Genomic DNA, 56041 nt, shown 5'->3' on the forward strand with positions numbered 1-56041 from the left:
GTTATAAATATTTATAAAATTATTACTCATGAAAAAAATAATATATATAATATTTGTTTTTATTATATTTTCAAATTGTTCCTTTGAACCTGTAGTATATCATCATGGGGTGCATTTTTTAAAAAAAAAACAAAGCTCCCTAATTATTAATAAAACTAATAAAAACGATATTAAAAAAATTTTAGGTAATCCCTCAACAAAAAGTAAATTTGATAATGATATTTGGATATATATTGAACGTAAAGAAACTGCATCAAAAATAAAAAATTTGGGTAGAGTGAAAGTTTTTGAAAATAATGTATTGGTTTTAGAGATAGATAAATATGGTATTTTGAAAGAAAAAAAATTTTATGATAAAAATAGCATGGAAAATATCAAAATTTCAAAAAATGATACAAACACAAATTTTGAAAAGAACAGTTTTATTTATAATTTTTTTTCAAGTATGAGACAAAAATTAAATGACCCTCTTGGAACGAGGGCCAATAAACGAAAAGATATTAACCAGCGATAACTGCTAACAATAATAAAGCTACAATATTTGTAATCTTAATCATTGGATTAACAGCTGGACCTGCTGTATCTTTATATGGATCTCCAACAGTGTCACCTGTTACAGCAGCTTTATGAGCTTCTGAACCTTTTCCACCATGATTTCCGTCTTCAATATATTTCTTAGCATTATCCCATGCGCCACCTCCAGCAGTCATAGAAACTGCCACAAATAGTCCTGTAATTATAACACCTAAAAGCATAGCTCCGACTGCAGCTAAAGCTGCAACCTGACCACCTATTGATAGAATTATAAAATATAAAACTACTGGTGATAGTACTGGCAATAATGATGGAATTATCATTTCCTTGATTGCTGCAACAGTCAATAAATCAACTAATTTTGCATAATCAGGTTTTTGTTTTCTTTTCATGATACCTGGGAATTTTTTAAACTGTCTTCTAACTTCTACTACTACGGCACCACCCGCTCTTCCAACAGCCTGCATTCCCATAGATCCAAATAAGTAAGGCAACATTCCACCAATTAATAATCCAACAACAACATAAGGGTTTGATAAATCAAAAGTTACAACGATACCTTCAAGAGCAGAACCTGATTCTTTAGAAAAATGTTTTATATCTTCCGTGTAAGCTGCAAATAAAACTAGTGCACCTAAACCAGCAGAACCAATTGCATATCCTTTTGTTACAGCTTTTGTGGTGTTACCAACAGCATCTAAAGCATCTGTTGTTTTTCTAACTTTTTTATCCAAGTTAGACATTTCGGCTATCCCGCCAGCATTATCAGTTACTGGACCGTAAGCGTCTAACGCAACAACCATTCCAGCTAATGCAAGCATTGTTGTAACAGCGATTGCAATACCAAATAGGCCAGCAATAGAATTTGTAATTAAGATACCTGCAACAATGATTAATGCAGGTATAGCTGTTGCTTCCATTGATACAGCCAAACCTTGAATAACATTAGTTCCATGACCAGTTGTTGATGATAAAGCAACAGATTTAACAGGTCTATAATTTGTTCCAGTGTAATATTCTGTAATCCAGATTAGTAAACCAGTAATAACTAAACCAATTACTCCACAATAATATAAATCCATTCCATTAAACGTATTTCCATTAACAGTGTATTCATTTGTAAAACCAATAACGTGATCTGTTACAGGCCAAAGAATAGCCAATGATGCAACAGCAGATACAATAAATCCTTTATACAATGCGTTCATCACATTGTTGTCTTTTCCAAGCTTAACAAAGAATGTACCTATAATAGATGTTAATAAACAAGCAGCGCCAATTGTAAGAGGATAAATCATCATATTGAGATCACCTACGAAGAAAATTGATGATAAAACCATGGTAGCAACAATAGTAACCGCATATGTTTCAAATAAATCAGCTGCCATACCTGCACAGTCACCAACATTATCTCCAACGTTATCTGCAATTACAGCTGGATTTCTAGGATCATCTTCAGGAATACCGGCTTCAACTTTACCAACTAGATCGGCACCTACATCTGCACCTTTAGTGAAAATACCTCCACCTAATCTTGCAAAAATTGAAATTAAAGAAGCACCAAAACCTAAAGCAACTAGAGCATTTACAATCTCTCTCTCATCAACATCATATTTAAGTAATAAAAAATAATAAACTGCTATAGCCAACAATGCTAAACCAGCAACCAACATACCAGTTACAGCACCAGATTTAAAAGCCACTGAAAGACCTTGAGCTAGACCTTTTCTTGAAGCTTCAGCAGTTCTAACATTAGCTTCTACAGAAACTAACATACCAACATATCCTGCAATACCAGATAATGCTGCACCTATTAAATAACCAAGACCAACTAACGGACTAAACGCAATACTAACAATTACAAGAACAGCTGCACCAACAATTGCAATTGTCTTGTATTGTCTTGCTAGATAAGCTTTTGCTCCGATTTGAATAGCTGAAGCAATATCTTGCATTTTTGCATTTCCTGCACTTGAATTTAAAATGTTTTTTCCAGTTAAAAATCCATAAACGATAGATAAAAAACCAGCTCCGATTGTGTATAATAAAATAGTTTCGACAGTTGCACTCATATAACCCTTAGTTGTTGGTTGTTAATTTTTTAAGCCCGGACAATACAAAAAAAGTCAAAAAAGACAATAATTAACTTCAAAATTGGTGGATATAACCACCTGTATTATTGGCGATTTCTCTATCTTTTTGATCTAAAATTAAAGACTTGTTTTTACCAGATAAAATATTTCCAATTTTAGAAATTTTTACACCAAGAGATTTACTTAATTTATTTATGATTCTGGCATTGTTTGGTCTAGCAGTAAACAAAATTTGATAATCATCTCCATTAGAAACTAGATCAATTTTATTTAAATTCTTACTATTAATTAGGTTGTTAAGATTTCTTGATACAGGAATGGATTTTTCATAAATTTTATAAGAAACATTTTGCTTGTTTATTAATTTATTCAAATCTGCGATTAAACCATCAGATATATCCATAGAACTTGTTGCTAGAGAAAGTAAATTTTTAGAAAACTTATTTTGGATATCGGGCATATAATATTTGTTGATAAAATACTTAGTTTTAGATTTATTCAACTTAATTTTATTTTTTAAAATCTGTAGTCCGATAAAACTATCACCTAAATTTCCTGTAACATATATATCATTATTTACATTAGATTGATTTCTATAGATTATTTTTTTTGAGTAACCAACTGAGGTTATTGTAAAGCTAAGTTTATTAGAAAAAGTTGTATCTCCTCCTCCTAATAATAAATCATATTTTTTCTGCTCTTCCCTTAAAGAATTGGATATTTTTTTAAGATTTTTTTTTGTAAAGTTTTTTTTGTTCCCTGATCCAGCAATAAAATAATATTTTGGCTTAACTCCTTTACAAATCAAATCAGAAATTGAAGATCTTAAAATTTTTTTAATAACTAAATCTGGTCTTTTAAAATCTATAAAATGTGTACCTATGTTGTATGTGTCTACTGAAATAACTAATCCTTTTTTTTTATCAAAAAAAACATCATCATTTAAACTTAAAGCAGCCTTATTTTTTTTAGAAATATTAAAAAAATAATTATTTATTAATTCAAATTCATGCATTTGTTCTTAATTTTTTTCCAACATTGTCAAGCAAAGCATTTAGGTACTTAGTTTGTGAATTTTCTAAGAAATAATTTGATGAATTTAAATACTCTTTAATAATAATGTTTAAGGATAAATTAGGTTTGTACATTAATTCGTATGTAGCAGCTTTTAAAATAGTTTGAAAAACCTTGTCTAAATTTTCAAAGACAAATTCATCACCTAATTTATTTTTTAATTCATCTATAATTAGATCATTTCTTTCGATAGTTCCTAGTACAATATCTTTAATAAATTTTTTAAATCTGTGTTTTGGAAACTGTAATTCATCATCTTCGTTATAAAATTTACCATAGAGTTTTTGAATTATTATAACCCTAGGATTATTTTTTGGATTAAAATGTGTTCTCATTTTTGAGATAGAACAGAAATTACTGCTTCAGCTGCTTCCGCACCTTTTTTCTTTCTCGCTTTAGCTTGAGACATATTCAAACAAGTAATTATTCCATTCCCAATTGGTTTTTTACTTGAAATTGATAATTCCATAATACCATTAGTTGTTGCTTGAGAAATAAAATCAAAGTGAGGAGTTTGACCTTTAATAACACAGCCTAAAGCTAAAAAGGCATCATGCTTATTTATGTTTTTTGAAATAGTTACTGGGATTTCAAAAGCTCCTGGAACATTAATAACTTTTATATTATTTGTTTTTGAGATTAATTTTAAAGCACTTTTAAGTAGTCCATCTGCAATATCTTTGTAATAATCAGCTATAACAATCAAAATTTTTTTCTTCATTATATCAATTCTTGTTTAGTAATTTTTATACCATAACCATCTAAACCAATAACTTTTTTTGGAGATTTTGTGATTAATATCATATTTTTAATTTTCAAATCTTTTATAATTTGAGCTCCAATTCCGTAATTTCTTATTAATTTATCATTACCCTTTTTATAAAAATCTTTATTTTTATAATCTTTTAGAGTTTGTGTTACAGATTTTAAATTAGAGTCTTTAATAAAGATTAATACACAATTGTTATATTTTTTAAAATAATTCAAAGTTTTGTTAAATGAGTTTGGTAATTGTTGATTAATTAAATAATTTTGAACTACATTTGAAGAGATCACTCTTACCCTTGGGGTAATACCCTTTTTTATTTTTCCTTTAATTAGAGCAAAATGTTCTGCACCATCAATTAAATTTTCATAAATTCGAATATTATACTTTTGATCTTTTACAATTATTGAGCTTTGTTTTTTTAATTTAATTAATTTTTCTTTTTTAAGTCTATAAGCAATCAAATCTTCAATCTTACCTATTTTAAGTTTATGCTTATTTGCAAAATTAAATAAATCGTTACCTTTGGCCATTGTTCCATCTTCGTTCATAATTTCACAAATAACAGCTGAATTATTTTTTTTTGCTAATTTTGAGATATCAACTGAAGCTTCTGTATGCCCAGCTCTAACGAGTACACCTCCATCTTTTGCTATTATTGGAAAAACATGACCTGGAGATACAATTTCATTTTTGTTAGCATTTTTCTTTGAAGCAACTTTAATTGTTTTGGCTCTATCCTTTGCTGAAATTCCTGTTGTGATTCCTTTTTTTGCTTCAATAGATATTGTAAATGCAGTTTTATTTCTTGATTGATTAATTGGTGACATTAATGAAAGGTTTAATTTTTTAGCCTGAACACTATCGAGAGCCAAACAAATTAAACCTCTGCCATACTTGGCCATAAAATTTATATTTTTAGAATTAGTATCCGATGTCGATATTACTAAATCACCCTCATTTTCTCTTTTTTCATCATCAACTAATATGAACATCCCACCTTTTCTGGCAATGTTAATAATAGTTTCAATTGATTCAAAATTATTTTTTGTCATTAAAATAATTTCTTACATATTTAGACAAGATATCAATCTCAATATTTACCAAACTAGATTTTTTTAAAGTAGATAAATTGGTCTCTTTATAAGTATGGGGAATAATCCAAATTTGAAAACCTTTTTTTGTAATTTTTGAAATTGTAAGAGAGATGCCATTTACACATATTGACGCCTTCTCTATTAGGTGTTTTCTCTCCTTTTTTGGTATTTCAAAATCAAAAAGATAAGATTTATCTATTTTATTAATACTATTAACTATTCCAACCGTATCAACATGACCTTGGCAGATATGACCAGAAATTTTAGTTCCATATTTCAAAGGTAACTCTAAGTTCAAAACATCATTTATTTTTAGAAATTTAAATTTGGATCTAATTAAAGTTTCATTAGATAAATAAAACTCCATTATTTTTGATTTATACGAAATTAGTGTGAGACACACTCCATCACATGCAACTGACAATCCCATATCTTTTGATGAAACCTTTAAGCTACTTTTAACAAATATATTGATACCTTTTGGTCTTTTGGCAATTCTTTTGACAATACCTTGGTTATATATAATTCCGTTAAACATAGTTTTTGTAAAATTCTATTTTATCCTTTTTTAATTTAAGGTTTAGTTTTGACTTATATCTATATTTTGATTTTAAAGTATTTAAACTGTTAAATTCAACAAATTCAGAATTTTTAGACAAATTTTTGGAACTTTTAAAAAAATAAAATTTATTAAAAATTTTATCATTTATGAATGATTTTGTAAGTTTATCTCCACCTTCAACCAATAAATTTCTACTTCCTAAAGAATAAATTTTTTTTAATATCTCTTTTAAATTGAATTCTTTATTTTTATTAATTTTAGATTTTATTAATAAGACTTTTTTAGATTTAAATAATGAGATTTTTGATTTTGTTGCTTCATTATAAAAAATAATTGTTTTTATTTTAGTTGCAGATTTTATTAAGTAAGAATTTGGATTAGAATTTAGCTTATTATCTAAAATGACTCTTATAGGTGAAAAATTATTTTTGTTTTTAAGTCTACAATTGAGTTTTGGATTATCCTTATTTAAGGTTTTGTGTGAAATTAATATCGTATCATTTTTATATCTTAAAAAATGTGAAAACTTATCAGAATAAATATTAGTAATTTTTTGCTTTTCTTTACTATAAATTAAATTGTTCTTTGAAACTGCAATTTTACCTGTAACAAAAGGTATTTTATTTTTTCTGTTAAAAAAATAAGGATAGTAAAACCGACTGATTTCTTTTTTTAAAAGATTTTTTCTAACTTTTATTTTACTTGATTTTAAAACTTTAAAAGATTTTCCACTAACACGTTCGTCAATATCAGAATTTGAGTAAATAACTTCTGATATTTTTGATTTAATTATTAAATTTGTACAAGGTGGTGTTTTTCCTTTATGACAACACGGTTCTAATGTGACATACATCTTTGAACCAGCAACATTTTCAATAGAGTCTTTAATTGCATTTCGTTCAGCATGAGGCCTTCCATCATGTGAAGTCTGTCCTATAGATATAATTTTATTATTTTTAACAATTACACATCCAACAGATGGATTTGTACCGGTTAAACCTTCGCGAGCAATTGCCAAATTAAGGGCAATTTGCATGAATTGTTTATCTTTACTGGTAAATTTATCTTTTTTTGTAGACATCTAATCTGTCCACGAATTGCACAAAGTCTTTTTCTTCTCTAAAATTTCTATAAACGGAAGCAAAACGCACGTATGCTACAGGATCAAGCTCTTTTAATCCTTCCATAACCATTGTTCCAATTGTACTAGTTGATATTTCTGTTTGTCCAAGTTCTTCTAATGATCTTGAAATTTTACTTATAAATTTCTCAGCAGTTTCCGTATCAATTGGTCTCTTTTTTAATGCTATATAGATTGATTTAGATAGTTTATCTCTGTCAAAAGAAGATTTTCTTCCATTTTTTTTAACAACCATTAATTCTCTAAATTGAATTCTTTCAAAGGTAGTAAATCTTTCACCACATATACATAATCGTCTTCTTCTTATTGCAGTTCCATCTTCAGTTGGTCTAGAATCTACAACTGACGTATCACCTTTTTTTTCACAAGGACAAATCATTATTTATAAATTTTTATATATTGGAAATGACGAAGTTAGGTTAATAACTTCATTTCTTACTTCGTTTTCAACTTTACTGTTATCATCAGGATTTTCAGATAAACCTTTAATAGTTTTTGTTATCAATTCACCTACAGTTTTAAATTCATTTAATCCAAATCCACGTGTAGTAGCCGCTTGAGTGCCCAGTCTAATTCCCGATGTTACCATTGGCTTCTCTGTATCAAAAGGTATTCCATTTTTATTACATGTTATGTTAGCTCTTGATAGACTTTCCGCTGCAAGATTTCCTTTAACATTAAAAGGTCTTAAGTCAACAAGCATTAAATGAGTATCAGTTCCATCTGAATAAATTTTAAATCCATTGTTTTTTAAAGTTTCAGCTAAGATTTTTGCATTAGCTAAAACGGATTTTATATAATCTTGAAATTCTGGTTGAAGAGCTTCTAAAAAACCAGCAGCTTTAGCAGCAATAATATGCATCAAAGGTCCACCTTGATAACCAGGGAAGACAGCTGTGTTAAACTTTTTACCAAGCTCCTCGTCATTAGATAATATTATTCCGCCTCTTGCACTTCTAAAAACTTTATGTGTAGTTGAGGTTACAACATGAGCATAATCACATGGATTTGGATAACCTTTACCAGCCACAAGTCCTGAGAAATGTGCCATATCAACCATTAAATAGGCTCCTACTTTATCAGCTATTTCTCTAAATCTTTTAAAATCTATTACTCGAGAATAAGCACTGCCGCCTGCTATTATTAATTTAGGCTTGTGTTCTAAAGCAAGTTTTTCAACATTATCATAATCAATAAGTTCAGACTCTTTATCAACGTCATAACCTATAGCGTTAAACCATTTACCTGACATAGATATTTTCAATCCGTGTGTTATGTGTCCACCTGAATTTAAACTCATTCCCATAAATGTATCTCCAGGATTTAATAAAGCTAAAAATACAGCTCCATTTGCTTGGGCTCCAGAGTGAGGTTGTGCGTTTGCATATTTACAATTAAATAATTTTTTTAATCTCTCAATTGCAAGACTTTCTGCAACATCGACATGTTCGCAACCATTATAGTATCTTTTTCCAGGATATCCTTCGGCATACTTATTAGTTAAAACTGATCCTTGAGCTTCAAGAACTGCTTGAGAAACTATATTTTCTGATGCAATTAATTCTATATGTTGTTGTTGTCTTAAGAGTTCGTCTTTTATAGCTTTATATAATTCAGGGTCCTTGCTAGACAAACCATCTTCGAAGAAACTCTTATAACTATCGTTTAAATAACTTTTTTCACTAGACATAATTAATTATATTTTTTTTACTCTTTTTAAGTGTCTCCCACCTTCGAACTTTGTATTTAAAAAAATGCTAATAAATTTTAATGCATTTTTTTTAGTTAGTAATCTAGATCCTAATGTAATGATATTTGCATCATTATGCAATCTAGATAATTTAGTAGATTTTTCATTAAAGCATTGAGCGGCTCTAACATTTTTATGTTTATTTGCTGCAATATTCATTCCAGTTCCTGATCCACATACCAAAATACCAATATTTTTTTTAGATGAATTTACTTTTCTTGCAACTTTATGTGCATAATCTGGGTAATCAACGCTATTCTCATTTGAAGGACCAAAATCTTGGAAATTAATTTTTTTCTTTTCTAAATAAATTTTAATTGCTTCTTTAAGTTTAAAACCAGCGTGATCTGAAGAGATAAATATCTTTTTCAAATTAATTGAATTTATAATCTAGCACACAAGCAACAAGGTGGACTCTATTTTCTTCACCACCATTAAATGCATTATGATATTTTGTGTTATTAGTCACCCAAACAGAACCATCTGCAGGCATATGTTTTGCAACATTATCTATAACCATTAAGCATCCAGGATTAGTTACGATTGGAATATGCAATCTTGGTTCTGGATCTCTATGCCAACTTAAAGTTGATCTTGGTTCTTTTAATAAAATCCTTACTCTACCCAATTTATATTTGCTTGATAAAACATCATAAACTTCTTTAAAATAAGTATTCTCATAATCTTTTATAAATTCAGAATAAGCTGCTTCATCAATTTCTACATCTCTAGAAACCTCTTTTCCAGTTTTATCAGGTTTAGTCCAATAAACACCTCTAGCTTTATTGCCTTTGATTGAATCAGGATCACCAGGAATTTGAGTTAATGAAATAGCTCCAAAGTGTGTTATCCCAGCATCTTCGAATTTTTTTGTCTTAATAATTTGGTTATAAGCCTCTTGAAGTTTATTTATATCAAATTTCAAGTTTTGTTTTTGAAAATCACTAAAATCTAAAATTCTTTCTTCTTTTTTTAGGTTTAGGTTTACAACTTTTGTGTTATCAATGCTCATAAAAATGGTTTTGTACTTAATTTAAGAGATATTTGTATAATACATTTGTCGCATTAATAAAGTAAATTTAAACATGATTGTAGGAAAATATCCAAGCCTAAGATTAAGAAGAAACAGAAAATCTTCCTGGACTAGAAAACTAATACAGGAAAATACCCTAAGTCCTAATGATTTTATTCTTCCAATTTTTCTTATTGATGGAGTAAATAAAAAACAACATATAAAATCGATGCCTGGCGTCTATAGGTATTCAGTAGATAGAATCAGTCAAGTTATCGACAAAGCGATAAGCAAAGGAATTCCAATGGTTGCTCTTTTCCCAAATACAAAAAAATCATTGAAAAATGAACTTGGATCAGAAGCACTCAATGAAAATAATCTTGTTTGTAGAGCATCAAGAATGATTAAAAAAAAATACAAAAATCAAATTGGAATTATGTGTGATGTTGCATTGGACCCTTATACCTCTCATGGACATGACGGATTAATTAAATCTGATAAAATTTTAAATGATGAAACAATTCAAGTTTTAATAAACCAATCTTTACTTCAAGCTGAAATGGGTTGCGATGTCTTAGCTCCATCAGATATGATGGATGGTAGGATTGGTAAAATTAGAAAAGCAATCGATCAAAACAATTTCCAAGAAGTTCAGATTTTATCTTATGCAGCAAAATATGCTTCCAGCTTTTATGGTCCCTTTAGGGATGCCGTCGGGTCAAAAAGTTCATTAAAAGGAGATAAAAAAACATATCAAATGGATTTTAGAAATTCTGACGAAGCATTGAGAGAAGTTGCTTTAGATATAAAAGAAGGAGCTGATATGGTTATGGTTAAACCAGGAATGCCATATCTAGATATAATTAAATCAATTAAAGAAAAATTCAAAATCCCAGTTTTTGCTTATCAAGTATCTGGAGAATACAGTTTAATAGAAAATGCTATTAATAAAAACCTTGTAAATAAAGATGCAGTGTATGAAAGTTTAGTGGCTTTCAAAAGAGCTGGTGCAAATGCAATTGTAAGTTATTACGCTGATCGAATTGACAAAATAATAAAGTAATCACCTTAAAGTATTAAGAAATAACAATCTATTATTTGGAAAATTAATATTATTTGGTTTTAAAATCGTTTTATCTAGATAATCATTAACTAACTTCAAACCTTTTAATAAAATTTTAATATCTTCAACCTCTTTATCTTTTTCAATAAGAAAGTTTGGAACATATTTTTTTTCATTTGATGATGAAACATAATAAACAGTTTCGTTATTTTCAGTATCTTTCTCTACTAAGTTTTGTAATTCTAAATCATAACCTAATATTTTGAGTAATTCTAATTCCCAAAAAATATATTTTTTTAACCAATTTTTATCTTGTAAAATTAAAAAGAAATTATGAATTATGAAAAAAACTTTTTCATTTGATTGTGCGTCTGCTGTTAAAATTTTAATCAAATTCATTGCAGAGGTTAAGCATGATAATTTTTGCCTATCATCAAAATACAAAGGACTGTAAGCATTTAAAATTTCAACTTTAAAATAGCCAATCCTATTTTCATTTTTTGAGTTATAATTAACATGCAATTTATTTCCTATTTGTAGATAATTTTTAATTTTTTTTGATGTTCCACCAAATATAATGCCTGACACTTTGCCTTTTTCTTTGGTGAAAATTTCTACAATTAAGGAGTTTTCGTTATATCTATTTTTACTTAACAAAAAACCTTCATCAGACCAATTCATATTATTTATTGAAACTATTTAAACACTCTGTGGCAGCACTTTGTTCGGCATTTTTTTTGGAATTGCCAATGCCAATAAAGTATTTTGTATTAGGTAATTTTACTCCTACTTTAAATACAGGTTTGTGTCTTGGTCCAGTGTTTGAGATTAATTTGTATTTAGGAAGACTTTTAAATTTTTTTAATGTTTGTTCTTGTAACTTGGTTTTGGCGTCAATTTCGGTAACAACGCTATCACTAATTTTTGCTTCCCACTGCATTAAAATAAATTTTTCAACAATATTAAAACCTTTATCGAGATAAATTGCTCCTATTAAAGCTTCACAACTATCTGCAATAATTTTATCTTCAATTTTTATTTTTTTATTTCTTGGATTAAAAGTTTTTATATATTTTTCTAAATTAATTGATTTTGCAATTTCAAGACAAGATTTTTTATTAACAAGTGAAGCAAATTTCTTATCAAGTATTCCCTCTTTTTCGTTAGGATAAATTTCTAATAATTTTTTAGCCATGACCAGTCCTAGTACACGATCACCTAAAAATTCAATTTTCTCATTATTTTTAGAGGAATTAAAACTTTTATGAGTAAGAGATTGGTCTAATAAATTTTTGTTTTTAAAAACTATATTTATTTTTTTTTCTAGTTCTTGATACTTTATTTTCATTAATTAATAACATTAAAGGTTCTTTTAAATCTTATAGATTTATGCCATTTCCAAAATTCAATAAAACTTCCTATTTTTTTATCAGATGAGAAAAAAATAAATTGAGCCTTACCAACCAAGTTATCTTTATGAACATAACCAACACTTGAAAGAAATCTGCTATCTTTAGAACAATCTCTATTATCACCTAAAAAGAAATAATGATCTTCTGGAACAGTAAAAATATCTGAATTTTGATAAGTGTAATTTTTTAAATAAACTGTATGAAATTTTTTACCATTAGGTAATTTTTCCTCAAACTTTAAAACGTCTATTGTTGTGTCACCACAATAAATTTTAGCTTTAAGTGGAATTTTAGATTTAAGTATTTCGCTACTATTTAAATATAGATTGGCATCAATAAACTGGATTTTATCTCCTGGCAGCCCAATTAAACGTTTTATATAATCTGTTCTATTGTCAGCTGGTGTTTTAAATACAATTACATCGCCTCTTTCAGGACTTTTAAACATTATTCTTTTACTAAGTATTGGCGGACTAAAAGGGAAAGAATGTTTACTATACCCATATGAATATTTCGTAACAAATAATCTGTCACCTACAAGTAATGTGGGTTCCATCGAAGAAGAAGGTATATAAAAAGGTTGCACTAAAAGTGATCTAATTATTACTGCAATTATCAAAGCATAAAACAAAGTTTTTATATTTTCTGAAAAAAAGTTTTTATCTAGTTTCATTATGATTGAATAATAGCAAATGCTGTTGAATATTTTTTTTCATCTGAAATGGATAGAAAACAATTATATTTTTTAATTTTAAATTTATTTTGGATTATCTTGGTGATTTTTTTGTTTGTAACATAATTTGGTTTACCCATTTTATCGTTAACTACTTCTATATCCTTAAAGTTCAATTTCATTCTAAATCCGGTACCCAAAGCTTTTGCAAATGCTTCTTTTGCTGCAAATCTTTTTGAAAAAAAAGCCACTTTATTCTTTATTAAGTATGATTGTCTTTGTTCTCTCACACTATAAACTCTGTTAATAAAAGATTTACTTTTTATAGCCTCTTTAATTCTTTTATTTTCAATTATATCAACTCCAATACCTAAAATTTTCATTAATTTTTAATAATTTTTTTAAAATCTTTAATTACTTTGGGTAGACCATAAAATATCGACTCACCAATAATAAAATGACCTATGTTGAATTCCTCAATTTCTCTAATTTTTGTTAAAATTTTAGTCGTTTTATAATCTAAACCATGACCCGCATGTACTTCTATATCTAGTTTAGATGCAAGTTTTGAGCTTTTTTTAATTCTATTTAATTCGCTTGAAAAATTTTTATGTGACTTAACATAATTAGCTAGTTTTCCAGTGTGAATTTCAACGCAATCCACATTTAATTTTTTTGAAAGTTTAATATCATTTAAATTGGGGTTGATAAATAAACTAGTTCTAATATTTGACTTTTTAAATTTAAAAATTATTTCTTTTAATTTTTTATAATTATCTTTTAGATTTAAACCACCTTCTGTAGTTATTTCTTTTCTATTTTCTGGAACAATACAAATGTAATTTGGTTTATATCTTAAAGCTTTTTTAATTATTTCACTATTCATTGAGACTTCAAGATTCACTAACACTTTATTCAAAGCACAAATCTCTTTAGTATCTAAATCTTTTATGTGCCTTCTATCTTCTCTCAAATGAATAGTTACTGAGTCTGCACCCAACTTTATAACTTCTTTTGCTGCAAAAACAGGATTGGGATGTTTTTCACCACGTGCATTACGCAGTGTTGCAATATGATCTATATTTACGCCTAGCCTTTTCACTTAATAAATCTACTTCCTGGGGTGGTAATGGGAATTGATTTTAGAGATTTAGGTATATTTTTAAGGTTATAGCTAGGAACATCTATTTTTAAATGAGAAACAATTTTATTTTTTATCTTCAGAGATTTTTTTGTTGATCTATCAATTATAGAAGCAAAACCAACGAGTTTTGCGTTTGATTTTTTTATAAGTTTCACACATTCCAAACTAGATTTACCAGTTGTAATCACATCTTCTATAATTAAAACCCTTGCTCCCTTTTTTATACTAAAACCTCTTCTGAGAGTAAATTTTCCATTCACCCTTTCGCAAAAAATTGTCTCTTTTTTTAAAATTTTACCAATTTCATAACCTATGATCACACCGCCCATTGCAGGAGCAAGTATTAAATCTATTTTTTTAAAATTTTTTTTAATTTTATTTGCTAATGATTTACAAATTTTGTCAGCTAAATTAGGAAAGCTTAAAAGTTTAGCACATTGAATATACTTTGGAGAGTGTAGTCCTGAGGATAAAACAAAATGTCCTTCTAATAACGCATCAGTCTTTTTTAAAATATTTAAGGATTTTTTGAGTGAAAGCATTTCTTTTTTCTTCGTGTCTAATTATCTTAAATTTTATACCTTTTTGCTTTAGCTCTGCAATAAAATTTGTAAAATTCTTAAGATTTCTGATTATTAATCTAAATTTAAAATTAATATAGTTTGGATTTTTACCAGCCATCTCTAAATTAGAAATGTTAAGTTTATGACTTCCAATTAAAGAACTTATATCACCAAGTTGACCAGGTTTATCAGGCAATGAAATCCAAAGTGTAGTGTTATATTTTTTTGTTTTTTCCTCTTTTTGTTCACCTTTGTCATGCCAATATCTTCTAATAGCAGCTCTTGCTTTACCTGTTTTGGTGGTAGGTATCCAATGCAGAGATGGTGAACTATTTTTAGATGTGAGAATGTTAACCCTATCACCATTTCTTAATATTGTTTGTAATTCACAGTTATTTCCATTTACTTCACAACCAATTGCGGAATTACCAATTTTAGTGTGAACAGCATAAGCAAAATCAATTGCTGTTGCATCTTTTGGTAATTTAATTACAGATCCTTTTGGTGTGAAGCAAAAAACATTTTCCTGAAACATTTGAAGCTTTGTATATTCATAAGAGTCCTCAGGATTTTCATTTTTTTCAATAATCTCCACTAAATCTTTTAACCAATCATACTCTTTCAAACTTAATGAATTAAATTTTTCAGAAGATTTATATTGCCAATGCGATGCAACACCTCTTTGTGCAAAGTCATGCATTTCTTTAGTTCTAATTTGAATCTCTATAGGCTTTTTATTTGAACCAATAACTGAAGTATGAATTGACTTATATCCATTTATTTTGGGCGAAGAGATGTAGTCTTTAAATTTACCAGGAATACAGTTCCATTTCTTATGAAATATACCAAGAGTTTTATAACAGTCATCAATAGTATCTAATATAATTCTAAAGCCAATGATGTCTGTTATCTGCTCTAATGAAACTCTTTTTTTTTGAACTTTTCTCCATATTGAAAATGGAGTTTTTTCTCTTCCATAAATTTCAGCATTAATTTCGTGATCATTCAATATTTCACTGAGTTCATATGATTGTTCTTCAAAAATATCTTTTCTATCTAATTTTATTTCATCAAGTCTTTTTTTTATTAATTTTCTTGCATCGTAATTTAAAATTTCAAACGATAAATCTTCAAGCTCATCACGTATTCTGTGCATACCCATTCTGTCTGCTAATGGAGCATAAATTTCCATTGTTTCTTGAGCAATCCTTTGTCTTTTTTCCGCTTTAGTAATTGCTTTAATCGTTCTCATGTTGTGCAATCTGTCTGCAATTTTTACTAACAAAACTCTAATATCTTTAGATGTTGCTAAAATTAATTTTCTAAAATTTTCTACTTTAGAATTTGATCCAGCTGTATTTTCAAAAACAGATATTTTAGTGACACCATCTACTAAGTCAGCAACCTCATCACCAAATTCAGCTTTTATTGTTTCATAAGTTGCAAAGGTATCTTCAATAGTGTCATGCAATAACCCAGTGGCAATTGTAGCACTGTCTAATTTTAACTCTGTTAAAATATTTGCAACTTCAATTGGATGTACAGAGTAAGGATCACCAGAAGCTCTCTTTTGACTCTTATGGGCCTTTACAGCAAAATTATAAGCTTTATCTAATTTTTCAGGATTTAAAAATTTATTATAATTTTTAACTTTATTAATTAGTTCATTAGAATTTAGCATAACTCTATTATAACATTAATTTAAATTTGTTTAATAGACCTAATGTCTGCTTCAGAGAGTGAAGAAATCAAGCTTTTAAGATCTTTTTTAATAATTGGATGATGCCATTCTTTTTGAATTTCAAAAAAAGGGATGAGTACAAAATTTCTTTTATGCATAAGTTTATGAGGCAAAGTTAATTTGTTTTTTACTTTTAAAACCTTTTTATTAAAATCAATAATGTCAATATCACAAATACGTGGATCATTTTTTTTACCTTTTTTTCTTCCTAATAAAATTTCAATTTTCTTACATATTTTAAGGAGACTTTCTGGATCAAAACAAAACTTTGCCTTGATAACTACATTTAAAAATTTAGGTTTTTTGGGGTCCGGCCAAGAAGGTGTTTCATAAAAACTTGAGATAGATAAAAAATCCAAATTATTTTCGCTTAAATGAGATTTTGCAATTTCTATATTTTTTTTTCTATCACCCAAATTAGAGCCAATACCTAAGTAAACAATTTTAGCTTGATTTTCTGATATATCTTGCCTTTTCACGGTTCCAGTCTCTGCTCTTTTTTGTTGCTCTTTTATCGTATTGCTTCTTTCCTTTAGCAACCGCTAATTCAATTTTGGCCTTTCCTTTTTTAAAATACATTTTTGTTGGAACAATAGTAAAGCCATCTCTTTGCATTTTTCCAATCAATTTGTTTATTTCTCTTTTATTTAGTAGCAACTTTCTTTCATCGGTTGGGTTATGATTGGAATAACTTGCTTGTTTGTAAGGTGAAATATGAGAATTAATTAAAATTATTTCTCCATTTTTTTCAACTGCATAAGAGTCTGCTATATTAACTTTTCCATCTCTTACTGATTTAATTTCAGAACCTTTAAGAACAATTCCTGCTTCTAAAATATCCTCAAAAAAATAATTAAAACTAGCTTTCCTATTTAAACAAATTATTTTTAAACCAGAATTGGTTTTTTTGTTCATTAAATCAATTTTGCTGACTGAAGAGACTTTTTAACAATTTCCTTAGTTTGTTCGGTAACTTTTACCAGAGGTAATCTAACATCATCTTCGCATAGATTTAATAATTTAGCAGCATATTTTACTGGACTAGGATTACTTTCAACAAACATTGAATGATGAATTGGCTGTAAAATTTTATCTAATTTTTCAGCTTCACCAATATCATTTTCAGATTTAGAAAATTTTTGAAAATCTGAACAAAGTTTTGGTGCTATGTTTGCTGTTACACTTATTGCACCTACTCCACCTCTTTTATTAAATTCTAGCGCATTGTCATCATTACCAGTCAATTGAACAAATTCTTTACCCATTTTTGATAACTGTTGATCAACCCTATCCAAATCTCCAGTGGCATCTTTTACACCAACTATATTTTTTAACTCGAACAGTCTTGCCATTGTATCAACATTCATATCAATAACTGATCTACCTGGTATATTGTAAATTATTATTGGTATCCCGCATTTGTCATTTATAGCTTTATAATGCTGGTACAAACCTTCTTGGGTAGGTTTATTATAATAAGGTGTTACGATTAGAGCACCATTTGCACCTGCCTTTTCAGCGTGTGAAGTTAAAGAAATAGCTTCCTCAGTAGAATTTGAACCTGTTCCAGCTATAACTGGAATTTTTCCATTACTTTCTTTTATGCAGAGATCAATTACTTTTTGATGTTCATCATGACTTAATGTTGGGGATTCTCCAGTTGTACCAGCAGGTACAAGCCCACTAGTTCCATTTTCAATATGAAAATGTATCAATTTAATATACGCCTCCTCATCTAAGAGATTGTTTTTAAACGGTGTAATTAAAGCAACATTTGATCCTTTGAACATAAATACTTATAACATAGTTTAAAGATTCATATACCAAAAGATTATGATTAAAAAATTATTATTTTTAATAATAACTTCCTTGATTAGCTTTAATTTCAGTGGTGCACAGATTGTACCTTTAAAAAAACCATCGCTATCCTCTGAGGAATTAAATAAAAAAATAATATTAAACACAATCAAACCTCTAAAAAAACCTTCAAAAGTTAAAGTTGAGAAAAAGGTAGCTAAAAAAGAGACTAAACTTAGTTTTCTTTTACCTAAAAAAAAGCCAATTATAAGCGGTTTAATAAATTCAGGAACAGTAAAAATTTCTAAATTTTATAATAAAAAAGATTTTGGGATTGCAAAAAAAGCTATTGGCGAAATGCAAAAAGGTCAGTGGAAATCTGCAATTAACATCTCAAAAAAAGCTAAAGATAGATCTATATATAATTTTATAAAGTGGAGACATTTACTAACAACAGGTAATCAAGAGTCATTTTTTGATTACCAAGTCTTTATCGAGGAAAATTCAGATTATCCAAGAATAGATAGATTGAGATATTTGGCTGAGCATAAACTTACTACGGAAAAAGTTTCTCCAAGAAAAATAATCAATTGGTTTTCAAAAAATGAACCTTTAAGTGGATATGGTAAGATGATTTTAGGTGAAAGTCATATTTTATCAGGAGATAAGGCAAAAGGTATTGCTCTGATTAAAAATGGATGGATTTCAGCAGATTTATCAAAAAGTGAGTTAAGGTTTTTCAGAAAAAAATACAAAAAATATCTTGATGCAAATGACTATATTAAAAGAGCTGATCATCTAGCATGGAATAGTGATCATTGGGATTTAAAAAGATTAATCAGATATTTACCTAAAGACTATGAATTGCTCTATACTGCAAGACATATTTTGATGACCAAGGGATACGGAGTAGATCAAGCAATCAAAAATGTTCCAAACAAATTTAAAAATGATGCTGGATTAAACTATGATCGTTTAAAGTGGAGGAGAAAAAAAGGACGATTGGAGTCTTCTACTGAAATTTTGCTCAAGATAAGAAATGATAAAGATTATTTAGTTAGACCTGACAAATGGTGGAAAGAAAGAGAAATCATTTCTCGAAAGTTAATTTATAAAAAACAATATGAACTAGCTTATAAAATTAGTAGCAATCACGGAATGTCTGAAGGGTCTGAATTTGCAGAGGCAGAATGGATGAGTGGTTGGATAGCACTAAGTTTTTTAAATGATCCACTTCTTGCTAAAGATCATTTTAAAAACTTTTTTGATAATGTTAATTATCCAATAAGTGTTTCTAGGGGTGCATATTGGTTAGGTAGATCATATGAAAAACTAAAAGATAAGAATCAATCGGAAAAATGGTATAAAGAGGCTACAAAATATTTAACTACATATTACGGACAACTAGCATTTTTAAAAATTAATCCTAATGGAAAATTTGAACTTGATAAAACAATGTTGGTTGAGGATGAATATAGAAAAGCTTTTTTTAATAAAGAATTAGTAAAAATTACACATCTTTTACATGAGTTAGATAAAGACAAGTATACAAAATTCATCTTAAGACATCTTGCTAATGATAACGTTTCTGAAGGCAGTGAACTTTTAGCTGCTGAACTTGCTACAAGTATCAGTAGATATGATTTTGCAATACAAGTATCAAAAATTGCCTCTTATCAAAAAAGATTTCATAACAAATACAATTATCCATTAATAAGCACACCTAAATACATTAATGGAAGAAAGATTCCTGAAAGCGCATTAATTTTATCAATTATAAGACAAGAAAGTGAATTTGATTTAAAAGCAAATAGTCATGCGGGTGCAAAAGGTTTAATGCAATTAATGCCTTACACAGCAAAATTAGTTGCTAAACAAGCAAAGCTTCCTTACGCAAAATCTCGATTAACAACCGATCCAGAGTACAATATAAATTTAGGGTCTCATTATATTGCTGGTTTAATTCAGCAATATGATGGAGCTTATCCATTTGCAATAGCTGCGTACAATGCTGGCCCAAATAGAGTTAAATATTGGAAAAAATTAAATAAGGATCCACAAAAAAAACAAATAAATTATGTTGATTGGGTTGAGCTGATTAAATTTAGAGAGACTAGAAACTATGTTCAGCGTGTATTGGAAAATTATAATGTTTACAGATATGTGCTGGAACAAAACCCAATAGTAATGAAAGATTTTTTTAAAGATCAGCCTTTATATTAGTGGCGGAGAGAGAGGGATTCGAACCCTCGGTACAAGTTTCCTCGCACGGTCATTTAGCAAACGACTGGTTTCAGCCTCTCACCCATCTCTCCGTATGACATTGTGTAATAAGTGATTTTATTGAAAATTCAATATTTATAAAGTAATTATTCAATTATTATGGGAAATAAATACTCAGTATTTTCATTAATCAAAAACGCTCTTTCATACCATGAGAATTGGCAAAGAGCATGGAAAGACCCTACTCCCAAAAAAGAGTATGATGCCGTCATAGTTGGTGGAGGTGGTCATGGTTTAGCGACAGCATACTATTTGGCAAAAAAACACAATATGAAAAATATTGCTGTTGTTGAAAAAGGATGGATTGGTGGAGGAAACACTGGTCGTAACACTACAATTATTAGATCGAATTATTTATGGGACGCTAGTGCTGGACTTTATGATCACGCGCTAAAAATTTGGGAAGGATTATCTCAAGAGTTAAACTACAATGTAATGTTTAGTCAAAGAGGTGTAATGAATCTTGCTCACAATTTGCAAGATGTAAGAGATTTAAAAAGAAGAACACACGCAAATAGACTAAATGGCATTGATGCAGTTTACTTGAGTACAGAAGAAGTTAAAAAGTTTTGTCCTATTATAAATACATCACAAGATATAAGATATCCAGTACTTGGTGGAACGTTACAAAGAAGAGCTGGTACAGCAAGACATGATGCTGTTGCATGGGGTTATGCTAGAGGTGCTGATGAAATGGGTGTTGATATAATTCAAAATTGTGAAGTAAAAGGTATAAAAAGAAATGGTGATACTGTTGAAGGTTTAGATACAACAAAAGGTTTTATTAAAACTAAAAAAATTGGAGTTGTGGCAGCTGGACATTCAAGTGTGATTGCTAATATGGCTGGTATAAGACTTCCTCTAGAAAGCAAACCTCTTCAAGCACTAGTGTCAGAACCAGTGAAACCAATTATTGATACAGTAGTTATGTCAAACGCAGTACATGCTTATGTAAGTCAATCTGATAAAGGTGAATTAGTTATTGGCGCTGGAACAGACGATTATCTTTCATACACTCAGAAAGGAAGTCATCAAATAGTCGAGGGAACTCTAAATGCTATTTTAGAATTGTATCCAATTTTCAGCCGAATGAGAATGTTAAGACAATGGGGAGGAATAGTAGACATATGTCCTGATGCAAGTCCAATATTAAGTAAAACTTCTATCAAAGGACTTTATTTTAATTGTGGTTGGGGTACAGGAGGTTTTAAAGCTACACCTGGATCAGGAGATTTGTTTGCACACACAATTGCTAATGATGAGCCACATAAACTTAATGCAGCATTCAATTTAAATAGATTTGTAAGTGGAGACCTTGTTGATGAACATGGTGCTGCAGCAGTTGCTCACTAATGTTTGTTATTAATTGTCCATATTGTGGTGAGAGAGATCAGCAAGAGTTTAAAGCTGGTGGTGAAGCCCATATAGAAAGACCTAAACAACCGACAGAACTTAGTGATGATGAATGGGCAGAATATTTATTTATGAGAAAAAATATTAAAGGTGTTCAATATGAAAGATGGAACCACGCTCACGGTTGTCGTAAATGGTTTAATATGATTAGAGACACTTCGAACGATGAGATTAAAGCAATCTATAAAATGGGAGAAAAACCCCCTTCGATATAAAATAAATGTCAGAAAATTTAAGAGTTAAATCTAGTCAATATATTGATGAAACAACAAGAGTTTCGTTTAAATTTAATGGTACGACTTATTATGGATTTAAAGGAGACACGCTTGCTTCTGCTTTATTGGCAAATAATGTTCATTTAGTAGGTAGGAGTTTTAAATACCACAGACCAAGAGGTATAATGACATCAGGTTCTGAGGAGCCCAATGCAATTGTTCAAATTAATCCCAATACTAATAGAACTGAACCAAATGTTAGGGCAACTGAAGTTGAAATATATGAAGGTATGGAGGCATCAAGTCAAAATTGCTGGCCAAGTGTAAACTTTGATATTGGTGGAATAAATAATTTTTTATCACCCTTACTTCCTGCAGGATTTTATTACAAAACATTTATGTGGCCTGCAAGCTTCTGGGAAAAATATGAATACTTTATAAGACACTCAGCAGGACTGGGGAAATCACCAACATCAAACGATCCTGACATTTATGATCACAGAAATATTCATTGTGATGTTCTTGTAGTTGGCGCAGGTATATCTGGAATTCTAGCAGCTAAAAATGCTGCAAAGAATAACTACAAAACTTTACTTTTAGATGAAAAAAATGAATTGGGAGGATCAACTATTTATGAAAACAATGAAAGTAATAAAATTGATAACAAAATTTCATCTGAATGGTTAAAAAAAGAAATTGAAGAACTTAAAAATATTAAAAATTTAGAAATAAAAACTAGAACAAGTGTTGCTGCGTACCATCAATATAATTATTTGCTAGCAAGAGAGAACTTAACAGATCATTTAGAAAAAAAAGATAAGACAAATAAAATTAGACAAAGGTTACTTAAAATAAGAGCAAAGAAGGTAATTTTGGCAACAGGTGCTTTGGAAAGACCGATGGTATTTAATAATAATGATAGACCTGGAATAATGCTTTCTTCTGCAATTAAAAAATATAGTGATTTTTATGGTGTTGCCTGTGGTAGGAAGATTGTATTTTTTACAAATAATGACAGTGCATATGAAAGTGCACTTTCATTAAACGATAAAGGTATCAAAGTTGAAGCAATAGTTGATATTAGAAAGCAATCTGAAACAAATTTAGAAAAAAGAGTTATTGATGCAGGTGTAAAAATATACTGGGAACATACAGTTGTTGATACCTCTGGTTATAAAAGATTAAACAATGTCTCAATAATGAAACTATCAAATGATGGAACTTCAGTAACTGGAAATAAAATTTCTATTTCATGTGATTGTTTAGGGGTTGCTGGTGGATGGACTCCAGCTGTTCACCTTTATACTCAGTCAGGTAGCAAACTTACTTTTGATGAAGATAAAAAAATATTTATTCCAAATAAAAATAATTCAGATCAAATAAGTGTTGGATCCTGTTGTGGTGATTTTAAACTTGATGAAATACTTAAAAACTTAAATGAAAAACTAAAAGATTTTTTAGATATAAATAAAACAGATTTTGAAAATATTAATGTTAATAACGACCAAGAGATTTCAAAAAGAAATATATGGTTATTACCGTCTGATAAAGCTTTAGGCAAAACTAAGCCTTTTGTTGATTATCAAAATGATGCAACTGCAAAAGATATAAAATTAGCACTAAGAGAGGGTTTCAGATCTATCGAACATGTCAAAAGATATACAACAACTGGAATGGGAACTGATCAAGGAAAATTAGGAAATATGCATGCTTTGGGAATAATAGCAGATACAGCAGGTGTTAAGATGGGAGAACTAGGAACGACTACTTTTAGACCTCCTTATACTCCTTTAACATTTGGAACAATTGTAGGACGTAATGTTGGTAAGTTTTTTGATATTTTTAGAAGAACACCTATGAATGATTGGCATGTTGAACAAAAAGCAGAATTTGAAAATGTTGGTCAATGGAAAAGAGCTTGGTACTACCCTATCAATGACGAAACTATGCACCAGGCAGTTCAAAGAGAAAGCAAAGCTGCAAGAGAAAGTTCAGGAATATTGGATGCCTCCACACTTGGTAAGATTGACATACAAGGAAGTGATGCCTCAGAGTTTTTAAATAGAGTTTATACAAATGCATGGTCAAAACTTGGCATTGGCAAATGTAGATATGGTTTAATGTTAAATGAAGATGGTATGGTATATGACGATGGTGTTACTACAAGATTAGGTGAAAATCACTATCTAATGACAACAACAACTGGTGGTGCAGCAAATGTTCTTGGAAAATTAGAGGATTACCTTCAAACTGAATGGCCAGAATTAGATGTATATTTAACTTCAGTTACAGATCAATTTGCTACAGCAAGTTTGTGTGGCCCTAATAGTAAAAAAATTCTTAAAAAAATTATTCCTGATTTAGATTTGTCTGATGAAAATTTTCCACACATGTCATTTAAAGAAACAAAAATTGGAAGTATTGTTTGCAGAATTATGAGAATAAGTTTCACAGGAGAACAAAGTTTTGAAATTAACGTGCAAGCAAGTTATGGAAAAGCTCTATGGGAGAAATGTATAGAGGCTGGTAAAGAATTTAATATTACTCCTTATGGTACAGAAACGATGCACTTACTGAGAGCTGAAAAAGGTTTTATTATTGTTGGCCAAGATACAGATGGAACAATGACACCAATAGATTTACAAATGGATTGGATTGTTAGTAAAAAGAAATATGATTTTATTGGTAAAAGATCTCTTTACAGATCAGATACTATGAGAGAAGACAGAAAACAATTGGTGGGATTATTAACAGATGACCCTAAAGTTGTATTAGAGGAAGGGGCACAAATTGTTTCTGAACTAAATAAAAATGCTGTTGAAATGCTTGGTCATGTTACATCAAGTTACTTTAGTCCTAATTTAAATAAATCTATAGCCCTAGCCGTTGTCAGAGGTGGCAAAGATATGATGGGTAAAAAACTATTTATACCTATGGAAGATAAAACAATTAATGTAACTGTTTCAAATCCAGTATTTTTTGATCAAACTAATGAAAGATTAAATGCTTATTTATAATCAAGTAACAAATAGTGAAATTAATAACAACGGTGTTTCCATAAAAGAAATTGCACCAATAATGAAATTAAATTTAAGAGGTAAAACACGAGAATTTTTTACAAATGTAGGAAAAACTTTAAATATGATTTTGCCAACTGAGGCGAATACATCTTCATCTAGTGATAAACTTACTGCGATATGGTTAAGTCCAGATGAATGGATGATTGTATCAAATGAGACTACTAGCAAAGAAACCAATACATACGAATTAAACGATATATTATTTAACAATATTTCAAAAACATCATTAGGAGCAGTAACCGATGTAACTGACCAATTTGTTCAATTAGAAATAAAAGGTGATAAAATATATGAACTTTTTTCTTCAGGATGTCCTTTTAATTTTAATTTATTTCGTGAAAAAAAAGGGTCAACAACTCAAACTTTGCTAAATCATATAGACGTTATTATTCACAATAAAGACAAAGATTATGTTAATTTATTTGTTAGAAGATCATTTGCCAAACACCTTTGGGAATGGATGGAAGATAGCTCTTCAAGATTATAAAAATTAATCTTTACGCCTATAATCCCACGGCATTTCAAATTTACCTTGCCAAATCCCTAATTTATTATTTTTGGCATTAATTTCATCAGAAACATATTTTTTAGAATACTTTCTGTATGCTACTGCATAACCATTTGAAACCATCCAAGAATTTAAATTTATGTTTCTTTTAAAACACTCGCCTATTAACCTTTTATACCTATCAACATCCAAAATATTACAATTTAATTTTTGTTTATTAATCTTTTTAATTAACTTTTGAGTAGATACTTCTCCACACATATAATCTTTAGTAAAAGACATAAAAGATATTGTTAAATAAGTTTTTTTACATTTTTGTTTTTTTTCAGGTGCATCAATACCGTATAATCTAATTTTTTTTGAATTGATCTTAATTGTATCTCCATCAACAACTTTAGCAAAACCTGATATTTTATTTATATTTTCAGATCTTACATCGTTATAAGTAAGTATAAAAAATATAGATGAAATAATTATCAAAATTACCAATTTCTTTTTTGTATAAAACATTAACCAGTAGTTAATTTATTGTTAATATAATATTTAACATAAAAGAATAGTAAGATTGATATTAACCATTGCAATATCGCCCAGATATAAAAGAAAGTTTTAAAGTCTGCATCAATAGAACGTGCTATATAATAAGACAAAAATGGAACCAAAACGTTCCTTAATATATTGTTAATCATTGCTTTCTCAGATTTTTTTAAAGCCATAAAGAAACCATTTGATAGAAAAAAAATTGGGTATGCTGGTAAGATAAATGCAGAAATTTTTAAATACATTGACCCATATTCAATAACTTCCGTGTTAGATGAGAAAAATTTTGGCATTAAATCTGCAGTTACAAACACCAATACTCCAGACGCTAACATTATAATCAAGCCATATTTTACTGATGTAAAATAAGATTGCTTTACTCTATCATAATATTTCGCACCTATATTCTGTGCAATAATTGATATTATTGCTGTATTTATCCCTAATACAGGCAGTAAAACAACCTGCTCTATCCTTGTTGCTGCTCCATAACCAGCTACAGCATATTCTCCTGTAAATGCAACATAAGTAAATACAATCGTTGCAGCAATTGAATACCCAAGAATAGCTATTGTGATTGGCATTGATTGGAAGAAAATGTTTTTAATGTAGAAAAATTTAATCTTAAAATTTTGAATAGTGATCTCTTTAATACGTTTATTTTTTAACAATTTAATTAAAACGATTATTAGAGAAAGAAATTGGGCAATCAAAGTTGCATAACCTATACCCGCAACACCAAAAGCTGGGATAAATAAAAATCCAAATATAAATATTGGATTTAATATAATGTTTAAAAAAAAAGATAATATAAGAGCATTTCTATATGTGACTGTATCTCCCTCAGCATGAAGAAATGAGTTTAAAGCAACAACTAGAATAAAGAGAATAGTTCCATAAAATATTACATTAGTATACTCAAGGCCAAGAGTAATTACCTCTCTTGATGAATTCATAGTTAAAAATAATTTTTCAGAGAAACTAAAACCGATTATTGATACAATTATTGAAATTATTACTGAATAAAGAATGATATTTGTAAAATAACCTGATACATTTTTTTCGTTTTTTTCCCCAATACTACTTCCAATTAATGAAGTGCCTGCAACAGTGACACCAATAGATGTAGCAATAATTAGAAAGTAGATTGGAAAGGATTTACTTAAAGCAGATAAAGCTTCAGGAGAAATTTTCCCAGCATAAAAAGTATCAACTAAAGTGTATAATGTTTGAAATAATGTTCCAACACTTGCTGGTATTGCAAGTTTTTTTATAAGCTGGGAGACGTCATCTTTTAATAAATTCATTTCTTTAAACTAAAAATATTTTAATATTCTTTTTGAAAGATATGACTTTTTCCAGTTTTTTTGGCAAGGTTAATTTGTTTTTGTCTCATTCTAAATCTCGATTTTTGATCATTTGTTAAATTATCGTGACAATTTGGACAAGAAACACCTTCTTCATATTTTTTAGATTTTTTATCTTTTAAAGAAATAGGTTTTCTACAACCACTACACATTGAGTAAGAACCTATTTTCAAACCATGCTTTAAACTAATTCTGTTGTCAAAGACGAAGCACTCACCTTTCCATAAACTTTTTTTTGGGTCTGTTTTTTTTAAATAGTTTAAAATACCACCCTTTAGTTGGTAGACATTATTGTAGCCTTTATTTTCCAAAAAGACTGATGCTTTTTCACACCTAATACCTCCAGTACAAAACATAGCAATAGGTTGATTTTTTTTTAATTTTTTAAGATATTTTGGAAAATCTCGAAAATTATCTACATCTGGATTAATTGAACCTTTAAAAGTTCCAACTTTATATTCAAAAGGTTTTCTTGCATCAATTAAAACTGTTTTTTTATCTTTAATTAATGAGTTCCACTTTTGAGGGTTAACATGACTATCTTTTTTTTTAATTCTCTTTTTCAAACTTAAATTCATTGGAACCACTTCTTCTTTAATTTTTACTTTTGGTTTATGAAACGGCTGAAAAGTGCTTTTTGAATTATTAATGCTATCAAATTTTTCAAATTTAAATAATTTGTGTAAATAATCTTTAATCAATTTAATATCTTTATTCTTTCCAGAAATTGTTCCATTTAACCCTTCATTGGAAATGATAATTGTTCCACGTATGTTTTTATTTAATAATTGATTTTGAAGTATTTTTTGATTTTTCTTTAAATAAGAAATTTTAATAAACTTATAAAATCCAAAAACATCAAACATTATAATTTTCTACAAACTGTCATACCATCACCTAATGGGACTATAATTTTTTCAACTCTTTTATCTTTAGAAACGTAATTATTAAAATCTTTAATAGTTAAAGTGATTTTATCATCACTATTTTCATCAACAACTTGACCATACCATAGAACATTATCAATTATCATTAAGCCATTTTTCTTTAATAATATTAAAGATTTTTCATAATATTCTTTATAATTTTTCTTATCAGCATCAACAAAGATTAAATCAAAATCGTTTTCTTTTATTTCGCTCAAACTTTCTAAAGCAGGTTTAATTATTGTTTTAATTTTATGACCTTGTTTTGCTTTTTCAAAAAATTTTATTGCAATTTCGTTAGTTTCTTGATTTTTGTCCAAAGCAATAATTCTACCATCTTCTGGTAAAGCAAGAGACATTGACAAAGCACTTAAGCCCGTAAAAGTTCCAATCTCTAGTATTTTTCTAACATTAGATGTTTTTACTATTAAGTGTAAAAATTGAGATTGTGAGATAGATATTTGCATCCTTTTAATGTCTCCCAGAGACTCATTATAAGAAATAATTTCTTTTTGAACTGAATGAAGATCTAGTCCATTATTTAAAATATACTCTTGAATTTTGTTGCTAATTTTTAGGTCTGAGCCCATAAACCTAAAGCTTTTTCTTTAAAATCTCATTTACTAACTGAGGGTTAGCTTTTCCACCTGATACTTTCATTACTTGTCCAACAAAGAAGCCAAATAATTTAACTTTACCAGATTTATATTCAGTAGCTTTATCTCTATTGCTATCAATTACTTTATCAATTAAAGCCTCTAAAGCTTTTGGATCGCTTTCTTGTTTTAAACCTTTTTCTTCAACAATTTTTTTAGGATCCTTGTCCCCTTCCATCATTTGTTCAAAAACAGTTTTTGCAATTTTTCCAGAAATTGTGCCATCCTTAATTAAATTAATTAATTTTGATAAATTACCAGCACTAATTGGACTATCGGTTATTTCTAAATTTTTTTCATTAAGTGCAGCAAATAATTCACCTATGATCCAGTTTGTTGCTAATTTAACGTCTGATTTTTTAACAACATCTTCAAAATAATTTGAGGTTTCTATATCTGAAACCATGATATTAGCTTCATATGGAGTTAATTTAAATTGATCTATAAATCTCTTTTTCTTTTCATCAGGTAACTCTGGTATTTCTGATTGCAATTGATTTATGAATTCATCAGAAACTTCTAGTGGTAATAAATCAGGGTCTGGAAAATATCTATAATCATGAGCATCTTCTTTTGATCTCATGGATCTTGTTTCATTTTTTTTAGTATCAAAAAGTCTTGTTTCTTGATCAACAGATTGTCCATCTTCAATTAAATCAACTTGTCTATTTGCTTCATATTCAATTGCCATTTGCATGAATTTAATAGAATTAACGTTTTTAATTTCACATCTAGTACCAAAATCTTTTGTTCCTTTTTTTCTTACAGAAACATTAACATCTGCTCTCAAAGATCCTTCCTGCATATTACCATCACAAGTACCTAAATATCTCATTATTGATCTTAATTTCTTAATATAAGCATTAACTTCCTCTGGTGATCTTAAATCAGGTTTGCTAACAATTTCCATTAAAGCTACACCCGACCTATTTAAATCAACAAAGGTGTTTTTTGGATCTAAATCATGGATACTTTTACCCGCATCTTGTTCTAAGTGTAATCTTTCAATACCAACCTCTTTTTGACCATCCGGCATATCCAAAATAACTTTACCTTCACCAACTATTGGGTCTTTAAATTGAGAGATTTGGTATCCTTGTGGTAAATCAGCATAAAAATAATTTTTTCTATCGAATACTGATCTTTTGTTAATTTTAGCTTTTAATCCTATTCCAGTTTTAATTGCTTGCTTAACACAAAATTCATTAATCACTGGAAGCATTCCAGGAAAAGCAGCATCTACTAAACTTACCTGTGTGTTTGGTTCAGCGCCAAATTTAGTAGCTGACGTAGAAAATAACTTCGATTGGGAAAGTACTTGAGCATGAACCTCTAAACCAATGACAACTTCGTATTGATTGTCATTTCTATTAATTAAATATTCTGACTTTTCTTTACTCACTTAATCCACCAATCATTAATTTTATTTTTAAAATTAATTTTTTCTTCCATTGCATAAGCAATATTTAAGATATTTTGTTCATCAAATGCTTTTCCAATAATTTGTAAACCTAAAGGGTAACCTTTGCTATCATGACCAGCTGGAATAGAAATTCCTGGTAAACCTGCTAAATTTACAGGAACAGTAAAAATATCGTTTAAGTACATTGAAACTGGGTCATTTGTTTTTTCACCAATTTTAAAAGCAGAACTTGGCGTTGATGGAGTTAATATTGCATCTACTTTTTTGTACGCTTCATCAAAATCATTTTTAATTAGTTTTCTAACTTTTTGAGCTTTCAAATAATATGCATCGTAATAACCTGAAGATAAAACATATGTGCCTATCATTATTCTTCTTTGAACTTCGGCTCCAAATCCCTCTGATCTAGTTTTTTCATACATATCAATAAGATTTTCTCCATCAGCTCTAAAGCCATATTTAACACCATCATATCTTGCAAGATTAGAAGATGCTTCAGCTGGTGCCACTATATAGTAAGTTGGTAAAGCATAATTTGTGTGTGGAAGAGAAATATCAATTATTTCCGCACCACAATCTTTAGCATACTCAATACCTTTCTTCCAAAGATCATCAATTTCTTTTGGCATTCCATCAACTCTATATTCTTTTGGTATACCTATTTTTTTTCCTTTAATGTCTTTTGTTAATTCTTTGCTGTACTGGTTTCTTTTAAAATCAACAGAAGTTGAGTCTTTTTGATCGTATGAGCTAATTACCTCTTGCAACAAAGCACAATCTTGAACATTTTGAGCCATTGGACCAGCTTGATCAAGAGAAGATGCAAAAGCAACTATTCCGTATCTTGAACAACTACCATAAGTTGGTTTCAAACCCACTGTACCTGTAAATGACGCCGGTTGTCTAATAGATCCACCTGTATCAGTTCCAATTGTAATTGGAGTTAATTGTGCTGCTACAGCAGAAGATGAACCACCAGATGAACCACCTGGAACTAAATTTTTATCAATCGGATTTTGAACATTACCAAAAAAACTTGTTTCATTTGATGATCCCATTGCAAATTCATCACAATTTAATTTACCAATAAGAATTGCTCCCTCATTCCAGATATTCTGAGTAACAGTAGATTCATAAGTAGGTACAAAATTGTTTAATATTTTGCTACCAGCTGTTGTCCTTACATTAGCTGTACAAAATAAATCTTTTACAGCCATTGGTATTCCTGGTAATTTTAAATCCAATTTTGGGTTGTCATCAAATTTTTTAGCTTTATCTAAAGCATTACTAAAATCTTCAGTAATATAAGTGTTTAATTTTTTTGATTTTTCTGATCTATCTACAAAAGCTTGGGTAATTTCTGAAGAAGAAAGTTTTTTTTCTTTAATATTATTAACTAATTCAGAAAGTGTTTGCTTGGTTATATCAGACATTATTCAATAACTTTTGGTACAACAAAATAATCTTCATTATCTTTTGGAGAATTTTTTATTATTTGTTCCCTTAAATTTTTACTTTTAACTTCATCAGGTCTCAATTTTAAAGTCGTTTCAGCCACTGATGTAAGTGGTTCAACATTTTCAGTTTTAAGTTCATTGAGTTTTTCAATAAAATCAAAAATTGAATTCAAATCACTAGCAAGTTTTTCAGCTTTTTTTTCATCTACTGAAATTCTTGATAATTTAGATATATGCTTTATGGTTTTAAGATCGATGCTCATATGATATTTAAATATGACGCAAACTATCACTATAGTTTAAAATATACAACATGATCACAATAGAAGAATTTAAAAAAAAACAGTCAGAAAAATGTCGTTTGATAGGTTTAGATTTGGGCTCAAAAAGAATTGGTGTATCAATTTGTGACGAAAAGCAATTAATTGCTACCCCTTATAAAACTATACATAAATCAAAAAATAATGAATTAATTGAAGAGTTAAAAAACATTATTAAAGAGAATGACATCAAGGCAATTATCATTGGTTATCCTTTAAATATGGATGGATCTTCAGGCTCTTCAGCACAGTCAGTCAATGATGTATCTAAAAATATAGATAAAGAGATAGATGTTGATGTATGTCTCTGGGATGAAAGGCTATCAACTGTTGGGGCTTTTAATTTATCAAGCCAATTAGATGTTAATGTATCTAAAAGAGAAAAGAATATAGATCAGAACGCAGCAGCTTTTATTCTTCAGGGAGCCATAGACTATCTAAATAATTAATCCTTGCCATTCAATGACTTTATAGTTATAGAGTTAATTTTAATGGCAAAAAACATCAAAGCTATTAAAATTTCTCAAAAACATTTGTTAGGTATCCAAGATCTATCAGTTAGTGATATTAACTACATTTTAGATGAATCTGAAACTTTTATTAAATTAAATCAGAGCAAGAACAAGAAAATTGATGTTCTTAGAGGCAAAACTCAAATTAATCTATTTTTTGAACCATCAACAAGAACACAAAGTTCATTTGAGTTAGCTGGAAAAAGACTCGGTGCTGATGTGATGTCAATGAATATGAATAATTCAGCAATTAAAAAAGGTGAAACTTTAATTGATACAGCAATGACTCTGAATGCAATGCACCCTGATATTATTGTAATAAGACATCAAGATTCTGGGGCATGCAATTTATTATCTCAGAAAGTAAATTGTGTAGTATTAAATGCAGGTGATGGAAGGCGTGAGCACCCTACTCAAGCATTACTGGATGCTTTAACAATAAGAAATAGAAAGAAAAAAATTGAAGGATTAAAAATTGCTATATGTGGAGATATTCTTCACTCCAGGGTCGCAAGATCAAATATTTATTTACTAACAATGCTAGGTGCTGAAGTAAATATTGTTGCCCCAACAAATTTAATGCCAAAAGAAATTGAAAAGTTTGGTGTTAATACTTTTACCGATATGAAAAAAGGATTGAAAGATTGTGACATTGTAATGATGCTAAGATTACAAAATGAGAGAATGACAAGTTCTTATTTGTCATCAAATAGAGAGTATTATGAATATTACGGTTTAACACCTGATAAATTAGATCATGCTAAACCTGATGCATTAATAATGCATCCTGGCCCAATGAATAGAGGTATCGAAATAGATACTAGATTGGCAGACGATATAAATAAAAGTGTAATCAAAGAGCAAGTTGAACTTGGAGTTGCTGTAAGGATGGCCTGTTTAAAAATATTTTGTGAATAAATGAAAAAACAATACTTTATTAACGCAAATATAATTGATCCTCAAAATTCAATTAATGAAAATGGAGGACTTATTGTTGGAGAAGAAGGTAAAATTGAAGCAATAGGAAAAAAAGTAAATACAAATAATTTACCGTCCAGAGAAAAACCAATTGATTTAAAAGGAAAATATATATTCCCTGGTTTAGTCGACATGAGAGTATTTGTTGGAGAACCTGGTTATGAATATAAAGAAAATTTTAGAACTTTAAGTAATGCAGCTCTATCTGGAGGAGTAACATCTGTAGTAACAATGCCTAATACAGATCCTGTAATTGATAATGTTTCAATTGTAGATTTTTTAAAACGAAGAGGACGAGATAAATCTAAGATTAATATATTTCCATGTGCTTCTCTAACACAAAATGTAGAGGGAACTAATATGACAGAGTTTGGATTATTAGCTAATAAAGGAATTGTAGCTTTTACAGATGGTGTAAAAACAATTCAAAATACTAGATTAATGTCAAGAATAATGAATTCAGCAAAGGATTTAGGGTGCCTAATAATGCAACATGCTGAGGATTATGAGCTAGCAAAAAACGGTATGATAAATTCAGGTATAATTGCTACTAAACTTGGATTGTCAAGCATACCAGATGTGGCTGAGAGAATAATTATTGAGAGAGATTTAACATTGTTAGAAAAAGTAAAGTGTCGATATCACATATCTCAACTATCATCAGGGAAATCAGTAGAAATCATTAAACAAAGGAAAAATGATATTAAATTTTCTTGTGGAGTTTCAATAAATAACCTTTCCTTAAATGAAAATGATATTGGAGATTTTAAAACATTTTTAAAATTATCTCCGCCACTAAGAAAAGAAGAAGATAGATTGGCTTTAGTCCAAGGATTAAAAGATAAAACAATTGATGTCATTGTTTCAGATCATAAACCTGAAGATGAAGAATCAAAACGATTGACATTTTCGCAAGCAGCAACAGGTGCTTCTGGTATTGAAACTTTATTGTCTTTAAGTTTAGAACTATTTCATAATGGATCTGTAAAACTTGAAACAATAATCCAGGCACTAACATCCAATCCAGCTAAAATTTTAAATATAAATAAAGGAAATCTTTCAATTGGTAATGATGCTGACTTTTGTATAGTTGATATAAATAAACCTTGGATTGTAAAAAAAGAAAATTTAATTTCTAAATCCAAAAATACGTCTATTGAGGACAAAAAACTTCAAGGAAAAGTAACCAATACATTTGTAAAAGGTAAAGAATTATTTAAGATATAAAAATGGAATTATTAACAATAGGTATTATCTCATACCTAATGGGTTCTATACCTTTTGGGTTAATATTAACTAAAATTTTTTTAAAAAAAGATATCCGAGATATTGGTTCAGGTAACATTGGTGCAACAAATGCTCTAAGAACAGGAAATAAATTTATTGGTTATTCAACTTTAATACTTGATATAGTTAAAGCAGTTATTCCAGTTTTATATGTAAAGGTAAATTTTCCTGATCTGATTTATGTATCAGCTTTATGTGCTTTTCTGGGTCATGTTTTTCCAGTTTGGTTAAAGTTTAAAGGTGGGAAGGGAGTAGCAACTTATGTTGGTATATTATGCAGTATGAATATAATGTTTGGAATAGTTTTTGGAATTTGTTGGCTAGTAACTTTTTTTATTTCTAAATTTTCATCATTAGCATCACTGATTGGATCATTCTCAGTTCCTATTTATTTATTACTTTTTGATTCAATGGAAAATGAATTATTTTTTGGAATTATGTTTATTTTAATTTTCTATACTCATAGAGAAAATATTAAACGACTGATAAATAAAGAAGAAAACAAGACTAAAATTTATTAATTTGACTATCAAAGACTTTTAAGTAGTTTGTTAAATTATGAATCTAGTCATAGTTGAAAGTCCTGCAAAAGCTAAAACTATAAACAAATATCTTGGAGATGATTATACTGTTTTAGCAAGTTATGGACATATAAGAGATTTACCATCAAAAAATGGATCGGTTGATCCTGATCACGATTTTAAAATGGAATGGGAAGTTGATAGTTTTTCAAAAAAATATTTAAAAGAAATAACTGATGTTGCAAAAGAATCCTCTAAAATAATACTTGCAACAGACCCTGACCGTGAAGGTGAAGCTATAGCATGGCATGTTAAAGAATATCTTGATGAAAAAAAACTTTTAAAAGATAAAGAAATTGAAAGAGTTGTTTTTAATGAGATAACAAAAAAAGCCGTAATTCATGGTATTGAAAATCCACGACAAATCGAACCTTTATTAGTGGATGCTTATATGGCAAGAAGAGCTCTTGATTACTTGGTTGGTTTTAACATTTCTCCAATACTTTGGACTAAACTACCTGGGTCAAAATCAGCTGGAAGAGTTCAGTCTGTAGCTTTAAAATTAATCACTGAAAGAGAGCATGAAATAGAATTATTTAATCCTGAGGAATTTTGGACACTTACTCTTAAATTCGGAGATGATAATAAAAACACTATTACTGCAAGCATCTCACAATTAAATGGTAACAAAATAGAAAAATTTACTTTTAGAGACAAGAATAGCATTGAAAAAGCAATCAAAGAAATAAAAGAGAAAAAATTTCAAATAACAGATATTTCATCAAAAGTTGTAAAAAGAAACCCCTCTGGTCCATTTACAACCTCAACATTACAACAAGTTGCATCTAGTAGATTAGGTTTTGGAGCTTCAAGAACAATGCAAATTGCACAAAAATTATATCAAGGTGTTGAGATTGATGGAGATACTGTTGGATTGATTACTTATATGAGAACTGATGGAACTAACTTATCAGCTGATGCAGTAAATGATTTTAGAAATTTTATTAAAAGTGAGTATGGTAATGAATATTTGCCTGCATCTGCAAATAATTATTCCGGTAAAAAAGCTAAGAACGCACAAGAAGCCCATGAAGCTATTAGGCCGACAGATATAAATAGAACACCAGACACTTTAAAAAAATATTTAAGCAATGATCAACAAAAACTATACAATTTAATTTGGTCCAGAGCTTTGTCCTCACAAATGGAAGTTGCCCAATTTGATAGAAATACCATAACAATAGAATCTGAAGATAATCAAATAATATGTAAGGCAAGTGGCTCTGTACTTAAATTTGATGGTTTTTTAAAAGTTTACTCAAATACAAGTAAAGATGATGATGAAGAAATTTTACCAGAAATGTCTAAAGGGCCAATTAATATTGAAGCATTAATGGATGAACAACATTTTACACAGCCACCTCCAAGATATTCTGAAGCAAGTTTAGTAAAAAAATTAGAAGAATTGGGAATCGGTAGACCTTCTACTTATGCAAGTATAATTTCCACAATAGCTAATCGAGGTTATGCAGAAATAGTAAATAAAAGGTTTTTTCCAACAGATCGTGGCAAACTTATCTCTGCCTTTTTAGAAAAATTGTTTTCTAAATATGTTGATTATAACTTTACTGCAGGTTTGGAAGATCAATTAGATGAAATTACATCTGGTAAAGAAAGCTGGATAAAAGTTTTAGAGATGTTTTGGAAAGATTTTAATAATAACGTTTCTGAGGTTAAAGAGAAAAGAACTAGAGAAGTTTTAGATCTTTTAAATGAAAGTTTAGGTGCTTTAATTTTTGATACTGATAAAGATGGAAATATTGTTCGAAAGTGCCAGCTGTGTGATACAGGTTCACTAAGTCTTAAAAATAGTTTTAGAGGTGGAGCTTTTATTGGATGTTCAAATTATCCAGAGTGTAAATTCACTAGACCCTTGTCTAAAGCAAAAGCAGCAGCTCAATCGCAGTTAGCAGAACCTAAATTTTTAGGAAAACATGAAAATGGTAATGATATATATTTGAAAAATGGAAGGTTTGGCCCCTATCTGCAATATGAAAAACTTAAGGAAGAGGAATTAGAGGAGCCAAAAACTAAAAAAAAGAAAAAAACCAAAAAATCTAAACCAGATGTTAATGAATTAATTAAAAATGTTTCTATACCAAAAGGTTTAGAGTTAGAAAGTATAGACTTAGAAAAAGCTCAGTTTTTATGTTCTCTACCAAAATCAATTGGGGTTAATCCTGATAATCAAAAAGAAATCATTTTAAATACCGGAAGATTTGGTCCTTATTTAAAATGTGAAAATAAATCTGCTAGAATAGAGAATATTGATGAAATTTTCTCTATAGGATTAAATCGTGCAATTACTCTTATTGCTGAAGCGAAACCAGGAAGAATGTCTTCTTCAATTATTAAGGATTTAGGAGAACACCCAGAAGATAAAAAACCAGTTAGAGTTATGAAGGGACAATATGGTCCTTATATTAAATATAAATCTTTAAATGCAACAATACCTGAAGAAAAAGATCCAACAGAGCTTACAATGGAAGAAGCTTTAATCTTAATTGAAAAAAGAAGAGAATACGACAAAAACAAAAAAGGCAAAAATAAAAAGAAAAAATGAAAAAATTATTTATTATTTTCATTGTTTTTTATTTCAAAAGTACCTTTTCATTTGCAGAAGAAAATAAATGTAATGAATTTAAAAAATTATCAAAAGAGTACATAGAATGTAATGCAAAAAAATTAAAAGAAGTGAGTTCAAAAAAAGCTAAAGAATTAAAGGATGGAACATCAAAAAAAACTCAAGAACTAAAAGAAGGGACATCTAAAAAAGCCAAAGAACTGAAAGAAAATCTTGTGGAAATTGGAGATAAAGTTAAAAATAAGATTAAAGAAAAAGAATAATTAATGAATTTTGATAAAAAAATAGAAGAATTAAAAATAGAACTTCCAGAGGCGAAGCCTCCTGTTGGATCTTATGTAGCAACAAAAAAATCTGGAAATTTACTTTTTATTTCTGGTCAAATTTCGATTAATGAAAATGGAGAATTAATTAAGGGAAAAGTTGGAAAAGATTTAAGTACAGAACAAGGTTATGAAGCTGCAAAAAGATGTGGATTAAGTTTAGTTGCTCAAGCAAAAGCTGCTTGTGATGGAGATTTGTCTAAAATAAAATCATGTATCAAATTAACTGGATTTGTTAATTCAACAAATGACTTTACTGAACAACCAAAAGTAATTAATGGAGCTTCAGATTTAATTGCATCAATATTTGGAGATGCTGGCATGCACACAAGAGCTGCGGTAAGTACCAATAGTCTGCCACTTGGTGTTTCTGTAGAAGTTGATGCTATATTTGAATTAAATTAAACTATCTTCCAATACCAAAATATTTTATACCTAGTTTCTCTATTTTAGTTGGTGAGAATATATTTCTCATATCATAAATAATAAGTTTTTTATTCTTAGAAAGTTTTCTAAAATTAATTGATTTAAAATCATTCCATTCTGTATGAATAATTATAATGTCTGAACCAGAAATACAGTTTTGTATTGAATTAGCATATTCAACATTTTTTAGATTGTTGAATTCTTTTTTGGAACCAGTGGGATCATAATATTTAATCTTTGCTCCCTTTTTGGATAGATAAGGAATTATTTTTAAACTTGAGGAGTCTCTCATATCATCAGTGTTTGCTTTAAATGTAACTCCCAAAAATGAAACGTTTTTATTATTAAATTTTTTAATTATTGAATGAAGCCTTTTAAGTAATAAATCTGATCTATTCTGATTAGATTTAATAACACTTTTAATTACAGATAAATTAGATTTAAATTTATCAGCTGTAGATACAATAGCTTTGGTATCTTTTGGAAAACAAGAGCCTCCATATGCAGGACCCGCTCTTAAAAATCTACTTCCTATTCTGTTATCAAGTCCAATTCCTATTGATATGTCTTCAACATCGATACCTGTTTTTTCACATAAATTAGCAATTTCATTTATAAATGTAATTTTAGTTGCTAAAAAAGCATTAGAAGCATATTTAATTAACTCAGCGGCTCGTCTATTTGTAGAAACATATTTTGCACCTTTAGAAATTAATGGAGAATATAAATTTCTTAGTATTTTTTTTGATTTTTCTTCATTTGAACCAACCACAACTCTATCAGGATAAATAAAATCTCTAATTGCCTCACCTTCTCTTAAAAATTCAGGATTAGAAACGACTGAAAACAATTTTTTATTTACTTTTTTTGATATAATATTTTCCAGTTCATCACCTGTTGTAACAGGAACAGTTGACTTTGTTATAATTATTTTAAATTTATTAATTGATTTAGATATTTCTTTTCCAACTGAATAAACTTGAGAAAGGTCAGCACTGTTACTATTTTTTTTAGTTGGTGTTCCTACGCATATAAAAATTATGTCAGATTTTCTTACAGATTCTTTTAAATTTGTTGAAAAATTTAATCTATTATTCTTTAAATTTTTTTTGACTAATTCTTCTAAACCTGGCTCGTAAATTGGTATTTTGCCATTTTTTAAATTATTAATTTTATTATCATCTTTATCTACACAAATAACATCATTACCTAAATCTGAAAAACAAACGCCACTAACCAAACCAACGTAACCAGTACCTATCATACAAAGTTTCATAGTTTTCCTATTTCTTTATTAGAATTAATAAATCCTTGCATTGTGCCACAATCTAAATATTTACCTGAAAAATTATGAGCAATAAATTTTTCACCTTCTTTTATTAAAGTTTGAATAGCATCTGTTATATGTATTTCACCACTATTACCAGGTTTTTGCTTGGCTAATTTATTAAATATGGTTTTAGGAAGAATGTATCTTCCTATTACTGCTTTATTTGAAGGGGCATTTTTAATTGAAGGTTTTTCAACTACATCATCAATAAAATAATCATTTTTGGAAATTTTTTTATTTAAACTATAGATGCCCCATCTTGAAACTGTTTTAGAATTAACTTTCATACTAGCCATTACTGAAGATTTATGTTTATGATGTAGTTTAATCATATCTTTAGAGCAGTTTTTTTTTATTATCAAATCATCTGGTAGCAACATTAAAAAATATTTATCTTTAATATATTTTCTTGTTTTAAATACAGCGTCACCTGTTCCTTTTGGTATATTTTGATATACAAATTTTATTATTTTTTTATATTTTAATATTTTTTTATATTCATCAATTATTCTTGGATCTTTTTTCTTTTTTATAATTTTTTTGTAAAAATTATCACTGTAGAAATAATTTTTTATCATCTTTTTTTTATTTGATATGATGAAAATAACTTCATTAATTCCAGCCTCAATGCATTCATCTAAAATATATTCAATTCCTGGTTTTCCATTTATTGGGAGTAGTTCTTTTGCAAAAACACTTGTTAAAGGTAAAAGTCTAGTTCCTTGACCTGCTAGAGGAATAATTGCTTGTTTAATCATATAAATGTTTTACTTATCTAAATTTCTAATACAAATGAAAATTATATTAAATAATAATTCATTATTAAAAGCTTTAAGGCCATTTAATGATATTGGCTTTGTTCCCACAATGGGGAGTATACATGAGGGTCATTTATCACTTATAGAAAGATCAAATCGAACTTGCAAAAAGACAATAGTAAGTATTTTCGTTAACCCCAAACAATTTAACAATAAAAAAGATTTCAAGAATTATCCTACAAATATTAAAGAGGATATTAAAATTTTAAAAAAAACTAAAAAGGTAGATTTCTTATACATTCCAAAATTCAAAGATATCTACAATCATAATAAAAAATCAAACATAAAAATCGCAAATAAAGACAAAATTTTATGCGCTAAATATAGAAAAGGTCATTTTGAAGGAGTACTAGATGTAATGGGAAGATTAACTAGTTTAGTAAATCCAAAAAAAATATTTATGGGGAAAAAAGATTATCAACAATATTACTTAATAAAAAATTATCTGAAAAATAAATATAAAACTTCTATTATTCCATGCAAAACCATTAGAAATAAAAGCAAAATAGCGTTGTCTTCAAGAAATAATCATTTGGATTTAAATGGAATTAAAAAAGCAAGTTTTTTAAGTAAAAGTCTAATTAAATTAAAAAGGAATTTAGTAAATGGTAAACAAATAAAACAAAATTTAAGAATTCAAATGAAATATTTTGAGAAATTTTTAAAAATTAATATTGAATACTTAGAATTAAGATCAATTAAAAATCTTAAAATATCAAATACTATTAAAGGCTCACGTTTATTTGTTGCTTATTATATTGATAACGTAAGATTGATTGATAATTTTTAGAGAAAGTAAGCCCCAACACCTAAAAATGAGACAAAACCTATAACATCAGTAATGGTGGTAACAAAAACACTTGATGCAATTGCGGGATCAATATTCATTTTTTTTAAAGTAAAAGGAATAAGTATACCAAACAGTCCAGCTATAATCATAGTAAGTACCATTGATATTGAAATGATTATTGAAAGAATACTATCTTGAAACCAAATTTGAACTATTAAAGCACTTATGGCAGCAAATATAATTCCATTTAATATACCAATTGAAAATTCTTTAAAAACATTTGATGAAAAATTATTTTGAGTTAAGTCATTTGTAGCAATTGTTCTGACTGTAACAGCTAATGTTTGCATTCCTGCATTTCCACCCATTGAAGCAACAATTGGCATCAGGAAAGCAAGAACAACCATTTGTTCAATAGTTGCTCCAAACAAGCTAATACACCAAGTTGCTAAAAAGGCTGTAAATAAATTCAATAAAAGCCAATTAAATCTTCTTTTAGTTTTTGTAACAACACCATCGGTAATTTCCTCATCACCTACACCTGCAAGCCTCAATGCATCTTCTTCCGCCTCTTCTTTTAGGACTGTAAGAACATCATCGTTCATAATCATTCCTACCAATTTATTATTTTTATCAATTACGGCTGCTGAATTTAGATTATAATTTTCAAATAGATTAGCCACCTCTTCTTTGTCCATGTCAACAGGAACTAATAGTTGAGACTCTGACATGATACTTGCCATTTTTGTGTCTCTTGGTGAAGTAAGTACTCTTGATGATGGAACTGTTCCAATAGGTTTAAATTCTTCATTAACAATAAAAATTTCCAAAAATTCTTCGGGCAAATCTTTGTTTTCTCTTAAATAGTCAATTGTTTGACCTACAGACCAGTTGCTTGGTATAGCTGTAAACTCACGCTGCATAAGTCTAGCAGCAGTATCTTCTGGATAACTCAAACTTTCTAACAGAGCAAATCTGTCTTTAGGCGGTAATGAGCTTAATATAGTATTCTTGTCATCTTCAGGTACATTTTCTAAAATCGAAATAGCATCATCTGATTCTAAGTTGGTAAGAATAGTTACAATTGAATCTGAAGATAAATATTTAATTATTTCAGTTTGTATAGACTCATTTAATTCTACAAAAACCTCTGCATCAATATTAAAATTATTTAGTTTAATTAAACTTTCTCTATCGCTAATACTTAAGTGTTCAATTATGTCTGCTGCATCAGCAGGGTGCATTTCATTGAATGAGTCATTAATAAATTTTGCATCATTGTCAGCTATTTTAGAGGTAACAACTCTCAAATATTCTTTATTGAATTCAAAATTTACTTTTTTATCTTTAGTTTTTTTAATTAAAGACATAAATGTACCTATAATTTAGTTGTGCACTATTAATACATAATTAAAATATTACAAATTTTAAATGGATATAGAGATCAAAAAGTCAATAAAACCGGTAAATTATTTTGAGGCAATTGATTTATTAGAGTCTAGATTAAAAAATATTACAGCTAATAAAGAAAAAGAATTAATTTGGATTTTAGAGCATCCTGAAATTTTTACTGCAGGTACATCTTATAAAGAAAATGAAATTATTGATAAATCAATTGATCTGCTAAAGACAAACAGAGGTGGAAAAATTACTTATCATGGTCCGGGTCAATTAATTTGTTATTTTGTAATTGATCTAAGAGAAAAAAAAGACATTAGAAAATTTATTACAACTATTGAAAATACAATTATTCAAAGTTTAAAAAAATATAATATTGAAACATTTCCTGATAATGAAAATATTGGAATATGGTATAAAGACAAAAATGAAATTCAAAAAATTGCTGCAATAGGCATTAGAGTAAGAAAATGGATTGCATATCATGGATTTGCAATAAATGTGGATAACAACTTAGAAAATTATAAAAAAATAGTACCTTGTGGAATTTCCGATAAAGGTGTTACAAATTTAAAAAAAATTTCAAAACAAGATTACTCTAACTTGAATAATGAAATTATTGAAAATTTTATTTTAAATTTGAAAATCTAAGTCTTTTTGATTTAAGCAACTTTTTAAAATATTCTGGTAATAAAGCTGAATAAGTATACTTCATATCATTAATTTTAAATTTAATTTGATACGAGTGCAGCATAAGATTTTTATTTATACCTTTGTCTGACTTAGACAGTTTGTATTTCGTGTCACCAAATATAGGATTTCCGATTGCAAAAAGTTGTTTACGTAACTGATGTTTTCTTCCAGTTATTGGTTTTAACTCCAATAAAGATGCTTCAGAATTTTTATCTATTACCTTGAATATAGTTTTTGCTTTTTCTACTAACTTTTTATCTCCATCATATCTTATTAAGTCATCATCCCAAACGCCTGTGTTTTTATTTATTTCTCCTTGGCATATGGCAAGATAAGTTTTATGTACTTTTCTTAATCTAAATAATGACGTTAGTAACTGTGCGCTCTCTCTATTTTTCGCCATTATAAATACACCAGATGTATCTTTGTCTAATCTATGAACAGAATAAGGTTTTGTTCCTTTAAAAATTTCACTCTTAGCAAAAATATCAACTAAGTTTTTTTTAGATTTTGTACCACCCTGTACTGATATTCCAGATGCTTTATTTAATACAACAAAATTATCGTTATCATCAATTATTTGATCTTCGTTTGATTTTATTATTTCTTTAGTTGGTAAAAATTTTATTTTTTTTTGTTCTACCCTTTCTTTAAATTCAATATTAAATATATTTATCTGATCTCCTTTTTTTATTTTGTGAGAACTTTTAACTTTTTTTTTATTAATTTTAATTTTTCCTGTCCTAAGATATTTTTCAATTAAACCTTGAGGTATTTTTCCAATATTTAATCTCATCCATCTATCAATACGCATATCATTACACGTCGAATCAACGATGTATGACTTGTTCATGACTTAAGATTTAAGCTGTAGCTTGTTTATTTTCTTCTGTTTTTGGAGCTTCTTTTGACGTATCTTTTTTCTTCTTATCTACTCTTTTGGCTTCAACATCTCTATCTACAAATTCTATAATTGCCATCGGAGCATTATCACCATATCTAAAACCCGCTTTAATAATTCTAGTATAGCCACCTTTTCTATTTGAATATCTTTTAGAAAGTGTTTTTTTTACTTTATTAGCCGATTTAATATCTTGGAGTTGAGACACGAGCATCTTAGTTGTTTGCAATGTATCTTTTTTACCTAAAGTAATAATTTTATCAGCTTGAGGTCTTAAAAACTTAGCTTTTGGCAATGTAGTTTTAATCTGTTCATATTTTATTAAAGAATTTAACATATTCTTTAACAGGGCTTTTCTATGCTCAGAAGTTCTATTTAACTTTTTGTTGGCTAAGCCGTGTCTCATTAAATTGCTTCCTCTAATTTTTTAGACATTTCTGCAATATTATCTGGTGGCCAGTTAGGTATTTCCATACCTAAATACAGAGACATTCCAGTTAACACTTCTTTAATCTCATTTAAAGATTTTCTACCAAAATTTGGTGTTCTTAACATTTCACCCTCAGATTTTTGAACTAAATCTCCGATATAAATTATGTTGTCGTTTTTTAAACAATTCATTGATCTAACAGATAACTCTAGTTCATCAACTTTTCTTAATAAATTCTTGTTAAACTCAGGTTCAGATGAAACTTCTTTTATTGGAGCTTCAACTGGCTCATCAAAATTAACAAACATTTTCAGCTGGTCTTGAAAAATCCTTGCAGAATACGCTACAGCATCTTCTGCAGAAATTGATCCATTAGTTTCTACTTCCATTGTTAATTTATCATAATCAAGAGCTTTACCTTCTCTTGCTGTGCTAACAGAATAAGAAACTTTTTTTACTGGACTATACAAAGAGTCAATGGCAATTAAACCTAGCGGTGGCTCCTCTGGTTTATTTAGCTCAGCTGGAACATAACCTTTTCCAGTGTTTACATTCATTTCCATGTGAAAAGTAGTGTTTTCATCTAAGTTACAAATTACTAACTCAGGATTTAATATTTCTACATCCGTCACAGGAGCAATGTCTGAAGCTTTTATTTCACCCGGACCTTTTGCGTCTAAAACTAATTTTTTTGTACCTTCAGAATTACATTTTAAAGCTAGTGATTTAACATTTAATACTATGTCCGTTACATCTTCTCTTACACCTTTAATTGATGTAAATTCATGTAGAACACCATCTATTTGTATCGAAGTAACTGCAGCTCCTCTGATTGAAGAAAGCAAAATTCTTCTTAAGGAGTTTCCTAAAGTTAATCCGTAACCTTTTTCTAAAGGCTCAGCTATAATCTTAGCATGTGTTAAGTCATCACTAATTTGAACATCTAATTTAGATGGTTTAATCAAAGATTTCCAATTTTTAACATTAACGTTTTCTACTTCCATTAAACTCTCCTTTTTTTTGGTGGTCTAGTTCCGTTATGAGGCATCGGTGTTGTGTCTTTAATTGACAAAATTTTAAAACCTCTTGCTTGTAAAGCTCTTAATGCTGTTTCTCTTCCTGAACCAGGCCCTTTTACTTCAACAGATAAAGTTTTCATTCCATACTCTAATGCTTTTGATGCTGCGGAGTCCGCTGCTATTTGAGCTGCATAAGGTGTAGATTTTCTTGATCCTTTAAATCCTTTCTGTCCAGCAGATGCCCAGGATATTACATTTCCATTTGTATCAGCAATTGAAATTATTGTGTTATTAAATGTTGACTGCACATAAGCAATTCCATTTAAAATATTCTTTTTAATCTTTTTCTTTTTTGAATAAGAGCTCTTTGCACTTTTTTTAGAAGATTTTTCTACCTTCTGATCTTTATTGTCAGTTTTTTCTGTTTTTGCCATTATTATTTTTTAGTTGGTGTTAATTTCTTCCCTGCAATAGCGATTGCTTTTCCTTTTCTTGTTCTTGCATTACATCTTGTTCTTTGACCTCTTACAGGTAATTTTTTTCTATGTCTTGTTCCTCTGTAACATGCAAGATCTATCAATCTTTTAATACTTAAAGAATAATCTCTTCTAAGATCTCCTTCGACTTTAAAATTTTGATCGATATATTCTCTTATTTTTAAAATTTCATCATCAGTTAACTCATTCACTCTTTTGGCTCTTGGAATTTCTAGAGAAGAACAAATTTGTTGTGAGAATTTATCTCCAATTCCATAAATATATGTCAGTCCAATGTGGACAAGTTTATTTTGTGGAATGTTTATACCTGCGATACGAGCCATAATTTTTGTGATAAATTGTGCCTTTTATATAAGAAGATTAATCAAAGTCAACGTCTTAAACATTTATAAAAGTGTCTATTTTCCTTGTTATTTCGTCTATTTCTAAGCTTCCATCAATTTCCTTAAATTTAGGATTCTCTGAGTAGTAATTAAGCACTGGCTCTGTTGTGTTCATGTATGTATCAAAACGTTTTAGAATAGTACTTGTTTCATCGTCTGATCTATTTTCAATAATTTTTCTTTTCTCTAGTCTTTTTACCACTGTATCTTTATCAACTTTAAGATACAAAATTAAATCTATTTTTTGATTTGATGCCTCGAGTAAGATATCTAAATTTTTAGCTTGGCTCAAAGATCTAGGGTATCCATCAAATATTAATCTATTTTTTTTTTGAGGGTCAGATACTAAATTTTCAATAAGTTTATTTACAATTTCATCACTTACAAATTTACCATTTTTCATGTCATTAGTTATTGTCTTACCAATGTCTGAATTTTTATATATTTCTTCTCTTAAAAGTTCACCAGTTGAGATTTGAAAGGAATTTAATTTCTTTACTAAATATTTAGCTTGAGTACCTTTACCAGCACCAGGCGGTCCAAACAAAACTATATTCACTTACTTTCCAAATTTGGTTTTCTTAATTAATTGTTCGTATTGAGAACTCATTAATCTTGTTTGAATTTGAGTTACAGTATCAATGGCTACAACAACAACAATAAGAATAGATGCACCACCCAAATAAAAAGGAATTGGGTAATTAGCTATTAAAAATTCTGGCATTAAACATACAAGTGTCAAATATAGAGCACCTATTGTAGTAAGTTTAGTTAAAATATTTTCAATATATAATGCTGTACTTTCACCAGGTCTAATTCCTGGTACAAAGCCACCATATTTTCTTAAGTTTTCTGCAGTTTCAGTTGGGTTAAATGTAATTGAAGTATAGAAAAATGTGAAAAATATTATACCAGATGCATATAGCAACATGTACAAAGGCTGACCTTGAGTGAAATAAGAACTTAAATTTAAAAAAGTTTCATTGTTCGAAAAAGAAAAATTAGAAAAAGTAACTGGTAACAATAATAAAGCAGAGGCAAAAATTGCTGGTATTACTCCTGCTTGATTAATTTTCAGTGGCAAATGAGAAGACTCTCCACCGTACATTTTGTTTCCCATTTGTCTTTTAGGATAATTGATAAGAATTTTTCTTAAAGCTCTCTCCATAAAAACAACAAATAAAATAGTTAATATTAAAAGAACAAAAATTGCTAAGATCATGAAAGTTGATACGGCACCTGTTCTACCTAATTCAAAAGTTGTAACTAAAGCTCTAGGTATTTCAGCAACGATACCTGCAAAAATAATTAAAGAAATTCCATTTCCAATTCCTCTTTGAGTGATTTGTTCTCCTAACCACATAAGAAAAATTGTACCAGCAACGATAGTTGTTACTGTTGTAATTTTAAAAAATGCTCCTGGATTAATTACTAAATCGGCAGAAGACTCTAAACCTACCGATAAACCATAACCTTGAACTGTAGCGAGTAGAACTGTTCCATATCTTGTAATTTGAGTAATCTTTGCTCTGCCAGTTTCTCCCTGAGCCTTTAAATTCTTAAAATAATCAGAAACCCCTGTTAACAACTGAACTATAATAGCTGATGATATGTATGGCATTATACCAAGAGCAAAAATTGCCATTCTACTGACGGCACCGCCAGCAAAAACATTGAACATGCCAAGTAACCCTTTTTGATTACCGTCCATCATGATTTTTAATTGTTCTGGGTCAATTCCTGGTAAAGGAACAAACGTACCAAATCTATATACCGCAAGGATTGCTATGGTAAAAATTATTCTATTTCTTAGATCATTTGTTGAAGATGATGCGCTCATTTAAACAAATTATTTTTTTAATTGAATAGATCCACCAATTTTTTCTAGTTTTTCTATTGCTGATTTTGATGCCAAGTCAGCCTCAATATTAATTTTATCTTTTAACTCTCCAGTACCTAATATTTTTAATTTTGTTGAGTTTTTGTTTATTAATTTTAATTTTTTTAGAGATGAAGAATTAAGCACTTCATTTGGATTAATATTTTTTTTATCAATATAAGACTGAATTTTTTCCAAGTTTAAAATTGCAATGTTTTCTCTTGAAATTGGATTAAAACCTCTTTTAGGTAATCTTCTGTATAAAGGCATTTGACCACCTTCAAAACTTTTTATTGCAACACCAGATCTAGATTTTTGACCTTTAACACCTCTCCCAGATGTCTTACCTTTTCCAGAACCAATACCTCTTCCTACTCTAATTTTAGGTTTATTAATTTTCTGTCTTGTATTTAATGTAATCATTATCCTCTTTTTTCAATAATTTCTGATATTTTTTTATTTCTTATTGCTGAAATTTGTTTTGGTGAATTTTGTTTCATTAAAGCTTTCATAGTAGCTCTAATCACATTGTGTGCATTTGATGTGCCCATTGATTTAGCAACAATATCTTTTACACCCAATACCTCGCATACTGCTCTAACTGGACCACCTGCAATAATACCTGTACCTTTTGATGCTGCTCTTAAAACTATTCTACCAGAGCCATCTTTAGCTTTTACATCATGATGAATTGTTCTTCCTTCTCTCAAAGGTATATGTGTTAATTTTCTTCTCGCCATTTCATTAGCTTTTTTAATTGCATCTGGAACTTGTTTTGCTTTCGCGTGTGCTATTCCAATTTTTCCAGCCTGATTCCCTACCACTACAAGAGCTGAAAAACCAAATCTTCTTCCACCTTTTACAACTTTTGTAATTCTGTTGATATGAACTAACTTTTCTAAAATATCGTCTGTTTTTTTGTCTTTGTTATTTTCCATAATTAAAATTCCATCCCATTTTCTCTTAACGTGTCTGCAAATGCTTTAATTCTACCATGATATTTATAAGATCCTCTATCAAAATAAATTTTTGTAATATTTTTTTCCTGAGCTTTTTTTGCAAGCTTTTGGGCAACTAATTTTGAAAGCTCTGTTTTGTTAATTTTATCAGATGATTTTACATCTTTCTCAATGGATGAAGCTGATAACAAAGTTACTTTTTTTGTATCATCAATGATTTGAGCTGAAATATTTTTGGCAGATCTTGAAATACTTAATCTAAATCTATCTTTTGGAGCAACTTTTTTTACTTTGTTGCTAACTCTAAATCTTTTTCTAATACTAGTGTTTAGTTTCATTATTTTTTCTTACCTTCTTTTTTAAGAACATATTGGCCTTTTTCTCTAACACCTTTACCCTTATATGGCTCAATTTTTCTAAATGTTTTAATTTTTGATGCAACTTCACCAACTAATTGTTTGTCAGATCCAGTGATCTTAAGTGTAGTTTGTTTTTCTACAGCAATTTTAATTCCTTCGGGAATGTCAAAATCAATATCATGACTGTAGCCTAATTGTAAATTTAGCTGATTTCCTTTTAATGCCGCTCTATATCCAACACCTACAAGCTCTAACACTTTTTCGTAGCCAGTACTCGAGCCAATCACGGCATTATTAATTAAACTTCTGTTCATACCCCAAAGTCTTTTTGAATTTTGGTCAATTTTTTTTGGTTTAATTGAAATCTCTTTTCCTTCTTTGATATTCAAATTAAACATATCTAAATCAATATTTATTGATTTCTTTCCTAGTGGCCCTTCTATATTTATAATGTTGCCAGCTAAAGCAACTTTAACCTTTTCTGGGATTGATATATTTATTTTTCCAATTTTAGACATTAAAATACCTTACAAATAATTTCACCACCAACACGTTGTTTTCTGGCGTCAATATCAGTCATTACACCTTTTGGTGTAGAAACTATTGCAATACCTAGACCGTTATTAATTTTAGGTAAACCTTCAGCACTAGAAAAAATTCTTCTTCCTGGTTTAGAAACTCTTTCAAATGCACTAATTACTGGGTTACCAGAATGATATTTAAGTTCTAAAGACAATGTTGGTTTATTATCCTCTGAACTAATTTTAAAATCTTTTATAAAACCTTCATTTTTTAGTATATCTGCAATTTTTGATTTAAAGTTTGATGATGGCAGATCTACTTTTTTATGATTTCTTGCTTGAGCGTTCTTAACTCTAGCTATCATATCTCCTATTGGGTCACTTAAACTCATAATTTTCCTTCCTACCAGCTCGACTTAACTAAGCCAGGTATTTTTCCTTGTAAACCTAATTGTCGAAGAGCAATTCTTGATATTTTCAATTTTCTATAAACACCATGTGGTCTACCTGTTATCTCACATCTATTCATCACTCTTGTTTTAGCTGAATTTCTTGGCAATTTTGATAATTTCTGCTGCGCCTTAAATCTTTCCTCTAATGGAAGTTTTTTATCCATTATTATTTTTTTTAAATTTTGTCTTTTCTTGAACATCTTGTCTGAAAGTTTAATTCTTTTTTTGTTTTTATTTACAGCACTAAGTTTAGCCATTTTTAATTGTCTCCTTTTTTAATAAACGGAAAATTCATTTTTTCTAACAATGCAAAGCTGTGCTCTTTGTTAATAGCTTTTATAACAATAACGATATCTAAGCCTCTAACTTTATCAGCTCTATCAAAACTAACTTCTGGAAAAATGATGTGTTCCTTTATGCCAAAAGTATAATTTCCGTATTTATCAAAACCTTTTGGCGACAATCCTCTAAAATCTTTAATTCTAGGAAGAGCAATATTTACTAATCTATCTAAAAATTCATACATTTTATTTTTTCTTAAAGTTACTTTTAAGCCTGCATTAGATCCTTTTCTTGTCTTAAAATTAGCTACAGATTTTTTGAATTTTGTAGTTACAGGTTTTTGGCCTGTTATCTTAGCCATATCCTCTTCACACGATTTAAGAATTTTAGAGTCTGAACCATCTAAACCAAGACCCATATTTAAAACAATTTTTTCAATTCTTGGCGCCATGTAAATATTTTTGAAGCCAAATTGGTCTTTTAAAGCTGGTTGTATTTCTTTATTAAAAATTTCTTTTAATCTTGGAGTCATTATTTCTTAGCCTCTTTTTTCTTTTCTGCTTTTTCATCTATTAATTTTAAATTTGATAAATGAATAAAACCTTCTTTTGAAAAAATACCACCTTTTTTCTCTTTTGTTGTTTTAACGTGTTTTTTAACCATATTAATTTCTTTTACTTTGGCTCTATTATTTGCTCTGTCGATTTCGATAACTTCACCCTCTTTTTTTTTGTCTTTTCCAGTTAGCACTCTTACTTTTAGACCTTTTTTAATCATCTTATAAAACCTCCGGCGCTAGTGAAATTATTTTCATTTGCCCTCTACTTCTTAATTCTCTAGTAACTGGGCCAAATATTCTAGTACCAACTGGTTCACCCTTATCGTCAACTAATACTGCTGCATTATTGTCAAATTTTACTTTTGATCCATCGTTTCTATGAATTCCTTTTTTAACTCTTACTACTACAGCTTTATGAACGGTTCCTTTCTTTACTTTGCCCTTAGGGATAGCCTCTTTCACAGCAATTACAATTGTATCTCCAATGCTGGCATATCTTCTCTTAGATCCACCCAATACTTTGATGCACTCTATTCTTTTTGCACCAGTGTTGTCAGCAACTTGTAATTCTGTTTGTACACCAATCATTATTTATTATTCTCCATAACTTGAAATTTTTTATTTTTTGAAAATGGTTTGCTTTCAATAATTGAAACTTTATCACCTGTTTTAAATGTATTATTTTCATCATGAGCATTGTAATTTTTTCTGACTCTAATGACTTTTTTCAATACAGGGTGTGAATATTTTCTCTCTACCATAACTGTAATTGTTTTATTAGGTTTGTCGCTTATCACCACTCCTGTTAATATTTTTTTAGGCATTTGATTTTCCTTTTAAAATTGTTTTCAATCTTGCAATTGTTTTTCTTGTTTCTCCAATTTTTGCAGGATTAGTTATTTGAGAATTCATTTTTTGAAATCGAAAATTAAATAAGTCTTTTTTAAGCTTATCAATATTTTTGATAACTTCATCTTTGCTTAATTTTTTAATCTCTTGTTTTTTCATTTATGCAAATCTCTTTATTGTCTTTGTTTTTATTGGTAACTTTGCTGAAGCTTTGTAAAGTGCCTCTTTAGCAATTTGTTCAGAAACACCATCAACTTCAAATAAAATTCTTCCAGGTTTTACTCTACAAGCAAAATATTCTGGTGATCCTTTTCCTTTACCCATTCTAACTTCTATTGGTTTTTTAGAAACTGGAATATTTGGAAAAACTCTTGTCCATACTCTTCCTTGTCTTTTCATATGTCTAGTTAAAGCAACCCTAGCAGCTTCAATTTGTTTTCCAGTAACTCTTTCAGGCTGTAATGCTTTCAAGGCATATGCGCCGTAATTAATAGTACTTGCTCTAGTAGCATTACCATGAATTCTTCCTTTGTGAGCTTTTCTCCATTTAGTTCTTACTGGCTGAAGCATTATTGTTTACCTTCCTTTGGAGTGACTTTGTTTGTTTCTTGGCTAAATTCTCTTGCAAAAACTTCACCTTTATAGATCCAAACCTTAATTCCAATAATTCCATATGTTGTAAGAGCTTCCGCTTCTGCATAATCTATATCTGCTCTTAAAGTGTGTGATGGTATACTACCATCTCTTAACCATTCAGTTCTAGCGATCTCATTACCACCTAATCTTCCACTTACTGAAACTTTAATCCCTTTTGCACCTAGTCTAATACATGATTGCATAGCTCTTTTCATGGCTCTTCTGTATGAAATTCTTTTTACTAACTGTTGCGCAATGTTTTCAGCAACTAAATATGCATTTGTTTCAGGTTTTTTAACCTCTTTGATATTTAAGTTGACTTCATTTGTCGTAAATTTTGATAAGTTATTTTTAATTTTATCAATATCACTACCTTTTTTACCAATTACAAATCCAGGTCTAGATGTGTAAATTGTAACGTAACATTTGTTTGATGTTCTCTCTATCATCACTTTAGATACACCTGAATTAATTACATTCTTCTTGATGTATTCTCTTATTTTAAAATCTTCAATTAGATAGTTGCCGAAATCTTTTTTCTTAGCATACCAAACAGAGTCCCAACCTCTGTTTACACCTAATCTAAAACCTACAGGATTAACCTTTTGTCCCATGTTTCTCCATTTGTTTTGCCTCTGATAAAATTATAGTTACTGTTGACCAAGGTTTTAAAATTGGTGCCGCTCTACCTTTTGCTCTTGGTCTAAATCTTTTCATAACAATTTTTTTTCCACAATAAGCTTCTTTGACAATTAAATTGTCAATATCATATTGAAAGTTATTTTCAGCGTTTGCAACAGCTGAGCTAATTGTCTTTCTAATATCTCTTGTAACTCTTTTTTCTGAAAACTGCAGGTCTCTAATAACTACATCAACCTTTTTACCAACAATACTTTTTAAAATTGGATTAATCTTTCTTACACTTGATCTAATTCCATTGTTTATAGACTTTACAGTCTTATCGTTGTTTTTATCAATTTTCTTTTTCTTACCCATAATTATTTTTTCTCTGCTGGTTTAGCTTTCTTATCAGCTGGTGTGTGTCCAAAGAAAGTTCTTGTTGGCGCAAACTCTCCTAATTTATGACCAACCATATCCTCTGATACTGTTATTGGAATAAATTTTTTACCATTATAAATTTGAAAAGCTACCCCTACAAAATCTGGAAGAATAGTAGATTTTCTAGACCAAGTTTTAATTGGAATTTTCTTCGGATCATCTTTGTACTTGTCTACTTTTTTCATCAAGCTTTCTTCAACAAATGGTCCTTTCCATACAGCTCTAGCCATTACTTAGTATCCTTCCTTTTATTTCTTCTCTTAACTATAAATTTATCTGTTCTCTTATTATCTCTGGTTTTTAAACCTTTAGCTGATTGTCCTGTTGGAGACACTGGATGCCTTCCTCCTGCTGACTTACCTTCACCACCTCCATGTGGGTGATCAACTGGATTTTTAACAACACCTCTAGTATGAGGTCTTCTTCCTAACCATCTTGATCTACCAGCTTTACCAATTTTAATATTTTTTTGATCAGGATTACTTAAAATTCCAATAGTAGCTAAAGCTCTAGAGTCTATTTTACGTACTTCACCTGACGCTAATTTAATTAAACTATAATTTCCATCTAATCCACTAATTGTAACTGAAGAACCAGCGGCTCTAGCTATTTTACCTCCACCACCTGGTTGAATTTCAACGTTATGAATATTGATACCAACAGGTATATCTTGTAACGGCATGCAATTTCCAATTTTAATTTCTTTTTTCGATCCACTCTCAATCTTATCTCCGACTTTAATTTTTTGAGGAGCTAAAAAATACGAATGTGTTCCATCTTCAAATTTAACCAACATTATGTAGCAAGATCTATTCGGATCATATTCTATTCTTTCAACAGTAGCCTCCATGTCAAATTTTTTTCTATAAAAATCAACATGTCTATACATTTTCTTATGACCACCTGCTCTGTTAATTGAAGTGATG

The 56041-nt window shown here is 29.0% G+C and carries 70 protein-coding genes and 1 tRNA gene (1 of these 71 cut by a window edge); 16 read left to right on the plus strand and 55 right to left on the minus strand.

The window, feature by feature from the left end; translation table 11 throughout:
• The first annotated feature begins 28 nt into the window (after nt 1-28).
• Nucleotides 29-514: an outer membrane protein assembly factor BamE domain-containing protein gene (gene bamE, locus ACTTA5_RS05365; RefSeq protein WP_440648518.1), complete on the plus strand. Its 486-nt coding sequence runs from the start codon at nt 29-31 to the stop codon at nt 512-514.
• Here the strand turns inward: bamE and ACTTA5_RS05370 are convergent.
• From ACTTA5_RS05370 to ACTTA5_RS05420, 11 genes are all read right to left on the minus strand, one after another.
• Complete coding sequence (locus tag ACTTA5_RS05370) at nt 501-2606, minus strand: sodium-translocating pyrophosphatase (RefSeq protein ID WP_440648520.1); 2106 nt, start codon at nt 2604-2606, stop codon at nt 501-503. The two genes, bamE and ACTTA5_RS05370, sit on opposite strands and share 14 nt — an antisense overlap.
• Before the next feature lie 76 nt (nt 2607-2682).
• Nucleotides 2683-3642 (minus strand): thiamine-phosphate kinase, encoded by a 960-nt coding sequence (thiL, locus tag ACTTA5_RS05375; RefSeq protein WP_440648522.1) that lies wholly within the window; start codon nt 3640-3642, stop codon nt 2683-2685.
• Nucleotides 3635-4036, minus strand: a complete 402-nt coding sequence (locus tag ACTTA5_RS05380; RefSeq protein ID WP_262589163.1) for a transcription antitermination factor NusB — start codon at nt 4034-4036, stop codon at nt 3635-3637. The genes thiL and ACTTA5_RS05380 overlap by 8 nt, the downstream gene beginning before the upstream one ends.
• Nucleotides 4033-4422 carry a 6,7-dimethyl-8-ribityllumazine synthase gene (ribH, locus tag ACTTA5_RS05385; RefSeq protein WP_440648524.1) on the minus strand — a complete coding sequence of 130 codons (390 nt, stop codon included), beginning with the start codon at nt 4420-4422 and terminating at the stop codon, nt 4033-4035. Before ribH ends, ACTTA5_RS05380 begins: the two co-directional genes overlap by 4 nt.
• Nucleotides 4422-5522, minus strand: a complete 1101-nt coding sequence (ribB, locus tag ACTTA5_RS05390; RefSeq protein ID WP_440648526.1) for a 3,4-dihydroxy-2-butanone-4-phosphate synthase — start codon at nt 5520-5522, stop codon at nt 4422-4424. The genes ribH and ribB overlap by 1 nt, the downstream gene beginning before the upstream one ends.
• Nucleotides 5509-6102, minus strand: coding sequence for a riboflavin synthase (locus ACTTA5_RS05395; protein ID WP_440648528.1), 594 nt, complete (start codon nt 6100-6102; stop codon nt 5509-5511). The genes ribB and ACTTA5_RS05395 overlap by 14 nt, the downstream gene beginning before the upstream one ends.
• The gene (gene ribD, locus ACTTA5_RS05400) at nt 6095-7207 is read right to left on the minus strand and encodes a bifunctional diaminohydroxyphosphoribosylaminopyrimidine deaminase/5-amino-6-(5-phosphoribosylamino)uracil reductase RibD (protein ID WP_440648530.1); all 1113 of its coding nucleotides are present in this window, start codon (nt 7205-7207) and stop codon (nt 6095-6097) included. Before ribD ends, ACTTA5_RS05395 begins: the two co-directional genes overlap by 8 nt.
• Nucleotides 7188-7646 (minus strand): transcriptional regulator NrdR, encoded by a 459-nt coding sequence (nrdR, locus tag ACTTA5_RS05405; RefSeq protein ID WP_075506746.1) that lies wholly within the window; start codon nt 7644-7646, stop codon nt 7188-7190. The genes ribD and nrdR overlap by 20 nt, the downstream gene beginning before the upstream one ends.
• Before the next feature lie 3 nt (nt 7647-7649).
• Nucleotides 7650-8957 carry a serine hydroxymethyltransferase gene (gene glyA, locus ACTTA5_RS05410; RefSeq protein ID WP_440648532.1) on the minus strand — a complete coding sequence of 436 codons (1308 nt, stop codon included), beginning with the start codon at nt 8955-8957 and terminating at the stop codon, nt 7650-7652.
• A 6-nt stretch (nt 8958-8963) separates the two neighbouring features.
• The gene (gene rpiB, locus ACTTA5_RS05415; protein WP_075506748.1) at nt 8964-9389 is read right to left on the minus strand and encodes a ribose 5-phosphate isomerase B; all 426 of its coding nucleotides are present in this window, start codon (nt 9387-9389) and stop codon (nt 8964-8966) included.
• 1 nt (nt 9390) lies between these two features.
• A complete protein-coding gene (locus ACTTA5_RS05420) occupies nt 9391-10029 on the minus strand; it encodes an aspartyl/asparaginyl beta-hydroxylase domain-containing protein (protein WP_262589157.1) in 639 nt (212 codons plus the stop codon).
• A 73-nt stretch (nt 10030-10102) separates the two neighbouring features.
• Between ACTTA5_RS05420 and hemB the strand changes: the two genes are divergently transcribed.
• The gene (gene hemB, locus ACTTA5_RS05425) at nt 10103-11092 is read left to right on the plus strand and encodes a porphobilinogen synthase (RefSeq protein ID WP_440648534.1); all 990 of its coding nucleotides are present in this window, start codon (nt 10103-10105) and stop codon (nt 11090-11092) included.
• On the opposite strand, the gene recO is transcribed toward hemB, so the two are convergent.
• From recO to dapA, 10 genes are read right to left on the minus strand one after another with little or no spacing between them, the layout of a single operon-like run.
• Nucleotides 11093-11773: a DNA repair protein RecO gene (gene recO, locus ACTTA5_RS05430; RefSeq protein ID WP_440648536.1), complete on the minus strand. Its 681-nt coding sequence runs from the start codon at nt 11771-11773 to the stop codon at nt 11093-11095.
• 1 nt (nt 11774) lies between these two features.
• On the minus strand, nt 11775-12440 hold the full coding sequence (rnc, locus tag ACTTA5_RS05435) for a ribonuclease III (protein ID WP_440648538.1): 666 nt from the start codon (nt 12438-12440) through the stop codon (nt 11775-11777).
• On the minus strand, nt 12440-13177 hold the full coding sequence (gene lepB / locus ACTTA5_RS05440) for a signal peptidase I (protein WP_440648540.1): 738 nt from the start codon (nt 13175-13177) through the stop codon (nt 12440-12442). Before lepB ends, rnc begins: the two co-directional genes overlap by 1 nt.
• Nucleotides 13177-13560, minus strand: coding sequence for a holo-ACP synthase (gene acpS / locus ACTTA5_RS05445; RefSeq protein ID WP_440648542.1), 384 nt, complete (start codon nt 13558-13560; stop codon nt 13177-13179). The genes lepB and acpS overlap by 1 nt, the downstream gene beginning before the upstream one ends.
• Nucleotides 13560-14279, minus strand: coding sequence for a pyridoxine 5'-phosphate synthase (locus ACTTA5_RS05450; RefSeq protein ID WP_440648544.1), 720 nt, complete (start codon nt 14277-14279; stop codon nt 13560-13562). The genes acpS and ACTTA5_RS05450 overlap by 1 nt, the downstream gene beginning before the upstream one ends.
• On the minus strand, nt 14276-14863 hold the full coding sequence (pyrE, locus tag ACTTA5_RS05455; protein WP_440648546.1) for an orotate phosphoribosyltransferase: 588 nt from the start codon (nt 14861-14863) through the stop codon (nt 14276-14278). The genes ACTTA5_RS05450 and pyrE overlap by 4 nt, the downstream gene beginning before the upstream one ends.
• Entirely contained in the window at nt 14820-16565 is a 1746-nt protein-coding gene (locus ACTTA5_RS05460; RefSeq protein ID WP_440648548.1) for a RelA/SpoT family protein, read from the minus strand. Before ACTTA5_RS05460 ends, pyrE begins: the two co-directional genes overlap by 44 nt.
• 20 nt (nt 16566-16585) lie before the next feature.
• Nucleotides 16586-17104: a 2-amino-4-hydroxy-6-hydroxymethyldihydropteridine diphosphokinase gene (gene folK / locus ACTTA5_RS05465; RefSeq protein ID WP_440634578.1), complete on the minus strand. Its 519-nt coding sequence runs from the start codon at nt 17102-17104 to the stop codon at nt 16586-16588.
• The gene (gene smpB, locus ACTTA5_RS05470; protein ID WP_075506759.1) at nt 17070-17540 is read right to left on the minus strand and encodes an SsrA-binding protein SmpB; all 471 of its coding nucleotides are present in this window, start codon (nt 17538-17540) and stop codon (nt 17070-17072) included. The genes folK and smpB overlap by 35 nt, the downstream gene beginning before the upstream one ends.
• Nucleotides 17540-18415, minus strand: coding sequence for a 4-hydroxy-tetrahydrodipicolinate synthase (gene dapA, locus ACTTA5_RS05475; RefSeq protein ID WP_075506760.1), 876 nt, complete (start codon nt 18413-18415; stop codon nt 17540-17542). The genes smpB and dapA overlap by 1 nt, the downstream gene beginning before the upstream one ends.
• A 43-nt stretch (nt 18416-18458) precedes the next feature.
• Between dapA and ACTTA5_RS05480 the strand changes: the two genes are divergently transcribed.
• Nucleotides 18459-20645, plus strand: a complete 2187-nt coding sequence (locus tag ACTTA5_RS05480; RefSeq protein ID WP_440648551.1) for a lytic transglycosylase domain-containing protein — start codon at nt 18459-18461, stop codon at nt 20643-20645.
• Here ACTTA5_RS05480 and ACTTA5_RS05485 read toward each other — a convergent pair.
• Nucleotides 20646-20737, minus strand: a tRNA-Ser gene (locus tag ACTTA5_RS05485).
• A gap of 67 nt (nt 20738-20804) precedes the next feature.
• Here ACTTA5_RS05485 and ACTTA5_RS05490 point away from each other — a divergent pair.
• From ACTTA5_RS05490 to ACTTA5_RS05505, 4 genes are read left to right on the plus strand one after another with little or no spacing between them, the layout of a single operon-like run.
• On the plus strand, nt 20805-22058 hold the full coding sequence (locus ACTTA5_RS05490; protein WP_440648553.1) for a sarcosine oxidase subunit beta family protein: 1254 nt from the start codon (nt 20805-20807) through the stop codon (nt 22056-22058).
• Nucleotides 22058-22333 (plus strand): sarcosine oxidase subunit delta, encoded by a 276-nt coding sequence (locus ACTTA5_RS05495; RefSeq protein WP_075506763.1) that lies wholly within the window; start codon nt 22058-22060, stop codon nt 22331-22333. Before ACTTA5_RS05490 ends, ACTTA5_RS05495 begins: the two co-directional genes overlap by 1 nt.
• A gap of 5 nt (nt 22334-22338) precedes the next feature.
• Nucleotides 22339-25350: a sarcosine oxidase subunit alpha family protein gene (locus ACTTA5_RS05500; RefSeq protein ID WP_440648554.1), complete on the plus strand. Its 3012-nt coding sequence runs from the start codon at nt 22339-22341 to the stop codon at nt 25348-25350.
• Nucleotides 25337-25900 (plus strand): sarcosine oxidase subunit gamma, encoded by a 564-nt coding sequence (locus tag ACTTA5_RS05505; RefSeq protein ID WP_440648556.1) that lies wholly within the window; start codon nt 25337-25339, stop codon nt 25898-25900. The genes ACTTA5_RS05500 and ACTTA5_RS05505 overlap by 14 nt, the downstream gene beginning before the upstream one ends.
• A gap of 3 nt (nt 25901-25903) precedes the next feature.
• On the opposite strand, the gene ACTTA5_RS05510 is transcribed toward ACTTA5_RS05505, so the two are convergent.
• Genes ACTTA5_RS05510 through gatC form a run of 7 tightly spaced genes read right to left on the minus strand, consistent with a single transcriptional unit; the run spans nt 25904 to nt 32553 of the window.
• Nucleotides 25904-26431, minus strand: coding sequence for a thermonuclease family protein (locus tag ACTTA5_RS05510; RefSeq protein WP_440633423.1), 528 nt, complete (start codon nt 26429-26431; stop codon nt 25904-25906).
• Entirely contained in the window at nt 26431-27768 is a 1338-nt protein-coding gene (locus ACTTA5_RS05515) for an MATE family efflux transporter (RefSeq protein ID WP_440648558.1), read from the minus strand. Before ACTTA5_RS05515 ends, ACTTA5_RS05510 begins: the two co-directional genes overlap by 1 nt.
• A gap of 20 nt (nt 27769-27788) precedes the next feature.
• Nucleotides 27789-28694, minus strand: coding sequence for an oxygen-dependent tRNA uridine(34) hydroxylase TrhO (gene trhO / locus ACTTA5_RS05520; RefSeq protein WP_440648560.1), 906 nt, complete (start codon nt 28692-28694; stop codon nt 27789-27791).
• Nucleotides 28694-29344 (minus strand): O-methyltransferase, encoded by a 651-nt coding sequence (locus tag ACTTA5_RS05525; RefSeq protein WP_440648562.1) that lies wholly within the window; start codon nt 29342-29344, stop codon nt 28694-28696. Before ACTTA5_RS05525 ends, trhO begins: the two co-directional genes overlap by 1 nt.
• A gap of 4 nt (nt 29345-29348) precedes the next feature.
• The gene (gene gatB / locus ACTTA5_RS05530) at nt 29349-30812 is read right to left on the minus strand and encodes an Asp-tRNA(Asn)/Glu-tRNA(Gln) amidotransferase subunit GatB (RefSeq protein ID WP_440633427.1); all 1464 of its coding nucleotides are present in this window, start codon (nt 30810-30812) and stop codon (nt 29349-29351) included.
• Nucleotides 30809-32266, minus strand: a complete 1458-nt coding sequence (gatA, locus tag ACTTA5_RS05535; protein WP_440648564.1) for an Asp-tRNA(Asn)/Glu-tRNA(Gln) amidotransferase subunit GatA — start codon at nt 32264-32266, stop codon at nt 30809-30811. Before gatA ends, gatB begins: the two co-directional genes overlap by 4 nt.
• Entirely contained in the window at nt 32266-32553 is a 288-nt protein-coding gene (gene gatC, locus ACTTA5_RS05540; protein ID WP_075506772.1) for an Asp-tRNA(Asn)/Glu-tRNA(Gln) amidotransferase subunit GatC, read from the minus strand. The genes gatA and gatC overlap by 1 nt, the downstream gene beginning before the upstream one ends.
• A 50-nt stretch (nt 32554-32603) precedes the next feature.
• On the opposite strand from gatC, the gene ruvX reads away from it, so the two are divergent.
• The 7 genes from ruvX to ACTTA5_RS05575 are packed head-to-tail and all read left to right on the plus strand — an operon-like array spanning nt 32604 to nt 39280.
• Nucleotides 32604-33059 (plus strand): Holliday junction resolvase RuvX, encoded by a 456-nt coding sequence (gene ruvX / locus ACTTA5_RS05545; protein WP_440648566.1) that lies wholly within the window; start codon nt 32604-32606, stop codon nt 33057-33059.
• A 42-nt stretch (nt 33060-33101) separates the two neighbouring features.
• Complete coding sequence (locus ACTTA5_RS05550; RefSeq protein WP_262589128.1) at nt 33102-34040, plus strand: aspartate carbamoyltransferase catalytic subunit; 939 nt, start codon at nt 33102-33104, stop codon at nt 34038-34040.
• Nucleotides 34041-35327: a dihydroorotase gene (gene pyrC / locus ACTTA5_RS05555; RefSeq protein WP_440648568.1), complete on the plus strand. Its 1287-nt coding sequence runs from the start codon at nt 34041-34043 to the stop codon at nt 35325-35327.
• Nucleotides 35328-35329: 2 nt separating this feature from the next.
• Complete coding sequence (plsY, locus tag ACTTA5_RS05560; protein ID WP_440648571.1) at nt 35330-35908, plus strand: glycerol-3-phosphate 1-O-acyltransferase PlsY; 579 nt, start codon at nt 35330-35332, stop codon at nt 35906-35908.
• 37 nt (nt 35909-35945) lie between these two features.
• Nucleotides 35946-38531: a type I DNA topoisomerase gene (gene topA / locus ACTTA5_RS05565; RefSeq protein WP_440648573.1), complete on the plus strand. Its 2586-nt coding sequence runs from the start codon at nt 35946-35948 to the stop codon at nt 38529-38531.
• The gene (locus tag ACTTA5_RS05570) at nt 38528-38815 is read left to right on the plus strand and encodes a hypothetical protein (protein WP_440648575.1); all 288 of its coding nucleotides are present in this window, start codon (nt 38528-38530) and stop codon (nt 38813-38815) included. Before topA ends, ACTTA5_RS05570 begins: the two co-directional genes overlap by 4 nt.
• Before the next feature lie 3 nt (nt 38816-38818).
• Nucleotides 38819-39280 carry a RidA family protein gene (locus ACTTA5_RS05575; RefSeq protein WP_440648577.1) on the plus strand — a complete coding sequence of 154 codons (462 nt, stop codon included), beginning with the start codon at nt 38819-38821 and terminating at the stop codon, nt 39278-39280.
• Between the two features lies 1 nt (nt 39281).
• On the opposite strand, the gene ACTTA5_RS05580 is transcribed toward ACTTA5_RS05575, so the two are convergent.
• A complete protein-coding gene (locus ACTTA5_RS05580) occupies nt 39282-40577 on the minus strand; it encodes a UDP-glucose dehydrogenase family protein (protein WP_440648579.1) in 1296 nt (431 codons plus the stop codon).
• Nucleotides 40574-41389 carry a sugar phosphate nucleotidyltransferase gene (locus ACTTA5_RS05585; protein ID WP_440648581.1) on the minus strand — a complete coding sequence of 272 codons (816 nt, stop codon included), beginning with the start codon at nt 41387-41389 and terminating at the stop codon, nt 40574-40576. The genes ACTTA5_RS05580 and ACTTA5_RS05585 overlap by 4 nt, the downstream gene beginning before the upstream one ends.
• Nucleotides 41390-41423: 34 nt before the next feature.
• On the opposite strand from ACTTA5_RS05585, the gene panC reads away from it, so the two are divergent.
• Nucleotides 41424-42239 (plus strand): pantoate--beta-alanine ligase, encoded by an 816-nt coding sequence (gene panC / locus ACTTA5_RS05590; protein ID WP_440648583.1) that lies wholly within the window; start codon nt 41424-41426, stop codon nt 42237-42239.
• Here panC and mgtE read toward each other — a convergent pair.
• Nucleotides 42236-43609 carry a magnesium transporter gene (mgtE, locus tag ACTTA5_RS05595; RefSeq protein WP_440648585.1) on the minus strand — a complete coding sequence of 458 codons (1374 nt, stop codon included), beginning with the start codon at nt 43607-43609 and terminating at the stop codon, nt 42236-42238. The two genes, panC and mgtE, sit on opposite strands and share 4 nt — an antisense overlap.
• Nucleotides 43610-43670: 61 nt before the next feature.
• On the opposite strand from mgtE, the gene lipB reads away from it, so the two are divergent.
• A complete protein-coding gene (lipB, locus tag ACTTA5_RS05600) occupies nt 43671-44288 on the plus strand; it encodes a lipoyl(octanoyl) transferase LipB (RefSeq protein ID WP_440648587.1) in 618 nt (205 codons plus the stop codon).
• Here the strand turns inward: lipB and ACTTA5_RS05605 are convergent.
• The 23 genes in view from ACTTA5_RS05605 to rplB are tightly spaced (at most 55 nt apart) and all read right to left on the minus strand, a layout consistent with a single transcriptional unit that may run on beyond the window.
• Complete coding sequence (locus ACTTA5_RS05605) at nt 44266-45183, minus strand: RluA family pseudouridine synthase (RefSeq protein ID WP_440648589.1); 918 nt, start codon at nt 45181-45183, stop codon at nt 44266-44268. The genes lipB and ACTTA5_RS05605 overlap by 23 nt on opposite strands.
• A gap of 10 nt (nt 45184-45193) precedes the next feature.
• Nucleotides 45194-45637: a 50S ribosomal protein L17 gene (rplQ, locus tag ACTTA5_RS05610; RefSeq protein ID WP_262589113.1), complete on the minus strand. Its 444-nt coding sequence runs from the start codon at nt 45635-45637 to the stop codon at nt 45194-45196.
• Nucleotides 45637-46665: a DNA-directed RNA polymerase subunit alpha gene (locus ACTTA5_RS05615; protein WP_440648591.1), complete on the minus strand. Its 1029-nt coding sequence runs from the start codon at nt 46663-46665 to the stop codon at nt 45637-45639. The genes rplQ and ACTTA5_RS05615 overlap by 1 nt, the downstream gene beginning before the upstream one ends.
• Nucleotides 46665-47114 (minus strand): 30S ribosomal protein S11, encoded by a 450-nt coding sequence (gene rpsK / locus ACTTA5_RS05620; RefSeq protein WP_075506788.1) that lies wholly within the window; start codon nt 47112-47114, stop codon nt 46665-46667. The genes ACTTA5_RS05615 and rpsK overlap by 1 nt, the downstream gene beginning before the upstream one ends.
• Before the next feature lie 2 nt (nt 47115-47116).
• The gene (rpsM, locus tag ACTTA5_RS05625; RefSeq protein ID WP_075506789.1) at nt 47117-47500 is read right to left on the minus strand and encodes a 30S ribosomal protein S13; all 384 of its coding nucleotides are present in this window, start codon (nt 47498-47500) and stop codon (nt 47117-47119) included.
• 55 nt (nt 47501-47555) lie between these two features.
• Complete coding sequence (locus ACTTA5_RS05630) at nt 47556-48119, minus strand: adenylate kinase (protein WP_440648593.1); 564 nt, start codon at nt 48117-48119, stop codon at nt 47556-47558.
• Nucleotides 48120-49400: a preprotein translocase subunit SecY gene (secY, locus tag ACTTA5_RS05635; RefSeq protein WP_075506791.1), complete on the minus strand. Its 1281-nt coding sequence runs from the start codon at nt 49398-49400 to the stop codon at nt 48120-48122.
• A gap of 9 nt (nt 49401-49409) precedes the next feature.
• Nucleotides 49410-49862 (minus strand): 50S ribosomal protein L15, encoded by a 453-nt coding sequence (rplO, locus tag ACTTA5_RS05640; RefSeq protein ID WP_075506792.1) that lies wholly within the window; start codon nt 49860-49862, stop codon nt 49410-49412.
• The gene (gene rpsE / locus ACTTA5_RS05645; protein WP_075506793.1) at nt 49862-50377 is read right to left on the minus strand and encodes a 30S ribosomal protein S5; all 516 of its coding nucleotides are present in this window, start codon (nt 50375-50377) and stop codon (nt 49862-49864) included. Before rpsE ends, rplO begins: the two co-directional genes overlap by 1 nt.
• 2 nt (nt 50378-50379) lie before the next feature.
• Entirely contained in the window at nt 50380-50736 is a 357-nt protein-coding gene (rplR, locus tag ACTTA5_RS05650; RefSeq protein WP_440614295.1) for a 50S ribosomal protein L18, read from the minus strand.
• On the minus strand, nt 50736-51275 hold the full coding sequence (gene rplF, locus ACTTA5_RS05655; RefSeq protein WP_440648595.1) for a 50S ribosomal protein L6: 540 nt from the start codon (nt 51273-51275) through the stop codon (nt 50736-50738). Before rplF ends, rplR begins: the two co-directional genes overlap by 1 nt.
• Nucleotides 51275-51670 (minus strand): 30S ribosomal protein S8, encoded by a 396-nt coding sequence (gene rpsH, locus ACTTA5_RS05660; RefSeq protein ID WP_428080012.1) that lies wholly within the window; start codon nt 51668-51670, stop codon nt 51275-51277. Before rpsH ends, rplF begins: the two co-directional genes overlap by 1 nt.
• Nucleotides 51671-51681: 11 nt before the next feature.
• Nucleotides 51682-51987 carry a 30S ribosomal protein S14 gene (gene rpsN, locus ACTTA5_RS05665; RefSeq protein WP_075506797.1) on the minus strand — a complete coding sequence of 102 codons (306 nt, stop codon included), beginning with the start codon at nt 51985-51987 and terminating at the stop codon, nt 51682-51684.
• 2 nt (nt 51988-51989) lie between these two features.
• Nucleotides 51990-52544: a 50S ribosomal protein L5 gene (rplE, locus tag ACTTA5_RS05670; RefSeq protein ID WP_440648597.1), complete on the minus strand. Its 555-nt coding sequence runs from the start codon at nt 52542-52544 to the stop codon at nt 51990-51992.
• Nucleotides 52544-52789, minus strand: coding sequence for a 50S ribosomal protein L24 (gene rplX / locus ACTTA5_RS05675; RefSeq protein ID WP_262589105.1), 246 nt, complete (start codon nt 52787-52789; stop codon nt 52544-52546). The genes rplE and rplX overlap by 1 nt, the downstream gene beginning before the upstream one ends.
• Before the next feature lies 1 nt (nt 52790).
• Complete coding sequence (gene rplN, locus ACTTA5_RS05680) at nt 52791-53159, minus strand: 50S ribosomal protein L14 (RefSeq protein ID WP_008544079.1); 369 nt, start codon at nt 53157-53159, stop codon at nt 52791-52793.
• Nucleotides 53159-53395, minus strand: a complete 237-nt coding sequence (gene rpsQ, locus ACTTA5_RS05685) for a 30S ribosomal protein S17 (protein WP_428080011.1) — start codon at nt 53393-53395, stop codon at nt 53159-53161. Before rpsQ ends, rplN begins: the two co-directional genes overlap by 1 nt.
• Complete coding sequence (gene rpmC / locus ACTTA5_RS05690) at nt 53388-53579, minus strand: 50S ribosomal protein L29 (protein WP_075506802.1); 192 nt, start codon at nt 53577-53579, stop codon at nt 53388-53390. Before rpmC ends, rpsQ begins: the two co-directional genes overlap by 8 nt.
• On the minus strand, nt 53580-53990 hold the full coding sequence (gene rplP / locus ACTTA5_RS05695) for a 50S ribosomal protein L16 (protein WP_075506803.1): 411 nt from the start codon (nt 53988-53990) through the stop codon (nt 53580-53582).
• Nucleotides 53990-54670 carry a 30S ribosomal protein S3 gene (rpsC, locus tag ACTTA5_RS05700; protein ID WP_075506804.1) on the minus strand — a complete coding sequence of 227 codons (681 nt, stop codon included), beginning with the start codon at nt 54668-54670 and terminating at the stop codon, nt 53990-53992. Before rpsC ends, rplP begins: the two co-directional genes overlap by 1 nt.
• Nucleotides 54654-55052, minus strand: a complete 399-nt coding sequence (gene rplV, locus ACTTA5_RS05705; protein ID WP_440648599.1) for a 50S ribosomal protein L22 — start codon at nt 55050-55052, stop codon at nt 54654-54656. The genes rpsC and rplV overlap by 17 nt, the downstream gene beginning before the upstream one ends.
• 2 nt (nt 55053-55054) lie before the next feature.
• On the minus strand, nt 55055-55345 hold the full coding sequence (gene rpsS, locus ACTTA5_RS05710; RefSeq protein WP_075506806.1) for a 30S ribosomal protein S19: 291 nt from the start codon (nt 55343-55345) through the stop codon (nt 55055-55057).
• Nucleotides 55345-56041, minus strand: the 3' portion of a protein-coding gene (gene rplB / locus ACTTA5_RS05715) for a 50S ribosomal protein L2 (RefSeq protein ID WP_075506807.1). 143 nt of this gene lie beyond the right edge of the window; 697 of the gene's 840 nt are visible here — the last part of the coding sequence; its start codon lies beyond the right edge, outside the window — the gene reads right to left on this strand; it ends in the stop codon at nt 55345-55347. The genes rpsS and rplB overlap by 1 nt, the downstream gene beginning before the upstream one ends.

This window comes from Candidatus Pelagibacter sp. HIMB1521 (assembly GCF_052047875.1).
Classification (GTDB): domain Bacteria; phylum Pseudomonadota; class Alphaproteobacteria; order Pelagibacterales; family Pelagibacteraceae; genus Pelagibacter.

Coding starts and splice junctions, on each gene's coding strand:
- ACTTA5_RS05480 (WP_440648551.1), top strand. CDS start 18,459: ATGATTAAAAAATTATTATTTTTAATAATAACTTCCTTGATTAGCTTT.
- rpsC (WP_075506804.1), bottom strand. CDS start 54,670: ATGGGACAAAAGGTTAATCCTGTAGGTTTTAGATTAGGTGTAAACAGA.
- trhO (WP_440648560.1), bottom strand. CDS start 28,694: ATGTTTGATGTTTTTGGATTTTATAAGTTTATTAAAATTTCTTATTTA.
- gatA (WP_440648564.1), bottom strand. CDS start 32,266: ATGTCTGATATAACCAAGCAAACACTTTCTGAATTAGTTAATAATATT.
- rpsK (WP_075506788.1), bottom strand. CDS start 47,114: ATGGCAAAAACAGAAAAAACTGACAATAAAGATCAGAAGGTAGAAAAA.
- ACTTA5_RS05605 (WP_440648589.1), bottom strand. CDS start 45,183: ATGAACAAGTCATACATCGTTGATTCGACGTGTAATGATATGCGTATT.
- ACTTA5_RS05505 (WP_440648556.1), top strand. CDS start 25,337: ATGCTTATTTATAATCAAGTAACAAATAGTGAAATTAATAACAACGGT.
- smpB (WP_075506759.1), bottom strand. CDS start 17,540: ATGAACAAAAAAACCAATTCTGGTTTAAAAATAATTTGTTTAAATAGG.
- ACTTA5_RS05490 (WP_440648553.1), top strand. CDS start 20,805: ATGGGAAATAAATACTCAGTATTTTCATTAATCAAAAACGCTCTTTCA.
- ACTTA5_RS05395 (WP_440648528.1), bottom strand. CDS start 6,102: ATGTTTAACGGAATTATATATAACCAAGGTATTGTCAAAAGAATTGCC.
- topA (WP_440648573.1), top strand. CDS start 35,946: ATGAATCTAGTCATAGTTGAAAGTCCTGCAAAAGCTAAAACTATAAAC.
- hemB (WP_440648534.1), top strand. CDS start 10,103: ATGATTGTAGGAAAATATCCAAGCCTAAGATTAAGAAGAAACAGAAAA.
- rnc (WP_440648538.1), bottom strand. CDS start 12,440: ATGAAAATAAAGTATCAAGAACTAGAAAAAAAAATAAATATAGTTTTT.
- rplV (WP_440648599.1), bottom strand. CDS start 55,052: ATGGGTAAGAAAAAGAAAATTGATAAAAACAACGATAAGACTGTAAAG.
- pyrE (WP_440648546.1), bottom strand. CDS start 14,863: ATGCTTTCACTCAAAAAATCCTTAAATATTTTAAAAAAGACTGATGCG.
- thiL (WP_440648522.1), bottom strand. CDS start 3,642: ATGCATGAATTTGAATTAATAAATAATTATTTTTTTAATATTTCTAAA.
- ACTTA5_RS05575 (WP_440648577.1), top strand. CDS start 38,819: ATGAATTTTGATAAAAAAATAGAAGAATTAAAAATAGAACTTCCAGAG.
- gatC (WP_075506772.1), bottom strand. CDS start 32,553: ATGAGCATCGATCTTAAAACCATAAAGCATATATCTAAATTATCAAGA.
- ruvX (WP_440648566.1), top strand. CDS start 32,604: ATGATCACAATAGAAGAATTTAAAAAAAAACAGTCAGAAAAATGTCGT.
- ACTTA5_RS05515 (WP_440648558.1), bottom strand. CDS start 27,768: ATGAATTTATTAAAAGATGACGTCTCCCAGCTTATAAAAAAACTTGCA.
- rpsN (WP_075506797.1), bottom strand. CDS start 51,987: ATGGCTAAACTTAGTGCTGTAAATAAAAACAAAAAAAGAATTAAACTT.
- rplQ (WP_262589113.1), bottom strand. CDS start 45,637: ATGAGACACGGCTTAGCCAACAAAAAGTTAAATAGAACTTCTGAGCAT.
- ACTTA5_RS05370 (WP_440648520.1), bottom strand. CDS start 2,606: ATGAGTGCAACTGTCGAAACTATTTTATTATACACAATCGGAGCTGGT.
- plsY (WP_440648571.1), top strand. CDS start 35,330: ATGGAATTATTAACAATAGGTATTATCTCATACCTAATGGGTTCTATA.
- lipB (WP_440648587.1), top strand. CDS start 43,671: ATGGATATAGAGATCAAAAAGTCAATAAAACCGGTAAATTATTTTGAG.
- ribH (WP_440648524.1), bottom strand. CDS start 4,422: ATGAAGAAAAAAATTTTGATTGTTATAGCTGATTATTACAAAGATATT.
- rpsQ (WP_428080011.1), bottom strand. CDS start 53,395: ATGCCTAAAAAAATATTAACAGGAGTGGTGATAAGCGACAAACCTAAT.
- rpsH (WP_428080012.1), bottom strand. CDS start 51,670: ATGAGTTTAAGTGACCCAATAGGAGATATGATAGCTAGAGTTAAGAAC.
- panC (WP_440648583.1), top strand. CDS start 41,424: ATGAAAATTATATTAAATAATAATTCATTATTAAAAGCTTTAAGGCCA.
- dapA (WP_075506760.1), bottom strand. CDS start 18,415: ATGTTCAAAGGATCAAATGTTGCTTTAATTACACCGTTTAAAAACAAT.
- rplP (WP_075506803.1), bottom strand. CDS start 53,990: ATGCTTCAGCCAGTAAGAACTAAATGGAGAAAAGCTCACAAAGGAAGA.
- rplE (WP_440648597.1), bottom strand. CDS start 52,544: ATGACTCCAAGATTAAAAGAAATTTTTAATAAAGAAATACAACCAGCT.
- rpsE (WP_075506793.1), bottom strand. CDS start 50,377: ATGGAAAATAACAAAGACAAAAAAACAGACGATATTTTAGAAAAGTTA.
- ACTTA5_RS05525 (WP_440648562.1), bottom strand. CDS start 29,344: ATGGGCTCAGACCTAAAAATTAGCAACAAAATTCAAGAGTATATTTTA.
- bamE (WP_440648518.1), top strand. CDS start 29: ATGAAAAAAATAATATATATAATATTTGTTTTTATTATATTTTCAAAT.
- rplO (WP_075506792.1), bottom strand. CDS start 49,862: ATGATTACATTAAATACAAGACAGAAAATTAATAAACCTAAAATTAGA.
- rpsS (WP_075506806.1), bottom strand. CDS start 55,345: ATGGCTAGAGCTGTATGGAAAGGACCATTTGTTGAAGAAAGCTTGATG.
- ACTTA5_RS05460 (WP_440648548.1), bottom strand. CDS start 16,565: ATGCTAAATTCTAATGAACTAATTAATAAAGTTAAAAATTATAATAAA.
- ACTTA5_RS05550 (WP_262589128.1), top strand. CDS start 33,102: ATGGCAAAAAACATCAAAGCTATTAAAATTTCTCAAAAACATTTGTTA.
- rpsM (WP_075506789.1), bottom strand. CDS start 47,500: ATGGCTCGTATCGCAGGTATAAACATTCCACAAAATAAACTTGTCCAC.
- ACTTA5_RS05570 (WP_440648575.1), top strand. CDS start 38,528: ATGAAAAAATTATTTATTATTTTCATTGTTTTTTATTTCAAAAGTACC.
- recO (WP_440648536.1), bottom strand. CDS start 11,773: ATGAATTGGTCTGATGAAGGTTTTTTGTTAAGTAAAAATAGATATAAC.
- acpS (WP_440648542.1), bottom strand. CDS start 13,560: ATGAAAATTTTAGGTATTGGAGTTGATATAATTGAAAATAAAAGAATT.
- ACTTA5_RS05420 (WP_262589157.1), bottom strand. CDS start 10,029: ATGAGCATTGATAACACAAAAGTTGTAAACCTAAACCTAAAAAAAGAA.
- ACTTA5_RS05500 (WP_440648554.1), top strand. CDS start 22,339: ATGTCAGAAAATTTAAGAGTTAAATCTAGTCAATATATTGATGAAACA.
- ACTTA5_RS05495 (WP_075506763.1), top strand. CDS start 22,058: ATGTTTGTTATTAATTGTCCATATTGTGGTGAGAGAGATCAGCAAGAG.
- ACTTA5_RS05580 (WP_440648579.1), bottom strand. CDS start 40,577: ATGAAACTTTGTATGATAGGTACTGGTTACGTTGGTTTGGTTAGTGGC.
- ACTTA5_RS05585 (WP_440648581.1), bottom strand. CDS start 41,389: ATGATTAAACAAGCAATTATTCCTCTAGCAGGTCAAGGAACTAGACTT.
- ACTTA5_RS05615 (WP_440648591.1), bottom strand. CDS start 46,665: ATGGAAGTAGAAAACGTTAATGTTAAAAATTGGAAATCTTTGATTAAA.
- nrdR (WP_075506746.1), bottom strand. CDS start 7,646: ATGATTTGTCCTTGTGAAAAAAAAGGTGATACGTCAGTTGTAGATTCT.
- rplX (WP_262589105.1), bottom strand. CDS start 52,789: ATGATTAAAAAAGGTCTAAAAGTAAGAGTGCTAACTGGAAAAGACAAA.
- rplR (WP_440614295.1), bottom strand. CDS start 50,736: ATGAAACTAAACACTAGTATTAGAAAAAGATTTAGAGTTAGCAACAAA.
- glyA (WP_440648532.1), bottom strand. CDS start 8,957: ATGTCTAGTGAAAAAAGTTATTTAAACGATAGTTATAAGAGTTTCTTC.
- secY (WP_075506791.1), bottom strand. CDS start 49,400: ATGAGCGCATCATCTTCAACAAATGATCTAAGAAATAGAATAATTTTT.
- rplN (WP_008544079.1), bottom strand. CDS start 53,159: ATGATTGGTGTACAAACAGAATTACAAGTTGCTGACAACACTGGTGCA.
- rpmC (WP_075506802.1), bottom strand. CDS start 53,579: ATGAAAAAACAAGAGATTAAAAAATTAAGCAAAGATGAAGTTATCAAA.
- ACTTA5_RS05510 (WP_440633423.1), bottom strand. CDS start 26,431: ATGTTTTATACAAAAAAGAAATTGGTAATTTTGATAATTATTTCATCT.
- ribB (WP_440648526.1), bottom strand. CDS start 5,522: ATGACAAAAAATAATTTTGAATCAATTGAAACTATTATTAACATTGCC.
- mgtE (WP_440648585.1), bottom strand. CDS start 43,609: ATGTCTTTAATTAAAAAAACTAAAGATAAAAAAGTAAATTTTGAATTC.
- rplF (WP_440648595.1), bottom strand. CDS start 51,275: ATGTCTAAAATTGGAAAAATAAATATATCAATCCCAGAAAAGGTTAAA.
- ribD (WP_440648530.1), bottom strand. CDS start 7,207: ATGTCTACAAAAAAAGATAAATTTACCAGTAAAGATAAACAATTCATG.
- lepB (WP_440648540.1), bottom strand. CDS start 13,177: ATGAAACTAGATAAAAACTTTTTTTCAGAAAATATAAAAACTTTGTTT.
- pyrC (WP_440648568.1), top strand. CDS start 34,041: ATGAAAAAACAATACTTTATTAACGCAAATATAATTGATCCTCAAAAT.
- ACTTA5_RS05380 (WP_262589163.1), bottom strand. CDS start 4,036: ATGAGAACACATTTTAATCCAAAAAATAATCCTAGGGTTATAATAATT.